53 protein-coding genes (1 of these 53 running past the window's edge) are annotated in these 56,576 nt (G+C 64.6%); 16 read left to right on the top strand and 37 right to left on the bottom strand.

The window, feature by feature from the left end:
* Positions 1–73: 73 nt before the first annotated feature.
* A complete protein-coding gene (locus BT173_RS08535) occupies positions 74–1,147 on the top strand; it encodes a DUF1513 domain-containing protein (RefSeq protein WP_072428230.1) in 1,074 nt (357 codons plus the stop codon).
* On the opposite strand, the gene BT173_RS08540 is transcribed toward BT173_RS08535, so the two are convergent.
* On the bottom strand, positions 1,140–1,925 hold the full coding sequence (locus BT173_RS08540) for an AraC family transcriptional regulator (RefSeq protein WP_072428231.1): 786 nt from the start codon (positions 1,923–1,925) through the stop codon (positions 1,140–1,142). The two genes, BT173_RS08535 and BT173_RS08540, sit on opposite strands and share 8 nt — an antisense overlap.
* Before the next feature lie 93 nt (positions 1,926–2,018).
* Between BT173_RS08540 and BT173_RS08545 the strand changes: the two genes are divergently transcribed.
* The gene (locus BT173_RS08545) at positions 2,019–2,906 is read left to right on the top strand and encodes a DMT family transporter (RefSeq protein ID WP_072428232.1); all 888 of its coding nucleotides are present in this window, start codon (positions 2,019–2,021) and stop codon (positions 2,904–2,906) included.
* Here BT173_RS08545 and BT173_RS08550 read toward each other — a convergent pair.
* Complete coding sequence (locus BT173_RS08550; protein ID WP_072428233.1) at positions 2,903–4,129, bottom strand: DUF418 domain-containing protein; 1,227 nt, start codon at positions 4,127–4,129, stop codon at positions 2,903–2,905. The two genes, BT173_RS08545 and BT173_RS08550, sit on opposite strands and share 4 nt — an antisense overlap.
* Complete coding sequence (locus BT173_RS08555) at positions 4,126–4,722, bottom strand: TetR/AcrR family transcriptional regulator (RefSeq protein WP_072428234.1); 597 nt, start codon at positions 4,720–4,722, stop codon at positions 4,126–4,128. Before BT173_RS08555 ends, BT173_RS08550 begins: the two co-directional genes overlap by 4 nt.
* Positions 4,723–5,042: 320 nt before the next feature.
* Here BT173_RS08555 and BT173_RS08560 point away from each other — a divergent pair, with 320 nt between their 5' ends.
* The 3 genes from BT173_RS08560 to BT173_RS08570 are packed head-to-tail and all read left to right on the top strand — an operon-like array spanning position 5,043 to position 6,369.
* A complete protein-coding gene (locus BT173_RS08560; RefSeq protein WP_072428235.1) occupies positions 5,043–5,240 on the top strand; it encodes a hypothetical protein in 198 nt (65 codons plus the stop codon).
* Between the two features lie 48 nt (positions 5,241–5,288).
* A complete protein-coding gene (locus BT173_RS08565; RefSeq protein WP_072428236.1) occupies positions 5,289–5,618 on the top strand; it encodes a YnfA family protein in 330 nt (109 codons plus the stop codon).
* 1 nt (position 5,619) lies between these two features.
* A complete protein-coding gene (locus tag BT173_RS08570; protein ID WP_072428237.1) occupies positions 5,620–6,369 on the top strand; it encodes a pseudouridine synthase in 750 nt (249 codons plus the stop codon).
* Between the two features lie 64 nt (positions 6,370–6,433).
* Here the strand turns inward: BT173_RS08570 and BT173_RS08575 are convergent, their stop codons facing one another.
* The 6 genes from BT173_RS08575 to BT173_RS08600 form a co-directional block, all read right to left on the bottom strand.
* A complete protein-coding gene (locus BT173_RS08575; protein WP_072428238.1) occupies positions 6,434–7,354 on the bottom strand; it encodes a GNAT family N-acetyltransferase in 921 nt (306 codons plus the stop codon).
* A 68-nt stretch (positions 7,355–7,422) separates the two neighbouring features.
* Positions 7,423–8,121, bottom strand: a complete 699-nt coding sequence (locus BT173_RS08580; protein ID WP_072428239.1) for a substrate-binding periplasmic protein — start codon at positions 8,119–8,121, stop codon at positions 7,423–7,425.
* A gap of 32 nt (positions 8,122–8,153) precedes the next feature.
* Complete coding sequence (locus BT173_RS08585; protein WP_072428240.1) at positions 8,154–10,076, bottom strand: putative bifunctional diguanylate cyclase/phosphodiesterase; 1,923 nt, start codon at positions 10,074–10,076, stop codon at positions 8,154–8,156.
* Between the two features lie 78 nt (positions 10,077–10,154).
* Positions 10,155–12,095, bottom strand: a complete 1,941-nt coding sequence (locus BT173_RS08590) for a transglutaminase TgpA family protein (protein WP_072428241.1) — start codon at positions 12,093–12,095, stop codon at positions 10,155–10,157.
* The gene (locus tag BT173_RS08595) at positions 12,095–13,075 is read right to left on the bottom strand and encodes a DUF58 domain-containing protein (RefSeq protein ID WP_072428242.1); all 981 of its coding nucleotides are present in this window, start codon (positions 13,073–13,075) and stop codon (positions 12,095–12,097) included. The genes BT173_RS08590 and BT173_RS08595 overlap by 1 nt, the downstream gene beginning before the upstream one ends.
* 3 nt (positions 13,076–13,078) lie before the next feature.
* Positions 13,079–14,011, bottom strand: coding sequence for an AAA family ATPase (locus BT173_RS08600; RefSeq protein ID WP_072428243.1), 933 nt, complete (start codon positions 14,009–14,011; stop codon positions 13,079–13,081).
* A 122-nt stretch (positions 14,012–14,133) separates the two neighbouring features.
* Between BT173_RS08600 and BT173_RS08605 the strand changes: the two genes are divergently transcribed.
* Positions 14,134–15,090, top strand: coding sequence for a histone deacetylase family protein (locus BT173_RS08605; protein WP_072428244.1), 957 nt, complete (start codon positions 14,134–14,136; stop codon positions 15,088–15,090).
* A gap of 75 nt (positions 15,091–15,165) precedes the next feature.
* Here the strand turns inward: BT173_RS08605 and BT173_RS08610 are convergent, their stop codons facing one another.
* Complete coding sequence (locus tag BT173_RS08610; RefSeq protein WP_072428245.1) at positions 15,166–15,939, bottom strand: PEP-CTERM sorting domain-containing protein; 774 nt, start codon at positions 15,937–15,939, stop codon at positions 15,166–15,168.
* A 351-nt stretch (positions 15,940–16,290) separates the two neighbouring features.
* On the opposite strand from BT173_RS08610, the gene BT173_RS08615 reads away from it, so the two are divergent.
* The 5 genes from BT173_RS08615 to BT173_RS08635 all read left to right on the top strand — a co-directional run bounded on the left by BT173_RS08615 (position 16,291) and on the right by BT173_RS08635 (position 21,383).
* Positions 16,291–17,214 (top strand): DMT family transporter, encoded by a 924-nt coding sequence (locus BT173_RS08615; protein WP_072428246.1) that lies wholly within the window; start codon positions 16,291–16,293, stop codon positions 17,212–17,214.
* Between the two features lie 49 nt (positions 17,215–17,263).
* The gene (locus tag BT173_RS08620; protein WP_217651433.1) at positions 17,264–18,136 is read left to right on the top strand and encodes a dienelactone hydrolase family protein; all 873 of its coding nucleotides are present in this window, start codon (positions 17,264–17,266) and stop codon (positions 18,134–18,136) included.
* A gap of 100 nt (positions 18,137–18,236) precedes the next feature.
* Complete coding sequence (sbcB, locus tag BT173_RS08625) at positions 18,237–19,703, top strand: exodeoxyribonuclease I (protein WP_072428247.1); 1,467 nt, start codon at positions 18,237–18,239, stop codon at positions 19,701–19,703.
* A 51-nt stretch (positions 19,704–19,754) separates the two neighbouring features.
* The gene (gene rfbD / locus BT173_RS08630) at positions 19,755–20,630 is read left to right on the top strand and encodes a dTDP-4-dehydrorhamnose reductase (RefSeq protein WP_072428248.1); all 876 of its coding nucleotides are present in this window, start codon (positions 19,755–19,757) and stop codon (positions 20,628–20,630) included.
* 192 nt (positions 20,631–20,822) lie between these two features.
* On the top strand, positions 20,823–21,383 hold the full coding sequence (locus tag BT173_RS08635; protein WP_072428249.1) for a DUF2059 domain-containing protein: 561 nt from the start codon (positions 20,823–20,825) through the stop codon (positions 21,381–21,383).
* 52 nt (positions 21,384–21,435) lie between these two features.
* Here the strand turns inward: BT173_RS08635 and BT173_RS08640 are convergent, their stop codons facing one another.
* The 15 genes from BT173_RS08640 to pcnB all read right to left on the bottom strand — a co-directional run bounded on the left by BT173_RS08640 (position 21,436) and on the right by pcnB (position 39,141).
* The gene (locus BT173_RS08640) at positions 21,436–23,052 is read right to left on the bottom strand and encodes a methyl-accepting chemotaxis protein (RefSeq protein ID WP_139256103.1); all 1,617 of its coding nucleotides are present in this window, start codon (positions 23,050–23,052) and stop codon (positions 21,436–21,438) included.
* A gap of 138 nt (positions 23,053–23,190) precedes the next feature.
* The gene (locus BT173_RS08645) at positions 23,191–23,925 is read right to left on the bottom strand and encodes a transporter substrate-binding domain-containing protein (protein WP_072428418.1); all 735 of its coding nucleotides are present in this window, start codon (positions 23,923–23,925) and stop codon (positions 23,191–23,193) included.
* A 116-nt stretch (positions 23,926–24,041) separates the two neighbouring features.
* On the bottom strand, positions 24,042–25,454 hold the full coding sequence (locus tag BT173_RS08650; protein WP_072428251.1) for a glutamate synthase small subunit GltD family protein: 1,413 nt from the start codon (positions 25,452–25,454) through the stop codon (positions 24,042–24,044).
* Positions 25,455–25,587: 133 nt separating this feature from the next.
* Positions 25,588–30,042, bottom strand: a complete 4,455-nt coding sequence (gltB, locus tag BT173_RS08655) for a glutamate synthase large subunit (RefSeq protein ID WP_072428252.1) — start codon at positions 30,040–30,042, stop codon at positions 25,588–25,590.
* A 484-nt stretch (positions 30,043–30,526) separates the two neighbouring features.
* Positions 30,527–31,402, bottom strand: a complete 876-nt coding sequence (locus tag BT173_RS08660) for an AEC family transporter (protein WP_072428253.1) — start codon at positions 31,400–31,402, stop codon at positions 30,527–30,529.
* 161 nt (positions 31,403–31,563) lie between these two features.
* A complete protein-coding gene (gene hemF / locus BT173_RS08665; RefSeq protein ID WP_072428254.1) occupies positions 31,564–32,559 on the bottom strand; it encodes an oxygen-dependent coproporphyrinogen oxidase in 996 nt (331 codons plus the stop codon).
* 25 nt (positions 32,560–32,584) lie between these two features.
* Positions 32,585–33,361, bottom strand: a complete 777-nt coding sequence (locus BT173_RS08670) for a glycosyltransferase (protein WP_072428255.1) — start codon at positions 33,359–33,361, stop codon at positions 32,585–32,587.
* A 6-nt stretch (positions 33,362–33,367) separates the two neighbouring features.
* Positions 33,368–33,748: an aspartate 1-decarboxylase gene (panD, locus tag BT173_RS08675; protein WP_072428256.1), complete on the bottom strand. Its 381-nt coding sequence runs from the start codon at positions 33,746–33,748 to the stop codon at positions 33,368–33,370.
* Between the two features lie 12 nt (positions 33,749–33,760).
* Entirely contained in the window at positions 33,761–34,219 is a 459-nt protein-coding gene (locus tag BT173_RS08680) for a GNAT family N-acetyltransferase (protein WP_084658361.1), read from the bottom strand.
* Positions 34,216–35,067 (bottom strand): pantoate--beta-alanine ligase, encoded by an 852-nt coding sequence (gene panC, locus BT173_RS08685; RefSeq protein WP_072428257.1) that lies wholly within the window; start codon positions 35,065–35,067, stop codon positions 34,216–34,218. Before panC ends, BT173_RS08680 begins: the two co-directional genes overlap by 4 nt.
* 15 nt (positions 35,068–35,082) lie before the next feature.
* On the bottom strand, positions 35,083–35,604 hold the full coding sequence (locus BT173_RS08690) for a GNAT family N-acetyltransferase (RefSeq protein WP_072428258.1): 522 nt from the start codon (positions 35,602–35,604) through the stop codon (positions 35,083–35,085).
* A 10-nt stretch (positions 35,605–35,614) separates the two neighbouring features.
* A complete protein-coding gene (gene panB / locus BT173_RS08695) occupies positions 35,615–36,406 on the bottom strand; it encodes a 3-methyl-2-oxobutanoate hydroxymethyltransferase (RefSeq protein ID WP_072428259.1) in 792 nt (263 codons plus the stop codon).
* A gap of 223 nt (positions 36,407–36,629) precedes the next feature.
* Positions 36,630–37,268, bottom strand: coding sequence for a deoxynucleoside kinase (locus BT173_RS08700; RefSeq protein ID WP_072428260.1), 639 nt, complete (start codon positions 37,266–37,268; stop codon positions 36,630–36,632).
* Between the two features lie 53 nt (positions 37,269–37,321).
* Positions 37,322–37,807: a 2-amino-4-hydroxy-6-hydroxymethyldihydropteridine diphosphokinase gene (gene folK / locus BT173_RS08705; RefSeq protein ID WP_072428261.1), complete on the bottom strand. Its 486-nt coding sequence runs from the start codon at positions 37,805–37,807 to the stop codon at positions 37,322–37,324.
* On the bottom strand, positions 37,804–39,141 hold the full coding sequence (gene pcnB, locus BT173_RS08710) for a polynucleotide adenylyltransferase PcnB (RefSeq protein WP_072428262.1): 1,338 nt from the start codon (positions 39,139–39,141) through the stop codon (positions 37,804–37,806). Before pcnB ends, folK begins: the two co-directional genes overlap by 4 nt.
* Positions 39,142–39,244: 103 nt before the next feature.
* Between pcnB and BT173_RS08715 the strand changes: the two genes are divergently transcribed.
* The 3 genes from BT173_RS08715 (at position 39,245) to BT173_RS08725 (ending at position 41,710) form a co-directional block, all read left to right on the top strand.
* Positions 39,245–40,081, top strand: coding sequence for a PhzF family phenazine biosynthesis protein (locus tag BT173_RS08715; RefSeq protein ID WP_072428263.1), 837 nt, complete (start codon positions 39,245–39,247; stop codon positions 40,079–40,081).
* 172 nt (positions 40,082–40,253) lie between these two features.
* Positions 40,254–41,051 (top strand): PEP-CTERM sorting domain-containing protein, encoded by a 798-nt coding sequence (locus BT173_RS08720; protein WP_072428264.1) that lies wholly within the window; start codon positions 40,254–40,256, stop codon positions 41,049–41,051.
* A 5-nt stretch (positions 41,052–41,056) separates the two neighbouring features.
* A complete protein-coding gene (locus tag BT173_RS08725) occupies positions 41,057–41,710 on the top strand; it encodes a phage tail protein (RefSeq protein WP_245794152.1) in 654 nt (217 codons plus the stop codon).
* Positions 41,711–41,776: 66 nt separating this feature from the next.
* On the opposite strand, the gene BT173_RS08730 is transcribed toward BT173_RS08725, so the two are convergent.
* The 8 genes from BT173_RS08730 to BT173_RS08765 all read right to left on the bottom strand — a co-directional run bounded on the left by BT173_RS08730 (position 41,777) and on the right by BT173_RS08765 (position 50,254).
* Complete coding sequence (locus tag BT173_RS08730) at positions 41,777–42,667, bottom strand: DUF3667 domain-containing protein (RefSeq protein WP_072428265.1); 891 nt, start codon at positions 42,665–42,667, stop codon at positions 41,777–41,779.
* A gap of 54 nt (positions 42,668–42,721) precedes the next feature.
* Positions 42,722–43,498, bottom strand: a complete 777-nt coding sequence (yaaA, locus tag BT173_RS08735; protein WP_072428266.1) for a peroxide stress protein YaaA — start codon at positions 43,496–43,498, stop codon at positions 42,722–42,724.
* A gap of 148 nt (positions 43,499–43,646) precedes the next feature.
* Positions 43,647–44,759, bottom strand: a complete 1,113-nt coding sequence (locus BT173_RS08740; protein WP_072428267.1) for an ABC transporter ATP-binding protein — start codon at positions 44,757–44,759, stop codon at positions 43,647–43,649.
* A gap of 11 nt (positions 44,760–44,770) precedes the next feature.
* Positions 44,771–45,649, bottom strand: a complete 879-nt coding sequence (locus BT173_RS08745) for a carbohydrate ABC transporter permease (protein WP_308417567.1) — start codon at positions 45,647–45,649, stop codon at positions 44,771–44,773.
* Positions 45,642–46,553, bottom strand: a complete 912-nt coding sequence (locus BT173_RS08750) for a carbohydrate ABC transporter permease (protein ID WP_072428268.1) — start codon at positions 46,551–46,553, stop codon at positions 45,642–45,644. The genes BT173_RS08745 and BT173_RS08750 overlap by 8 nt, the downstream gene beginning before the upstream one ends.
* 119 nt (positions 46,554–46,672) lie before the next feature.
* Entirely contained in the window at positions 46,673–47,914 is a 1,242-nt protein-coding gene (locus BT173_RS08755; RefSeq protein WP_072428269.1) for an ABC transporter substrate-binding protein, read from the bottom strand.
* Positions 47,915–48,175: 261 nt separating this feature from the next.
* A complete protein-coding gene (locus tag BT173_RS08760; protein WP_072428270.1) occupies positions 48,176–49,582 on the bottom strand; it encodes a sensor histidine kinase in 1,407 nt (468 codons plus the stop codon).
* Positions 49,583–50,254 carry a response regulator transcription factor gene (locus BT173_RS08765; RefSeq protein ID WP_072428271.1) on the bottom strand — a complete coding sequence of 224 codons (672 nt, stop codon included), beginning with the start codon at positions 50,252–50,254 and terminating at the stop codon, positions 49,583–49,585.
* 215 nt (positions 50,255–50,469) lie between these two features.
* Here BT173_RS08765 and BT173_RS08770 point away from each other — a divergent pair, with 215 nt between their 5' ends.
* On the top strand, positions 50,470–52,158 hold the full coding sequence (locus BT173_RS08770; protein WP_072428272.1) for a vWA domain-containing protein: 1,689 nt from the start codon (positions 50,470–50,472) through the stop codon (positions 52,156–52,158).
* A gap of 49 nt (positions 52,159–52,207) precedes the next feature.
* Here BT173_RS08770 and BT173_RS08775 read toward each other — a convergent pair whose 3' ends face one another.
* Positions 52,208–53,314, bottom strand: coding sequence for a TFIIB-type zinc ribbon-containing protein (locus BT173_RS08775; protein WP_217651434.1), 1,107 nt, complete (start codon positions 53,312–53,314; stop codon positions 52,208–52,210).
* 394 nt (positions 53,315–53,708) lie between these two features.
* Here BT173_RS08775 and BT173_RS19295 point away from each other — a divergent pair, with 394 nt between their 5' ends.
* Positions 53,709–53,864: a DUF1328 domain-containing protein gene (locus BT173_RS19295; RefSeq protein WP_139256104.1), complete on the top strand. Its 156-nt coding sequence runs from the start codon at positions 53,709–53,711 to the stop codon at positions 53,862–53,864.
* A 121-nt stretch (positions 53,865–53,985) separates the two neighbouring features.
* Here BT173_RS19295 and BT173_RS08780 read toward each other — a convergent pair whose 3' ends face one another.
* From BT173_RS08780 to BT173_RS08790, 3 genes are all read right to left on the bottom strand, one after another.
* Positions 53,986–55,110 carry an SPFH domain-containing protein gene (locus BT173_RS08780; RefSeq protein ID WP_072428274.1) on the bottom strand — a complete coding sequence of 375 codons (1,125 nt, stop codon included), beginning with the start codon at positions 55,108–55,110 and terminating at the stop codon, positions 53,986–53,988.
* Between the two features lie 34 nt (positions 55,111–55,144).
* Positions 55,145–55,819 carry a TIGR01621 family pseudouridine synthase gene (locus BT173_RS08785; protein ID WP_072428275.1) on the bottom strand — a complete coding sequence of 225 codons (675 nt, stop codon included), beginning with the start codon at positions 55,817–55,819 and terminating at the stop codon, positions 55,145–55,147.
* 124 nt (positions 55,820–55,943) lie between these two features.
* Positions 55,944–56,576, bottom strand: partial view of a methyl-accepting chemotaxis protein gene (locus tag BT173_RS08790; RefSeq protein ID WP_072428276.1) — the 3' portion only. 981 nt of this gene lie beyond the right edge of the window; the window shows 633 of its 1,614 coding nt (coding positions 982–1,614); the start codon falls outside the window, past its right edge; it ends in the stop codon at positions 55,944–55,946.

Below are 56,576 nucleotides of genomic sequence, written 5' to 3' on the forward strand. Positions count from 1 at the left end.
CGCCTCAACGCGCCATGTCCAGCCCAGCTAGACATGGCGTGCTCGTTTTCCCACCCAGATTCGAACCCCCGCCATGTCGCTCAACCGTCGCCAATTCCTCGCCGCCAGCCTGAGCCTGGCCACCCTGCCGCTGGCCAGCCCGGCCTGGTCGGCTGCTAAGCGTCTTGGCGCAGGCGCGCGCGCGCCGGTCATCCTGTCCGCTGGCTGGGATGGGGACGAAGCCTGGTGCGCCGGCACGCTGGCCCAGCCCGGCGCCGCCCTGCCCGCGCGCGGCCATGTGCTGATTCCGGATCCACAGCGCTATGGCGAGGCCATCGTGGTGACACGGCGGCCCGGCTACTTCCTGGCGCGCATCGACTGGCGGCGCGGCAAGCTGCTGCAACGCTATGAACTGGAGGACGAGCGCAATCTGGTTGGCCATGCAGTATTCAGCCATGACGGCAAGCAGCTGATCACCGCCGAGACCGATGAGCGCACAGGCGCGGGCCGCCTGGCCATCCGCGATGCGCGCAGCTTCAAGCGCCTGGAAGAATACCCCAGCCACGGCGTGGGGCCGCATGAAATCCTCTGGCTGGACCGCAACACGCTGGCGGTGGCCAATGGCGGCATCCTGACCCTGCCGGAAACCGGTCGCTACAAGCGCAATATTGAGCGCATGGACCCGTCGCTGGTGCTGATCGACGGGCGCGATGGCGGTCTGCTGCAGGAATACCGTTTGCCGGACAGCAAGCTGTCCATCCGCCATCTGGCTGTCACCCGCGATGGCACGCTGGGCGCGGCGCTGCAGAACGAGGGCAGCAATAACTCGCCCATGCTAGCCATTCTGCGCGAGGGCGAGTTCCGCTATGCCGACAGCTCGCCCGAGCTATGCCAGGGCATGCGCGGCTATGCGGCCAGCCTGGCGGCCCAGGACAACCGCTTCCTGATGCCCTGCCCGACCGGCAATCTGCTGACCGAGTGGGATAGCGAAGGTCGGCCCACCGCCCAGCGGGCCCTGCCGCGCGTCTTCGGCGCCGCGGCGCTGAATGGCGAATGGCTGGCCAGCGGCGAAGGCGGCGAGCTGTGGCGACTGGCGCCCGGCCTCGCACTCCAGCATACCGAGCAGTATCCCCACCACTGGGACAATCACCTGAGCGTGGTCAGCTAGCCAGCAGCTGACGCCGGTAACGCTCCGGCGAGAAACCGGCCTGCTTGCGGAACATGGCAATAAACGCCGACGGCGTACCATAGCCGAGCCGCGCGGCAATCTCCTGAACCGGCCAGCCTTCCTTCAGCCAGGCCAGCGCCTGCACAAAGCGCGCGCGATTGCGCCATTGCACAAAGCTCATGCCCAGCTCGGCCTGGAAACGGCGCGCCAGCGTGCGCTCGGTGCTGTGCACGCGCGTGGCCCACTGCGCGAGCGTGCTGGCCTCGTCAGGCGCCAGGCGCAACGCATGCAGAATCGGCGCCAGCAGGCGGTCCTGGCTTTCCGGCAGGAAGTTGGCCTGGTGGCCGGCGCGCGCCAGATGTTCGATCAGTAGCTCGGCCTGGCGTACATCCCATTCATCCTGCATGCCACTCAGGCGGCGCTGGCAGAAGTCATCCAGCAGCGCGCGTACCAGCGGCGTCTGCGCAATCAGGCAGGCTTGCGCGGGCAGTCGGGCCGCCGCGGTCGCACTCAGATAGATCGAGGTGTAGTCCATGGCCTGGCGCACATGGGCGGCATGAGGCAGATCGGCCGGAATCCACACCAGATAGTCGGCCGGCGCGGTCAGGCGCAGGCCGGCGATATCGAGTTCGATCAGGCCCAGGCTGATGCGATTGAGCTGCCCCCAGGGGTGACGGTGGGTGTCGAAATCGGTGCGCGCCTCGAAATGGTCATAGCGCAGGCTGAGCGGCGCCGGTTCGGGCATGGACAAGTCACTGGCGGGATAGGGGAGCGGCATCTTGACGGCTTCGCGGCATAGTTTTGTCTGCTTTGCATTATAAGCAGCGAACCCGCCATGCTTACACTGGCAGCCGTTTGATGAGGAATGCGCATGTCCGCCCTGTTTCCCCTGCTGGCTGTGCTGATCTGGGCCGCCAACACCGTCGTTTCCAAGGCCGCCGCCCAGGTGCTCGACCCGGCCGCTATCTCCTTCTACCGCTGGTTCGTGGCGCTGCTGGTGCTCAGCCCCTTCTGCCTGCGCGCGTTCTGGCGCGAGCGCCATGCGATTGCCCCGCACTGGCGGCGCTTTGCCGTGCTGGCGCTCTTGGGCATGGTGCTTTACCAATGCCTAGCCTATTACGCCGCCCACCGCACCAGTGCCACCAATATGGGGGTGATCTGCGCGCTGATCCCGCTGCTCGGCCTGCTGCTGAACAGCCTGGTGTTTCGTCAGGCGGTCAGCCGCAGCGCGATGCTGGGCGTGCTGTGCTCGCTGGCCGGCGTGCTGTATCTGCTCGGTGCCGGCCATCCGCTCAGCCTGCTCGACGGCGGCATCAACCCAGGCGACGCACTGATGCTGGTTGGCTCGAGCGCCTATGCGCTGTACGGCATCCTGCTGCGCCGCTGGGCGCCGCCATTTGGCGCCTGGCTCAATCTGTATGTGCAGGTCGTGCTGGCTGTGCTACTGCTCAGCCCGCTGGCCGCCAGCGCCGACAGCCTGGCCATCCCGCCCGCTGGCTGGCCGCTGGTGCTGTTTGCCGGCATCGCTTCCTCGGTACTGGCTGCCTATTTCTGGATGCGCGGCATCGCGCGCCTGGGTGCCGAACGCACTGCCATCTTCATGAACCTGCTGCCGCTGTTCACCGCCCTGATCGCCAGCGCCACGCTGGGCGAAACCATCCATGCCTACCACTGGCTGGGCGGCGGCGCGATCCTGCTTGGGGTCAGCCTGAGCCAGGGCAGCCTGGTCCGCTTGTGGCGCAAGCGACAGCCCGACTAGCGCGGTGCCAGCGGGGATGCAGCGGGCTGCTCGTCGGCCCGACGCCAGGCCGGCCAGCGCCATAGCGTGAGCGCACGCAAACCCCATTCGACCGGGCCATAGCGATGGCTGGCCAGCCAGTAGCGGCTAAGCCAGAGCTGCGCGCCAAACAGTAGCAGGGCCAAGCCCAGCACCGCCGTGCTGCCCAGCTGGCCATACAGGCGCAGTCCATAGGCACTGAACAAGAGGCTGCCGCAAAGTGACTGCAGCAGGTAGTGCGACAGGGCCATGCGCCCGGCCGGCGCCAGCCAGGCCTGCATGCGCACGCCACACGCACCTTGCAGCGCGAGCAAGAACAGCGCGGCGTAGGCAGCACTGAGCCAGGGCGCACTCAGGATGCCTATCCCCTCCTGGGCCAGCTGCCGCCAAAGCGGCAAGCCCGGTCCAGCCTGCGCATACAAGAGTGCGCCAGGCAGGCCGAGCACCAAGCCCAGGCACGCCAGTCGCACCAGCAGCTCACGCTGCGCTGTGGGCTCGGACAGCCAGCGCGCGCGTCCAAGCAGGAGTCCGGTGATGAACATGGCTAGCGCGCTGGGCATCTGCACCAGCGGCAGCACCCAGCTCATTTCCTGATGCCAGACGCGCCAGTGCTCGGCCAGGGTAGTGGCCCAACTGCCGCGATAGGCCAGCTCACTGGCCCAGGCACGGCGGAAGATGTCTACACCCGCCTCGCTAGGCGCATCGGGTGCCAGCAGGGCCAGCAAGCCGGCGGGCAGCAACCAGAGCAGTGCATGGCCCAGCCACAGTCCGATCGCCCAGCGCCGCAGCGCGCGATCGGACAGGCGGCGCAGATACAGCAGCACCAAGCCCAACAAGGCGTAGCAGAGCAGGATATCGCCAGGAAATAGCAATAGCGCGTGGGCAAGACCAAGCAAGGCCAAACCGGCCAGGCGGCGCAGCATGCGCGCCGAGAACGCCGCGCCGGCACGCTCGGCCGAATCCATCTGCAGTGTGAAGCTATAGCCGAACAGGCAGGAGAACAGCAGATAGAACTTGGTCTCCACCAGCACGGTCAATAGTTGCTGGACCATTTGATCCCACAGACCTGCATGACGCGGGTCGAGCAGGCCTGTGCCAAAGTAGCCACTGGCCATCGCAGCAAAATTGATCAGCAGAATGCCAAGCAGGGCCGCGCCACGTAGCGCATCGATCTGCGCAATTCGCACATGTTCTGGCGTGCTCATGCGGCTCTCCACAGGCTGTTCAACTGCTGCTCAAGCAGATCGCGGTAACGGTCGAGGTCGAAATCCCCATCCAGCAGCAGGCGGCTGAATACCCCATCCAGCTGCACCAGCAAGGCATCCACCAGCAGTTCCGGCTCGGCACCGGCAGCAATCTGCCCCTTGGCCTGAGCGCCTTGCAGCAGCCGGCGCCAGCCGGCACGCCGTGCCGCCTCGTTCTCGGCCACCAGGGCAAACAGGCGCGCATTGCGCACCGCCTCGGCCATCAGCTCCATGCTGATACGCCGGTAGAGCGGATCGGCCAGACTGGCCAGCGCCTCATCCAGCATGCGGCGCAGGGCCGCGCGCAGATCGTCCTCCCGGGCCAGCTCAGCGCTGCGCGCAGCCATCGCCGCACTGTCCTCGAGCACAATGGCCTCGATGATCGCGTCCTTGCTGGGAAAGTAATGGAATAGATTGCCCGGGCTCATGCCGGCCGCCGCGCAGATCTGCGCGGTACTGGTCTGATGAAAACCACGCTCGGCAAAACACTGAGTGGCGGCGTTCAGAATCTGCCCGCGCCGCGCCGCATGCTTGTCCGGATCGAGTTTGCGCATTGCACCTTCCAATTAATAGACTAACTAGTCGATCTATTAAAATCCAGACTAGGCAGGAAGGCAAGCGAGCGCGGCAAACAGCCACTCAGCAGCCTCTTCTTGGTGCGGTGGGCGGCATAGATTGCCGATTTTCGTCCACCTTGCAGCGGCTTGATCCAAGCAGGCCAACGCCGCCGTATCGGCCTTGGCCCGTCACTACTGGGGAATAGAATGAAATCCTTGTCAATCATGCACTTGGCATAGAGCTTGCATTCAAGCCAGCCATAGGCGGCCCCGCTGGCCGCCTTCCGTTCAACCTATTGCTTGCAAGGACCAAGACCGTGCCGACCGCCGACAAGGAAGCCATGTGGAATCTCGTGCTGACCCAGCGCCGCCAGATACTGCAGGCCTTGGAGGATGCCAAGCGCGCGCCCTTGCTGCGGGTTGAAATCAGCCAGCCTGCGCCGGTGGCGACGAGCAGCCCCATCCCAGCCGGCCTCTTGCGCACGCTCGAGCACTACGCGCTGCAAGCCGCCTGATCGCGGCCATCCTGCCCAGCAGGCGGGCGGCGCGCTACAGTAGCGCCCATGTTGCCGCTCAAGACCTTCCTGCTGTTCTTCCTCACCGCCCTGGCCGAGTTGATTGGCTGCTTTCTGCCCCTGCTCTGGCTGCAATCGCGCGGCCCAGTCTGGCTCTTGCTACCCGCCGCGCTTAGCCTGGCCGTCTTCGTCTGGTTGCTTAGCCTGCATCCGGTCGCCAGTGGCCGCGTGTACGCCGCCTATGGGGGTGTGTATGTAGCTGCAGCGCTGGGCTGGTTATGGCTGGTGGACGGCATACGCCCCAGCCCCTGGGACCTGGCCGGCGCGGCCCTGGTGCTGGTCGGGTCTGGCGTGATCATGCTGGCCGGGCGGAGCTGATATGCATTACACCCATCCGGTGCTGTATCGCGATGCATCCCTGATCGCCATCCACAAGCCCAGCGGCCTCCTGGTGCACCGCTCGGAAATCGACCGGCGCGAAACCCGTTTTGCCCTGCAGGAAGTGCGCGACCAGATCGGCCAGCGCGTCCACGCGATCCACCGCCTGGATAAAGGCACCTCGGGCATTCTGCTGTTCGGCCTCGATGCCGACAGCGCGCGCGCAGTCTCGCGCCAGTTCGAGGCCGGCACGGTGGACAAGCGCTATCTGGCCGTGGTGCGCGGTTGGCCGCAGGATGCGGGCGAGATTGATCACCCGCTCAGCCGCCAATACGACGATTACGAACGCCAGCCAGACGTGATCGCCCCGGCCCAGGATGCACTGACCCGCTACCGCTGCCTGGCGCGGGTGGCGCTGCCGCATCAGGTCGATGCGCGCTACCCGGAAAGCCGCTATGCGCTGCTGGCGCTTGATCCGGTTACTGGGCGCAAGCACCAGCTGCGCCGCCATCTCAAGCATATCGCTCACCCCATCATCGGCGATGCCACCTATGGCAAGGGCCAGCACAACCGCCTGTTCACCCAGCTATTCGGCAGCCAGCGCCTGCTGCTGGCCTGCACCCAGCTCACGCTCCGGCATCCGCACAGCGGCGCGCCGCTGCATATCACGGCCCCGCTGGCCGAGGACTTTGTCGCCGTGGTGAACGCGCTGGGTTGGTCGGCCAGCCTGGCCACATTGCCTGAAAATTAGGCAGGCAGGCTTTTCCGCCTCGCCTCAAACACTTGCCCGACTTATCCACAGCTCGCGCACAGGCTTATCCCGCCGTACTGGGGATGCCGGTCGTGGCTGGGCGGTGTAGATATACGGTCTCGGCATAGGGCTGAAAGCCATGCCGCGTATACAGCTGACGCGCGGCATGGTTGTGCATGGACACCGTGAGCTCCACGCGCGCCAAACCTTGCGCACGCATCTCCCCGAGCGCCCAGCGCAGCAGCTCGCCAGCCAAGCCGCGCCCCTGCGCGCTCGGCAGCAGCGCCACGCTGTTCAGATACGCATGACTTTCGCTGTCGTTCTCCCATTGAATCAGGCCCAGCGGCACGCCCGCCTGCTCGATAAAGCCCAGAGATAGTGTCGGGTTTGCCAGCCGCGCGGCGATATCGGCCGCGTCGAGCAGGCTGACCGGCGGCTGGTGGCTGGCATAGGCGGCATTGCTGATCTCGCGCCAGGCCAGCGCATCGGCCGCATCGTCACGACGTAGGGCGCGCACCGGGGAGCAGGTCGGCACCCTATCGGCGTCACTCAGGCTGCGGCGCATTTCCAGTTCACGACTTTGCTCGCCAAAGCCGCAGCGCTGTGCAAAGGCCAGACCCGCCTGCCAATCCACCGGACAGGTGCACTCGAAACCATACCGACCGCCATCCAGCGCACTCAGCTGCTGCCAGATCGCGCTGGCAATGCCACGCCGGCGCCAATCCGGATGCACCAGGATGCGTCCATAGCGCATCGCCCCGCCCGGCTGATCCTCAAGCGCGCAATAGGCCATGCCGACCAGCTGCGTGCCGTCCCAGGCCAGGCGGAAGTCGCGCCCCATGGCACGGCTGGGTTCGGCCACGAACTGCTGCCAGCGCGTCGGCGTCAGGCCGAACTGGCTGGGGTCACGCGCGTGGCAAAGGTTGAAGAAATCGACAACGACTTGGGCATGCAGCGCATGCTGGTAGGGCTGGATAGCGAACATGGCGTGCAGGCTAGCAGATTGGCCGCGCAAACCCGGCGTAGCCCAACGATAAACAGGGCCGCGCTGCGCTATTCGCCACGCTTGCGCCGGCAGGCCTCGACCGCCTTGTTCCAATCGGCCATGAAGTGCGCGGGGCGGCGCTGCAGAAAGGTCTTCGCGAAATACACGCCCAGGGGCTTGTCCTGGTCGAGCACCGAGCGCAGCTGGCCAAGCAGGCCTTTCTGCTCGATCAGCTGGTTCATCACCAGGTGATTGGCCAGGATGGCATCGACCCGCTTGGCCAGCAGCATCTCGAGCAGGTTTTCGTTCTGGGTCGGTACGGCCGCCACCCGGAAGCCGCGGCTGCGCAAGGAGTCGAGCATATTGCCGCCGCGAAACGAGCCGACACTGGCCGAGCGGTGGAACTCGGCCGACAGCGGGTCGAGCGTACTGCCAGCCAGCAGATACCAGCGCCACTGCTGTGGTGCGATGCTGGCGCTGAGTGTGGCGTACTGGTCGCGCTCGGCCGATTGCGAGGCGGCGAAGAAGCCATCGTCCACGCCCTCCCGTACCAGCGACTGCGCGCGCGGCCATGGGTAGAACTGGATGCGCACGGTCTCGCCCAAGCGCGCGGCCGCGCATTGCACGACGCGCACAGCCATGCCCTCGGCCTGGCCGTTTTCGGTCGGCCTGCTATAGGGCGGCAGGTCATGGGTATTCAGCCGAATCGGCTCGGCCAAGGCCAGGCCGCTCAGCATCAGCAGCACACACAGGTAATGACCGCGCATCGGCAGTACTCCTGGGAAGCAGGGGCTTCAGCTTAGGCAGGCTGGGCACCCGCTGCCAGGCCGGCCGACTGGCGTTGCGCGCGCACATAGGCGGCAAACTCCTCGGCCGGCAGGGCGGGCGACCAGTAGAAGCCCTGGCCGCGGTCGCAGCCGAGTTCGCGCAGGCGAGCCAGGGTGGCGGCATCCTCAATCCCCTCGGCCACCGTGGTCAGCTTCAGGCTGTGCGCCATCTGGATGATGGCGCGCACGATGGCCTCGTCATGCGGCTGCTCGGTCAGCCGGCGGATGAAGCTCTGGTCTATCTTCAGCCGCTCGACCTCGAAACGCTTCAGATAGCCGAGATTGGAATAGCCGGTGCCGAAATCGTCGATGGAAAAGCTCAGCCCCAGCGCGCGCAAGCGGGTCAGCAGCTCACTGAGCTGGCTGGAATCATCGATCAGCAGCGACTCGGTCATTTCCAGGTCGAGGTGACCGGCCGGCAGGCCCGATTCGTCCAGCGCATTCAACACCACGCGCTCGATATCGCCGCGCCGGAACTGCACGGGCGAGAGATTGACCGATAGCAGCAGCTCGCCCAGGCCCTGGGCCTGCCAGGCCATGCCCTGCCGGCAGGCCTCCTGCAGCACCCAGGCACCGATATCAATGATCAGCCCGCTCTTTTCCGCCACCGGAATGAACTTGCCGGGCGGGATCAGCCCGAGTTCCGGGTGGCGCCAGCGCAGCAAGGCCTCGGCACCAACCACGGCACCACTGGCCAGATCAAACTGCGGCTGATAGTGCAGGGTGAATTCCTGGCTCGCCAGCGCCTGGCGCATGCCCGAAATCAGGTGCAGATGCTCGACCACGCTGGAATTCATCTCGGTATCGAAGAAGCGGAAGGCATTGCGCCCCGATTCCTTGGCCCGGTACATGGCCATATCGGCCTTCTTCAACAGGGTGTCGAAATCGGTACCATCCTCGGGAAACAGTGCGATGCCGATCGAGCTGGTTACCGTCACATCGAGGCCGCCGAGCTTGTAGGGGTCGGTCAGCAGCTGGGTCAGCTTGACCGCCACATCGGCGATCGCATCGCCATCCGGCATGCCGCCCAGGATGACCAGGAATTCATCGCCACCCTGGCGGCAGACGGTATCGCTGCTGCGCACCCACTGGCTGAGCCGGCGCGAAGACTGGCGCAGCAGCTCATCGCCCGCAGCGTGGCCGAGCGAGTCATTGATGGTCTTGAAATTGTCCAGATCGAGAAATAACAGTGCGGCCTCGGTCTGCGCGCGCTCGGCCAGCGCAATCGTCTGCGCGAATCGTTCGCGCGCCAGCACACGATTGGGCAGACCGGTCAGCGCATCGTGGTGAGCCAGGTATTCGATCCGCCCTTGCGACAGGCGCACCTGCTGGTTTTCCGACTCCAGGCGGCTCAGAGCGCGGCGCAGATCGCCGGCCATCAGCCACACCGCAAAGCCGATCACGGACAGGATGGCGGCGATATCGATCAGGCTGCTCAGTCGCACCGGCTTGATCTGATTCACATGCCAGCCCTGCACATTGGCCAGGGTCAGGCCGGCCAGGGCCAGCAACATGATTAGCAGCAGTGAGACAAACAGGCGACGCGCGCCCAGCATGGCGGCGAAGACCAGGATGCCGGGCAGGGCCAACACGGCCGGGTCGCGCAGGCCCTGATTGAGCCAGACAAAGGTCAGCATCATCACGGTCAGCACCGCCAGCATCAGGCTGGTGGCAGCCTGCGGCCGGTTGCGCCGCAGCAGCGCCAGCGATAGCAGCAGACCCAGCGCACCAAGCAGGAAGATGCCCACCGTGCGCCAGTTCTGCGCAATCGCATGGTGGGCCACGCTAAGCGCAATGCCGGCCAGCGCCAGGCGCAGGATCTGGCCTACGCGCCGGGCCTGGAAACGAGAGCTTGCATCAAGAGCCGGGGCAGCGCTGACAGATTCGATGGACATGGATCGGCTCGGGGAAACGAATAAGGTGCTGCTGATTGATGCTAGAGCATTCAATCTATTTCAGCACCCTAGGCCCTATCAAGCGCGAAATGCGCGCACGCGCTGCCAGAGCTGCGCCACATCCTCGCCCTGCCCATAGCGCACGCCCAGATAGGCCTGCACGATCGCATCGATCTGGTTGGCCTGCTCGGGCAGCGCCTGCCTGGCACGCCGCGCGAAATCGCTGGGCGCCTCGGCCGGGCCGATCTCTACGCCACGCGCCGCCAGCTTGCGGCAGAAACGCTCCCAGGCCTGGCGAGCCGGATCGCGCCGTGGTGGGCGCGCCATCCACAGCAGGCTGGCGGCCACAATGGCCAGCAGGCCGAACAAGCCGCCGAGGAAGTAGGCAATGAAGCGGCCGGACAACAGGTCATCGATGCCCAGACGGCGCAGCAGCTGGCGCTGGCGCTCGGGCGTGTAGCCGATCACCCACTGGTTCCAGCCATTCACCGCGCTATCGAGCAGCAGTTGCACGCGCTTGATCAGGTTGTTGTCCAGACGCATCAGATAAGGCAGTTCCTCGGCGCCCACGGCCGAGGCCAGGCCTTCGCGTATGCGTTCGGGCGCCACCTCGAAGGTCGGATCGACGCGGCGCCAACCCACGCCGTCCAGCCACACCTCGGTCCAGGCATGCGCATCGGCCTGGCGCACGATCAGGTAATCGCCGTTCTGCTCACCACCCTGGTAGCCGCCCACCACGCGCGCCGGCACACCGGCCGCGCGCAGCATGAAGACGAAGGCACCGGCGAAGTGCTCGCAAAAGCCCTGCTTGCCGGCGAATACGAATTCATCCACCGACTGCTGGCCATAGAGCGGCGGCTCCAGCGTGTACTGCAGGCCCTGGCTGCCGAAGAAGCGCAGCGCCTGGTTGACCCGCTCCGCAGGCGGCAGGCTGCGCCAGCCGGCCGCCACCTGGCGCGCACGCGGATTGCCCTGCTCGGGCAGTTGCAAAGCGCGCTCGAGCTGGAGCGGACTCTCGATCTGCCCTACCTGGTAGTCACGCCAGGCCTGCAGCTCAAGGCGCAGGCGCTTGTCGACGATGCGCCGGCCGACCAGCTGGTATTGCTCGCTTAGTCGCGCCTGGGGCGGCACGCTGGCCGGCATGTCCAGCGCCAGCAGCCAGGGACGCTGGTGCGCTTCCAGGGTCAGCACATAGTCAAGCGGCTGGCCGCGCCCCTGGATGACGCCCTCGGCGGCCAAGCCACTCGGCCCCTGGGTCCACACCCGGCCGTCGTAATGGTCGAACACCGGCCCCCGCCAGTACAGCAGGTCCTGGCTCGGTCCTTCACCATTGAAACTGACCCGGAAGGCCACCGAATCATCCTGGCCCATCTTGGAGAAGCTGCCTGGCGCCATGCTGTCGGACAGGCCGGGCCGCGCGGCATTACGGTCCTGCGGCAGGCGCCACAGCGGGCCTTCGATACGCGGGAAGAATACGAAGAGCACGGCCATCACCGGCAGGGCCTGCAGCATCAGGGTGCCGGCCAGGCGCAGCTGGGCCAGTGCCTGGCGCGGCTGGCCGGTCCAACCACCCAGCGTGTGCCAGCCCACCAGCAGGGCGGTGATCGCCAGCACCATCAGCCCCAGGTAGATGCCCATCGCGATGCTCTGCTCGAACAGGAAATTGGTCACCACCAGGAAGTAGCCGAGATAGACCAGCAGCAGCGCATCGCGCCGGCCGCGGGTTTCCAGCAGCTTGGCGCCAATCAACATGGCCAAGAGCGCAATGCCGCCGGTGCGCCCGAACAGGGTACGGAATTCGAAGAACACCCCGACCGTCAGCGCGAAGGTCAGCGGCAGCAGCAGCCATTTGGGCGGCATGCGCCACTGCTTGTACTGCAGCAGCAGGCGCCAGCCGAATAGCAGGGCCAGCACCGCCAGCAGCCAGCTGGGCAGGCGCTCGGCATGCGGCAGCAGCAGGCCGCCCAGTACCGCCAATAGCGCGAAGACCTGCACCCTATCCAGACGTTCGGCCTGCATCAGGCGTCCTCCCGTATGCCATGCAGCGCCAGCGCAGCCAGGCAGGCATCGCGCTGCGCATCGCCATGCTCGGGCGGCAGGCGCTGGCCGGGTAGGCTCAGGCCAAAGCTGAGTCCGCCCGCATGGGCGGCCAGCACCCAGGCGCACAGTCGCGCCAGCCGTTCCTCCTGCGCCATGCGCGGCGGCAGCGCGTCCCAATCCAGCCACAGGGCCAGCGAAGCCTCGCCATGGAACTCCTTGACCATCAGCCCCTCGTCGCGCGCGGCGGCCTTCCAGGCCACATGGCGCGGCGAATCGCCGCGCTGGAACGGGCGCAGGCCGGCGAAGTCATCCTGACCACGCGCGGTGACCACGCCCTCGCCCACGCCTTCGGCGGCGCCGGGCAAGGGCGGCGCCTCGGCCTCCGGGCGCGGATAGACCAGCACACGCTGGCCCAGATAGGCATAGGACCAGGCCTGGAACACCCCGAGCGGCCAGTGGCTGGCGATGCGCAGGCGCGGCGCGCTGAGCCAGCCGCGCTGCGCGGCCGGCAGGCTGATCCAGGCTCGCGCTGCATCCTGGGCCGGGACATCGAGCTCGGCCTGGGCGGCGTCATAGCTGAGCACGATATTCTGCCGCGCCAGCGTGCTGCCGTTTTCCAGCAGCAGCTCAAAGCGCGCCGCCTCGCCGGCAAAGCAGGGCTCGACGCGCCCGGCCGCAATCTGCAGACCCAGCAGATTGCGGAAGGTATGGAAAATGGACACCACGGCCATGGCCGCGAGCAGGAAGACCAGCAGATAGGCCAGGGCCAGGTCGTAGTTGATCGCGCCACCCAGCATGGCCAGCAGCATGGCGCAGAAGGCGAGCCCGCTGCGGCTGAGGAAGATATACACGCGCTGCTGGGTCAACTTCTGCACGCGCGCAACCGGGTGGCGACTTTGCAGCCAGCGCTGCCAGCGCCGGGTCAGCGGGCTCAGCACGGTGCTCAGAAAGGCAGACATGGATTAAGGGATGGCGACGTCGCCAAGCAGGCGCGCCACCAGCTCGGGCTGCGGACGGTTGCTGGCGCGGGCCAGCAGGCGGTGGGTAGCCACCGGGCCGAACACCGCCTGCACGTCTTCCGGAATCACCATCTCGCGCCCGGCCAGCAAAGCCCAGGCCCGGGCGGCAGCCAGCAGGCCGAGCGCAGCGCGTGGCGACAGGCCATTGTGGAATTCGCTCGAATCGCGCGTGGCACGCGCCAAGGCCTGCACATAATCGACCAGGGCCGGCGCCACATGCACGCGCCGCACCGCAGCCTGGAATTCGGCCAGCTCGGCGCTGCCGATCACCGCGCGCGCATCCTTCAACATATCGCGCCGGTCTTCGCCCAGCAGCATGGCGCGCTCGGCCGCCGCATCCGGGTAGCCGAGCGTGATGCGCATCAGGAAGCGGTCGAGCTGCGATTCGGGCAGCGGGAAGGTGCCAATCTGGCTGGCCGGGTTCTGGGTGGCGATCACGAAGAAGGGCTCGGGCAAGGCGCGGGTTTCGCCGTCCAGCGTAACTTGGCGCTCCTCCATGGCCTCGAGCAGAGCCGACTGGGTCTTGGGCGTGGCGCGGTTGATCTCATCGGCCAGCACCACCTGGCTGAAGATGGGGCCAGGATGAAAACGGAACACATGGTTGTCGCGCTCATAGATCGACACCCCGATCAGATCGGCCGGCAGCATATCGCTGGTGAACTGCACACGCTGAAACGCGAGGCCCAGGGTGGCGGCCAATGCATGGGCCAGCGTGGTCTTGCCGACCCCCGGCACGTCCTCGATCAGCAGATGACCACGCCCGAGCAGGCAGGCCAGCGCCAGGCGGGTTTCGCGCGGCTTGCCGAGGATAAAGGCATCGAGCTGGGCGAGCACGGCATGCAAGGGCGCGAGCGAGAGACGGGGGGAAGCTGACATGGTGGGGATATATTCCGGCAAAAAGGGCTTGGACTGGCACGGCGTGTATTGGTTTATACCACCCCCGGCTTTAGACTGTGGGCCAGAGGCGCCATCAAAAGCATGCGCCCGGGAGACATACCTTGCTTAGCTGGCTGGCCCGCAAAATCCTCGGCGCATCGCCCACCGCCTACATCACGCACGCCGACTGCGCGCTGCACGATATGGGTCGCCATCATCCCGAATCGCCCGAGCGGCTGGCCGCCATTCAGGACCGGCTGATCGCGGCCGGCCTGTGGGACCATCTACTGCATGTGGACGCGCCGCTGGTCGAGCGCCAGCAGCTGGCCCTGGTCCACCCGCCGCGCTATGTGGAAGCGCTCGATCATCTGTCACCCAGCCAGGGCATCGTGCATGTGGATGCCGATACCGCCATGTGCCCACACACTCTGCGTGCCGCCTGGCGGGCCGCCGGCGCGGTGGTCAAGGCGGCTGATCTGGTCATCGATGGCGACGCGGCGAATGCCTTCTGCGCCGTGCGTCCGCCCGGCCACCATGCCGAGTCCAAGCGCGCGATGGGCTTTTGCTTCTTCAATAATCTGGCCGTGGGCGTTGCCCATGCGCTAAGCCGCGGCATCGAGCGCATCGCGGTGGCCGACTTCGATGTGCACCACGGCAATGGCACCGAGGAGCTGTTCCACGACAACCCAAAGGTGCTCATGGTGTCCACCTTCCAGCACCCGTTCTACCCGTATAGCGGCGATCAGCCGCGCGGACCGAATATGGTCAATGTGCCGCTCAAGCAAGGCAGCCGTGGCGAGGATTTTCGTGCCGCGGTCGAACAGCACTGGCTGCCACGCCTGGCCGAGTTCAAGCCGCAGATGATCTTTATCTCGGCCGGTTTCGATGCGCATCGCGAGGACGAGATGGCCAGCATGGGCCTGGTGGAGGACGACTATGCCTGGGTGACCGAGCGGCTGATGGATGTGGCGGCCGAACATGGTCAGGGCCGCATCGTCTCGGTACTGGAAGGCGGCTACGACCCCTCAGCCCTCGGGCGCAGTGTGGCCGCGCATATCCGCGTGCTGGCCGGCCTCTAGCCCACGCCGGCAAGCCGAAAGCACAAGCCCCCTGGCATGCCAGCACGCCAGGGGGCTTGGTTTTACTGCAACGTCTTAGCGCGTGGCGCGGCGGCGCACCAGGTAGAGGCCGAGCAGGGCGATGCCCAGCAGGCCGGCCGAAGCCGGTTCAGGCACATCGTTGACCAGCGGGTTAGCGGCATTGCCGACCGACAACAGGATATTGTTGCGCAGCAGCCCGGTATCAGCCGACCAGCCGCCATGCTGGCCGAAGAAAGCCAGGGTCAGGCCGCCGAACAGCACGCGTCCGCTACCATAGCTGAGCTCGGCCAGGATGGCACGCTCGGCGCCATCGTTGATCAGCGCGGTCAGTCCGGCGCCGGTCAGATAATCGTGTGAGAAGGACGAGCCTAGCCAGCTGCTATTGGTACCGACGAAGATCGCATTGCCGGCCTGGCCTGGCGCGATATGGGCCACGCTCGAACCGCCATTATTCAGACGGACGCCGAAGCCGAGATCGAAGCCATTCAGGCCGCCCCAGCGCGCAGCATTCAGGAACAGCGAGCCGCCATTGGCCACATAGCTTTCCAGGCCGGCACGGTTGGCATTGATGAAGTTCTGGAAACCGGCCGTATTGGCAGCGCCGCCATCCAGATACAGCGCATCGTAGCCATAGGCACCGCTGGCCAGGGCATTGGCAAAAGTCAGGCGGGTCCAGTTGCCGGCACCGAAGACCTGGTTCATGCCATTCACGCCGCCAGCCTGGCCCCAGGGCTCGCTGCTGTCGGTGATATAGCTGATGGTGGCCGCCTGGGCCGTGATGGAAACCGCGGCAATCGCGGCAAAGCAGTACGCCAGATAACGCTTCATCTATTACTCCCTGTTTATTTTGATAGTGGCCAGCGCAGTGGCCTGTGCTGCAAACCGCCGCCCAGCATCGATTGCGTGCCGGGCGGCCGAAGCGGCCAGCTAAAGCACGGACCAGGCCAGGGAGTTTTAGTGTTTGATTAATAATGGAAATGGATTTTTCTAACTTTTTAACACGATGATTTTGTAAAGTTTTCCGACAGTTAGCCCAGCTGGCAGAAGCCGGACTAGCCAGCCGGCTGAAGTGCGACACCGCTGCCAGGCAGCGCTGCCCGCAAAGATATAAACCGCCACCGCCGGGCAGGCGCCGGACAAGCCGTTACACTCCGCATCGGCCCTTCTGCGAAAGCTCCCATGCCTGCGCGTTCTCCCGCCCTCGCCTATCTGCTGCTCACGCTGACCAGCCTGTTCTGGTCGGGCAATTTCGTGGTGGCGCGCGCCACCCATGCAGCCATTCCACCGCTGGCACTCAGCTTCGGACGCTGGGCGATTGCGCTGGCCATCCTGCTGCCCTTTGCCAGCGCACGCGCCTGGCGTGACCGCGCGCTGCTGCGCGCGCAATGGGGCCGGGTGGTCTTACTCGGCGCCATCGGCATCGCCGGTTTCAATTCGCTGGCCTATGCCGGCCTGCACTTCACCAGTGCCACCAATGCGGTGCTGACCAATAGCTTCATTCCCATCCTGATCCTGCCGCTGGGCGCGCTCTTTCTGCGCGAACCGTTCAGCGCGCGTCAGGCGCTCGGCGTGCTGATCAGCTTTCTGGGGGTGATGACCATCTTCAGCCATGGCGAGCTGGGCCGCCTGCTGGCGCTCGACCTGAATCGCGGCGACCTGCTGCTTCTGTTGGCGGCCCTGGATTGGGCGGTCTACACGCTGCTGCTGCGGCGCCTCGACCCGCGTATCGACCGTTTCGGCCTGCTGCTCACCATCACCGCCATTGGCCTCGTGTGCATCGCCCCCTTCGCCGGCTGGGAATGGCTGAGCGGCGCGCGGGTCGCGCCCAGCTGGGGCAATCTGGCCACCTTCCTGTACGTGGGCATCTTTCCCTCGGTGCTCGCCTATCTGTTCTACAACTATGGGGTTGCGCGCGTGGGGCCGGCGCAGGCGGGCAGCTTCATCCACCTGATGCCGGTATTCGGCACCCTGCTCGCGATGGCCTTCCTGGGCGAGCGCTTCGAATGGTTCCATGCGCTAGGCATGGCCGGTATCTTTGCCGGCCTCTTGCTGGGCAGCCTGCGGCCACACGTCCTTGCCCAGCCGGAAACCAAATCCCCATGAGGGCGGTCTGCTGCCCATGGGTCGTTCCAACTTCAACCAGGAGAGCCGCATGAAGCCAGCCGTGCACCCCGAAGACCTGGGCCTGATGCCCAAGACCGAGTTTAGTCGCCGTGAATTCGTCACCGCCTCGCTGGCCACCGGCTTTGCGCTAGCCGTGCTGCCGGATGCCCAGGCCGAGGTGATCAGCACCCCGACCGATGGCCTGGTGGCCGGCGAGGTGCAGATTCCAGTGCTGGGCGGCGATATGCCCGCCTACCGCGCCATGCCACAGGGCACGGGGCCCTTCCCCATGGTGCTGGTGGTGCAGGAGATCTTCGGCGTGCACGAGCATATGCGCGACGTCTGCCGCCGCCTGGCCCGCGCCGGCTATGTGGCGGTGGCGCCCGAGCTGTATGCGCGCCAGGGTGATGTATCCAAGCTCAGTGATATCAATGCGATCCGCGCCGTGGTCAACCAGGTGCCCGATGCGCAGGTGATGGACGACCTGACCAAGACCGTGGCCTGGGCGGCCGAACATAGCGCGGCCGATGCCGAGCGCCTGGCGATTACCGGCTTTTGCTGGGGCGGGCGCATTACCTGGCTGTATAGCGCGCACAACCCGGATGTGAAGGCCGGTGTGGCCTGGTATGGGCGCCTAGTGGGCGAGCCTAGCGTCATGACGCCCAAGCATCCGATCGATGTGGTGGCCCAGCTGCATGCGCCGGTGCTCGGCCTGTATGGCTCGGCCGACCAGGGCATTCCGAACGATACGGTAGAAAAGATGCGTGCCGCACTGAAGGCGGCTGGCAAGCCGGGTGAGATCATCCTCTACCCGGATGCGCCGCATGCCTTCCATGCCGACTACCGACCCAGCTACCGCAAGGAACCGGCCGAGGACGGCTGGAAACGCCTCTTGGCCTGGTTCAAGCAGCACGGCGTCTAAGGCGCCCGCGCGCGGCGATTTTTCACGCCTGGCCACGCGCGGCATTGCCGCGCGGGCCAAGCCGGCCTAGAGTGCCGCCATTCCGTTCCGGCCTCGCCCCATGTCCGCGCAACCCAGCTTCTTCTGGCACGACTACGAAACCTTCGGCATCCGCCCACAGCGCGACCGCCCGGCGCAGTTTGCCGGCATCCGCACCGACCTCGAGCTGAACGAGATCGGCACGCCGGTCGAATGGTTCTGCCAACCCAGCAATGACTTCCTGCCCGATCCGGAATCCATCCTGATCACCGGCATCACCCCGCAGCAGGCGGCCACGCGCGGCCTGCCGGAAGCCGAGTTCGTGGCACGCATCCATGCCGAACTGGCCACGCCCGGCACCTGCGGCCTCGGTTACAACACCCTGCGCTTCGACGATGAGCTGAGCCGCCACCTGTTCTGGCGCAACCTCATCGACCCCTATGGGCGTGAATGGCAGCAGGGCTGCTCGCGCTGGGACCTACTTGACTGCGTGCGCGCCACCTATGCGTTTCGGCCCGAGGGCATCGTCTGGCCGCAGCGCGAGGACGAGAGCGGCCTGGTCAGCTTCAAGCTCGAACAGCTGAGCCAAGCGAATGGTCTGGCGCACGAGGCCGCCCACGATGCGCTCAGCGATGTGCGCGCCACGATTGCCCTGGCGCGCCTGATCAAGCAACAGCAGCCACGCCTGTTCGACTTCTGCTTCAAGCTGCGCAAGAAAGAGGCGGTGGCCGAGGAGATTGGCGCCTACGATGGCCGGCCCTTGCTGCATGTGTCGGGCATGTATCCCGCCAGCCAGGGCTGCCTGGCCCTGGTGGCGGCCATAGCCGCGCACCCGGTCAACAAGAACGAGGTGCCGGTGTGGGACTTGCAGCACGATCCAGCCGAGCTGTTCGACCTGGATGCCGACACCCTACGCCGCCGCCTGTTCACGCGCAGCAGCGAGCTGGCCGAGGGCGAAACCCGCATCCCCATCAAGACCGTGCATCTGAACAAATCGCCGGTGGTGGTGGGCAATCTGAAGGTGCTGAGCGCCGAGCGCGCCGAGCAGCTGCAGATCGACCTGCACCATGGCCGCGCCAATGCCAGCAAGCTGGCCGGCCTGCTGGCCCAGCACGGCGTGAGCCTCGCCAACAAGCTCAAGCAGGTGTACAGCCGCGAGCAGAACTTGGCCGCGCGCGATGTGGACGAGGCGCTGTACGACGGCTTTATCGCCGACCCTGACCGCCGCCTGCTCGAACAATGCCGCGCCGCCAGCCCCAGCCAGCTGGCCGGCATGGCGCTCAACTTCAAGGACAGCCGCCTTGAGGAGCTCGTCTACCGTTACCGCGCGCGCAACTGGCCCGAAACCCTCAACGAGGCCGAGCAGGCGCGCTGGCTGGCGCACCGCAGCGCTCGTCTGCTGGACGGCGCGCACGGCTACCTGAACCTCGATACCCTGCACGAAAAGCTGGCGGCCCTGCGCGAGCAGCGCAGCGAGGATGAACGCGCGCAGGCCCTGCTCGACGCGCTGGAAGCATTTGCCGAGCAGCAGACCGAAGACTTGCTTTAAGCCCGGCCAACACGGGCCGCTGTATAGAACCGACCGATACCAAGGAGAGCCATGCATACCATCCTGCTGACCGGCGTGAACGGCCAGGTAGGCCACGAGCTGCAGCGCAGCCTGCAAGGCCTGGGCACCATTCATGCCCCGAGCAGTGCCAGCCTGAACCTAGCCGACCCCGATGCCCTCCGTGCCGCGGTGCGCGCGCTCAAGCCTACGTTGATCGTCAACCCGGCCGCCTATACCGCGGTGGACAAGGCCGAGAGCGAACCGGACGCCGCCTATGCGATCAATGCCACTGCGCCGGGTGTGCTGGCCGAGGAAGCGCGCCGCCTCGGTATTCCGCTGATCCACTACTCGACCGACTATGTGTACTCGGGTGAGGGCGAGCAGGCCTGGCGCGAGAGCGACCCGGTGGCGCCGCCCAATGTGTATGGCGCCAGCAAGCTGGCCGGCGAGGAAGCAATTCGCGCCAGCGGCTGCGATCACCTGATCCTGCGCACCAGCTGGGTGTATGGCGCGCGCGGCAAGAACTTCCTGCTCACCATGCTCAAGTTCGGCCGCGAACGCGAGAGCATGAATATCGTCGCCGACCAGATCGGCGCGCCCACCTGGTGCCGCAGCATTGCTGCGCTCAGCAGCCATATCGTGGCCAGCCGGCCAGACTGGGCCGCCGTCAGCGGCACCTACCATCTGGTCAATAGTGGCAGCACAAGCTGGCACGGCTTTGCCGAGGCCATCTTCGCGCTGGCCCAGGCACGCGGCGACACCGTGCCCAAGACCTTGAATGGCATCGCCACCGAGGACTATCCGACCCCGGCCCGCCGGCCGAAGAACTCGCGCCTCGATCTAAGCCGGCTTGAGCAGACCTTTGGCCTGGTGCCGCCCAGCTGGCAGGATGCGCTGGCGCAGTGCTTTGCCGACACCCCCCGCTAGGGAAATGCTGACATACCAGAGAAGACGAGGGGCAGCTCACCACCCGGCGGAGCCGGGTGCTAACCGAGAGTGCCAACGCAATGATTCCTCCCTGTTTTATTCCACCCCCTCCGCCCCCGCCGCCGCGGGGGAACCGCGCTAAGGCGCGATTACGGAAGTAATGAGCATCTCCTTAAATCACGGAGCACCACCATGAAAAAGCCGCTCTACCTTGCCCTGGCGCTGTTTGCTGCCAGCGCGCTACCCGGCCAGGCGGCCGACCCGCTGCCGGCCGATAAGAAGAAGGCCATCCAGGAGATGATCGCGGTCAGCAATATGAAGGCCGCGCTGCCGCAGATGATCGAGCAGATGAGTAACCAGGCGCAGGCAGCGATCCGCATGCAAGCGCTGCAGCACATCGAGCGCGATGCCAAGCTGAACGCAGAACAGAAAGCCGCGGCGCGCCAGCGCGTGGAGACCGAGCTGCCACTGCTGATGGCCGATATGCGCAATGCCCTGAACAAGGCCAATCTACCCGCGCTGATGGATGAGGCGACCTTCGAAATCTATGGCAAGCACTTCGAGACCGCCGAGATCCGCGATATCACCGCCTTCTACCGCACTCCGACCGGGCAGAAGTCGCTGCGCCTGATGCCGCAGATCAGCGGCGAGAGCATGCGTATGGTGATGGGCAAGGTCATGCCGCTGGTACGCGAGCAGATGCGTGAATCGGCGCAGCGCCTGCAGCAAAAGCTCGACAAGCCGCAGTCCTGAGGCCGAGCCGCGGGGCGGCCAGCCGCGCCGCCCCTATGCTGAAGCCCGGCCGCTAGCAACTGAAGCGCACGGCCGCGCCGCGCAGGCTTTCCGCCAGCGCGGCATTCTGGTCCACGGCCAGATTGATCTCACGCGAGGCGGAGAACGCCTTGTCGCTCATCAGCGCAATCCGCTCCACATTCACCGCGATCTCCTGCCCAGCCGCATTTTGCTCGGCCAGCGCATCGGACACCTTGGCCATGGCCGCACGCGTCTCGCGTGCGCTGTTGCGCAGCTGTTCCAGTACATCCTTGCTGCGTTCCACATGCTCCAGCGCCTGCGCTGTCTGACTCAGACTCTGGCGCATGCGCAAGCTCGCCTCGCTGGTGGTGCCGGTAATGGTTTCCAGCGTCTGCTGGATTTCCTGGGTAGCCGTGGTCGTGCGCTCGGCCAGCTTGCGTACCTCGTCCGCCACCACGGCAAAGCCACGCCCCTGCTCGCCGGCCCGTGCGGCCTCGATGGCGGCATTCAGGGCCAAGAGATTGGTCTGGCCGGCGATATCCTGGATCACCGCCGCGATGCGCCCTATCGCCGCACTATGCGAATCAAGCCGGGTCACCGTCTCGGTCACCCCTTCGGCATGGGCGAGTACCTCGTGCATCTCGCGCTGCAGCGCCTCGACCACGCTGGCGCCCTGCTCGGCCTGCTCGCCCGAGCTGGTAGCCAGCTCGAAGGCAAAACCGGCGTAATCGCTCAGATGGGAAATCCCGGTGGACAGCTCTTCCATGGCGGCCGCCATGCGCCCGGCCGCATCGCTCTGCTCGCCGGCCGAGGCGTGCACGGCATGGCTGTTCTGGCGCGTCTGCTTGGCATCGCTAACCAGTTGCTCGGCCGAGGACTGGATGTTTTCCACCAGGGTAGCCAGCTGCACGCGCATGGTTTCCATGGCCGCCGCCAGGCTGCCACCCTGTTCGGCCGGCACCGCCACGCGCGAGGCAAGGTCGCCATGGGCGATGCGCTGTGCCGCCACACGCATCTCTGCCGGCTCGCCACCCAGGTCGCGCAGCAGCGAGCGCAGTATCCAGGCCGACAGCCCAAGGCCGAACAGGGTGGCCAGCAGCACGAAGCCGGCACCGCCCCATAGCGCGCCGCGATGGTTGACCTGGAAGGCGGCAAAGTTCTGCTCGGCTACCCCGAGCTGCAATTTGATCAGCTGGTCGACCGCGCCAGTAATCGGGTCGATGCGCTGATAGAGCTGCTGCTGGGCAAAGCCGTCCAGCCCAGCCAGATCGCCGTTGCGCAGCAAGGGCCGCAGCGCTGCGAGGCTGGGCGCCGCGGCCTGCATGGCCAGATCGGCCTGGGCGACCAGGCGGCTTTCCTCGGGGGTCAGCGTGGTGGCGCGGTAGACGCGCCATTGCTCGGCAATCTGCCGATCGGCCTCGGCCAGATTGGCCGCGCCCTGCGCGGGTGCCAGCACGCCACTGCGCACCTTGTGCACGGTATCAACGATATTGATCGCATACATATCCGACACTGCCTTCAGCTGCACTAGGGGCATGACCCGGTCGGCGATGGTGGTCTCGAACAGGCGCGCGCCATCGCGCAGGCAGTACAGACAGAGCGCGGCCAGCAAGAGATTGATGGCGATCAGGCTACCGGCCAGCAAACTGAGTTTATGTTTTATTTTCACGGCGACTTCCTCCTGGTTGAAGACCAAGTCTTCAATCTAGGCAGGTGCCGAGGTCGCAAGGTGAAATTGGCGTGTCAGCCGATCAACGGCGTGGTCACGCAAGCCAGAATGCGTCAAAGCGCGCGAAATGACAGCGTTTCAGGGGTTCAGCCCGGGTAGCAGGATGCGGATCGCCTGGTCGAGGCGCGCCAGGGTGGCGGCGTCGAGCTGCTTGCTGCACATCAGATAGCGCTTGAGCCCGGCCGGCATGCCGGTCAGCTCAATGCGCACGAGGCCGAGCGTGCTCAGCTCGGAATGCTCGTTCAGATAAGCAAGGTCTTCCTGGTCGATGAGCATGAAATCGGCGCGGCGCGAGGCCAGCATGCGCGCCAGCTGCAAGGGGGCAACCACGGCACGCATCGGTGGCTTGGCCGCGCCATTGATCAGCGCATCGAGCTCGGCCCCGTAGGACACGCCCTCCACCACGCCGGCGGTCAGGCTGGCATCGGCAAACAGGCTGTTCAGCTGGCGATGCTTGCGCACCGCCGCCACGGCATGGGGCGCGGCCAGCACCACATGCGGTTTGTCCTGATGGATGGCGAGCGAAAAGCGCGCATAGGCTTCGCGCTCGGGTAGCTTGTACCAGCTGGGCGAACAGATGGGGCGCAGATTGGCCTGGATATCGGCGGTGATGCGCTTGACCGGCACCTCGGCAAACACGGCCGGCACATTGGCACGGCGGAAGATCGCCACCGTGCGCTCGAGCAGGAAGCCGCGCGGCTTACCGTCCTCGGTATAGCTATACGGGGGCTTGTCGCGGTACTCGACCGTGACCAGCTGGCTGGCAAGGCTGCTGAGCGGCAAGGCCAGCAGCAGGGCGAAAATCAGGCGCATGGCGGCATCATAGCGTGGCGGTGCGCGGCGCTTGGCCAGCTCGACGCAAGATGTGAAAAAGCCGCAGTCGCGCGGGGCGACTACGGCTTTTTTCAGGCAGGCCACGCGCAAGGCGCTTACCAGACGCCCAGATAGGCGAGCATGCCCTCGGCAGCCTGACGGCCTTCGAAGACCGCGCGCACCACGAGGTCGGCACCGCGCACCTGGTCACCACCGGCAAACACCTTGGGGTTGCTGGTCTGGTGCTTATAGGTCTGGCGTTCGCGCGCCACGGTGCGGCCGCGCTCGTCGGTGCTGATGCCATGCTTGGCAAACCACGATTCGGGCTGGACCTGGAAACCGAAGGCGACGATCACATGGTCGCATTCGATGATCTCTTCCGAACCGGCCACTACCACCGGTGCGCGACGGCCCTTGGCATCCGGCTCGCCCAGCTGGGTGGTCACCAGCTTGACGCCCAGCTTGCTACCGCGCTGCACGATCTCGACCGGCTGACGGTTCCAGAGGAACTCGACGCCTTCTTCCTTGGCGTTCTGCACCTCGCGCTTGGAGCCAGGCATATTCGCCTCGTCACGGCGGTAGGCACAGGTGACCTTGGCCGCGCCCTGGCGGATGCTGGTGCGATTGCAGTCCATGGCGGTATCGCCACCACCGAGCACCACCACCTGCTTGCCGGCCATGCTCAGATGCGCCTCGCCCTCGGGCAGGGTGTCCATGCGCTGGCGGATATTATTGACCAGGAAGGGCAAGGCCTCGATCACGCCCGGCAGGTTCTCACCCGGAAAGCCGCCCTTCAGATACTGATAGGCGCCCATACCCATGAACACGGCATCGTAGTCCTTGAGCAGGGTGTCGAAATCCACATCGCGGCCGATCTCGGTGTTCAGGCGGAATTCCACGCCCATGTCTTCCATGATGGCGCGACGGGTGCGGATCACTTCTTTTTCCAGCTTGAACTCCGGGATGCCGAAGGTGAGCAGGCCGCCGATTTCCTCGTAGCGGTCGAACACCACCGGCTTCACGCCATTGCGCACCAGGATGTCGGCCGCGGCGAGACCGGCCGGGCCGGCGCCGATGATGGCGACCTGCTTGTCGGTCTTCACCACCTGGCTCATATCCGGCCGCCAGCCCTGCTTGAAGGCCTCATCGGTGATGTACTTCTCCACCGAGCCGATGGTGACCGCGCCAAAGCCGCCCTGGTTCAGCGTACATGCGCCTTCGCACAGGCGGTCCTGCGGGCAGACACGGCCGCAGATCTCGGGCAGCGAGTTGGTCTTGTGGCTCATTTCCGCCGCTTCGAACAACTTGCCTTCCTGCACCAGCTTCAGCCAGTTCGGGATGTAGTTGTGGACCGGGCATTCCCACTCGCAGTAGGGGTTGCCACAGCTCAGGCAACGACCGGCCTGGTCGGCCGCATCGCTCTTGGGCAATGGGGCATAGATTTCAATGAACTTGCTGCGCCGAAACTCGGCTTCGAACTTGGCGCCCGGATCGCGCGGCAGGTTCAGGAACTTGAATACGTCGCCCATGGCGGGCTCCTTGTGAGGTGTGAGGTGTGAGGCGGCAGGGCTAAGCCCGTTGGCGCTCACACATCATTTGATCTTCACAGGGCAGAGGTCGAAGAGCGGTTTTGACACCTCACTCCTCACCCCTCACCCCTCACTAGTCTTTCAACAGGCTATCGAGCTTGGCGGCCTTCGGTTTCACCAGCCAGAAGTAATCGACGTAGTCGTCGAAGTCTTCCAGGATCTGGGCACCGATGACCGAGCCGGTCAGCGCGACGTGCTGTTCGATCTTTTCCTTCAGGAACGCACGGTGCTGGCCCATGGCCTCGCCGTTGATAAGATGGATATCGATCAGCTCGTTGTTGTAGCGATAGGCAAACTTCTCGTCGCGGTCGTAGACGAAGGCAAAGCCCCCAGTCATGCCGGCGCCGAAGTTGATGCCGGTCTGACCCAGGGCAATCACGCACCCCCCAGTCATGTATTCGCAACCGTGGTCACCCAGGCCCTCGACCACCGCCAGCGCACCCGAGTTACGCACGGCGAAGCGCTCGCCGGCGAGGCCGGAGGCGAACAGCTCACCACCGGTCGCGCCATACAGGCAGGTGTTGCCGATGATGGTGCCTTCGTGCGGCTGGTACATGACTTCCTTGGGCGGGTACACGACCAGACGGCCGCCGTTCATGCCCTTGCCCACATAGTCGTTGGCATCGCCTTCCAGGGTCAGCTGCAGACCCTTGGCATTCCACACACCAAACGACTGGCCGGCCGAGCCCTTGAGGCGCACATCGAGCGTGCCATTGGGCAGGCCGTCGGCACCGTGCTGGCGGGCGATCTCACCCGAAAGGCGCGCACCGAGCGAACGGTTGATATTGCGCACGTTGTATTCGAGCGTGATCGGCGTCTTGGCCGAGATGGCCGGCAACGCATCCTTGAGCATCTTTTCGGCCAGTTCGCCCTTGTCAAAGCTCGGGTTGCTGGCCGAGGTGCAGAAGCGCGGCTCGTCGGCGGCAATCGTGCCTTGGCTGAGCAGCACGCCGAGGTTCAGCTTGCCCTGGCGCTCGCTCTCGCCTTGCAGCAGTTCGAGCAAGTCGGCGCGGCCGATCAGCTCTTCCATGCTGCGCACGCCCAGCTTGGCCATCCACTCGCGGGTTTCGCGCGCGATGAAGGTGAAGTAATTGACCACCATCTCGGGCAGGCCGGTGAAGTACTTCGAACGCAGCTTGATTTCCTGGGTGGCTACGCCGGTCGCGCAATTATTCAGATGGCAGATGCGCAGGAATTTGCAGCCCAGCGCCACCATCGGGCCAGTGCCGAAGCCGAAGCTCTCGGCGCCCATGATGGCGGCCTTGATCACATCGAGACCGGTCTTCAGGCCACCGTCGGTCTGCACGCGCACGCGGCCGCGCAGGCCGTTGGCACGCAGCACCTGCTGGGCTTCGGTCAGGCCGAGTTCCCAGGGCGAGCCGGCGTATTTCACCGAAGACAGCGGCGAGGCACCGGTGCCGCCGTCGTAGCCGGAAATGGTGATCAGGTCGGCATAGGCCTTGGCCACGCCGGCCGCCACCGTGCCCACGCCGGGTTCGGCCACCAGCTTGACCGACACCAGCGCACTGGGGTTGACCTGCTTGAGGTCGAAGATCAGCTGGGCCAGGTCTTCAATCGAATAGATATCGTGGTGCGGCGGTGGCGAGATCAGGCTGATGCCTTCCTTGGCGTGGCGCAGGCGGGCGATCAGGCCGCTCACCTTATCGCCGGGCAGCTGGCCGCCTTCGCCGGGCTTGGCGCCCTGGGCCACCTTGATCTGCAGCACTTCGGCATTGACCAGATAGTGCGGGGTCACGCCAAAGCGGCCCGAGGCCACCTGCTTGATCTTGGACATCTTGACCGTGCCGTAACGGGCCGGGTCTTCACCGCCCTCACCGCTATTGGAGCGGCCACCGAGGCGGTTCATGCCTTCGGCCAGCGCCTCGTGCGCCTCGGGCGACAACGCGCCGAGCGACATGCCGGCCGAGTCGAAACGCTTGAGAATCGCCTCGAGTGGCTCGACCTCGTCGATGGCAATCGACTGGGCCGGGTCGATCTTCAGCTGCATCAGGTCGCGCAGCATGGCCACCGGGCGGGTATTCACCAGCTCGGCATAGCGCAGGTATTCGGCGTAATCGCCGTTCTGCACCGCTTTTTGCAGCTGCATGACCACATCGGGGTTGTAGGCGTGGTACTCCTCACCAAACACATACTTGAGCAAGCCGCCTTGCGAGATCGGGCGCATGGCATTGAAGGCCAGCTTGGACAGCTGCTTCATGTCCGCTTCGAAGTCGGCGAAGTTGGCGCCGCCAATACGGCTGACCGTAAACGGCATGCAGGTCTCGACGATCTCGTCGGCAATGCCGACCGCCTCGAACAGCTGGGCACCGCGATAGGACGCCACGGTGGAAATGCCCATCTTGGACAGCACCTTCAGGAGGCCCTTGTTGATGCCCTTGCGGAACTTGCTCATCGCCTCGGACGGCTTTTCGTTCACCGAGCCGGTCTTGATCAGGTCGGCGATCACCTCGTAAGCCAGATAGGGGTGAACCGCGGTCGCGCCATAGCCGATCAGGCAGGCGAACTGGTGCGGGTCACGCGCGGTGGCGGTGTCGATCAGCAGATTGGTCTTGCAGCGCAGGCCGCTATTGACCAGGGCCGTGTGCACGGCGCCGGTGGCGAACAGCGCATGAATCGGCAATCTATCCTTGGCGATATGGCGGTCGGTCAGCACGGCAATCGCCACGCCAGCCTTCGAGGCCGCCACCACCTGCTCACACAGCGTAGCAATCGCGCCCTTCAGATCGAGCTGGCTCGGGTCGTAGCACAGGTCGAAGGTCTGCGCGCGGAATTGCTCATCGGCCTGGCTGGTCAGCAGCTTGAACTTCTCGTAGCTGAGAATCGGGCTGCTCACCTCGATGCGCTTGGCGTGGTCGGCTGTCTCCTCGAAGATATTCTTCTCCGAGCCGAACACCGTGTTCAACGACATCACCACCGCTTCGCGGATCGGGTCGATCGGCGGGTTGGTGACCTGGGCGAACTGCTGACGCAGATAGTCGAACGGCGAGCGCACGCGCTGGCTGAGCACCGCCATTGGGGTGTCATCACCCATTGAGCCGACCGCTTCCTGCGCATCCTCGGCCAGCACGCGGATCACCGCATCGCGTTCTTCGAAGCTGACCTGGAAGTGCTTCTGGAACACATTCAGCTGCTCGCGGCTCAGCTCGGGGCGGCCACCATCCTCGTCCATCGACAGCTCGAGGCGGTTTGCATACTGCTTGATCCAGCGCCGGTACGGGTGGGCGGCCTTGAGCTTGGCGTCGATCTCATGCGGCAGCAAAAGCTGGCCCGACTGCAGGTCGACGGCAATGATCTGGCCGGGACGCACGCGGCCCTTCTTGACCACATCCTCAGGCTTGTACGGCCACACGCCGATCTCGGACGAGATGGTCAGGTGACGGTCGCGCGTCAGCACATAGCGGCCCGGACGCAGGCCGTTGCGGTCCAGCATGCAGCCGGCGTAACGGCCATTGGTCAGCACGATGCCGGCCGGGCCGTCCCACGGCTCCATATGCATGGAGTTGTATTCGTAGAAGGCGCGCAGTTCCTTGTCGGTGGTATCCACGTTCTGCCAGGCGGGCGGCACCAAGAGGCGCAGCGCGCGGAAGAAGTCGATACCGCCCATCAACAGGCCCTCGAGCATATTGTCGAGGCTCATCGAGTCCGAACCGTCGGTCTGCACGATGGGGCGGATATCGTCCATATTCGGAATCAGCGGCGAGGCCATGATGGCTTCGCGCGCACGCGCCCAGGAGCGGTTACCGGAAATCGTGTTGATTTCGCCGTTGTGCGCCACATAGCGGAACGGCTGCGCCAGCTTCCACTGCGGCCAGGTATTGGTGCTGAAACGCTGGTGGAATACCGCGAGGCTGGAGGTGAAACGCTCGTCCTGCAGATCGGGGAAGAACACCGGCAGGTTTTCGGGCGTGACCAGGCCCTTATAGCTCATGGTGTGCGCCGACAGCGTCGGCACATAGAAGCTCGCATCGGCCTTATTGGCCTTCTCGGCCAGGCGGCGGCCGATATACAGGCGACGCTCGAAGCTGGCCGCATCCATATTGGCCGGGCAGTTGACGAAGACCTGGGCAATCGCCGGCAGGGTCTTCAGCGCGTATTCGCCGCAAGCACGGGTATCGGTCGGCACGGTGCGGAAACCAGCCACTTCCAGGCCCTGCTCTTCCAGCTGGGCTTTCAGATTGGCCAGCGAGACCTTACCGGCCTCCAGATCGGCACTGTGGAACACCAGGCCGGCCGCGTAGTGCGCGGCGAGCTCGAAGCCCTTCTCGCGCGCCACGGTGCGCAGGAAGCTGTCCGGCTTGCGGAACAAAAGGCCGCAACCATCGCCCGATTTGCCGTCGGCCGCCACCGCACCGCGGTGGGTCAGATTGGCCAGCGAGGAAATCGCCGTCGAGACAAGCCAGTGCGAGGGCTTGTCGTCCATATTCGCAATCAAGCCGAAGCCGCAGGAATCCTGCTCGAAGCTGGGGCGGTAGAGCGTACCTTCAAGGCGGCGCTGTCTGTCATCCATATGCGTGATACCCGTGTACGTGCGAGGCGGCATGCAGTGCAGGGCTGGCTTGTGGCAAGCAGGCACTTTGCGGCCCCTTTTTTGGGGAGAGCGGCGCTCGGTTCCGGCCGGCGTGCGAAACACGCGGGGGATTGCGTTGGTGCCGGCCAGTCGAGGTTCGCTCGTTTGGCGGCGGAACATTGCGCGGGTGTCGCAATGGGGTGGGTCAACGCGGAAGGGGGTCGGCAACAGCCGTCCAAGCGCTCCGAAAACAAAGCCTGCCGAACCGAATTGGGTTCTGACAGGCTTGATCGATTCTAGCGGAGCGAAGGCTGCCCACGCAACGGTTTTGTGCGGCGCACGATCTGTTTAAAATCAATAACTTACATGCTTATAACTGTCAAAGATTTTCAACAGTAAGACAGATTATTACGAAATGGCGACTTAGCCGGGCAGCGAAGGCAATACGGGCTTACGGCAATGTATGGACAACTTGCCCAGACACTCAGGACAGGGCCAGCGCAAGCCCCAGCGGCACGAAGATCAGGCTGGACAGATTACCGAGCAGGACGATGGAGGCCACCTTGTCCGGCTCCTGCTGATTGCGCTCGGCAATCAGGAAGTTGAGCACTGCGGGCGGCAGGCTTGCATACACATACAGCTGGGCGGTGGCGCTTGGCGTGAGCGGCAGCAGCTGGCTCGCCAGCGCCGCCACCAGCAGGCCGGCCAACGGGCAGAGCGCAGCGCCGGCCAGGCCAATGCGCCAGCCGGCCAGGCTCACGTCCAGCATGCGCGCACCGAGTGCAAACAGCATGAGCGGAATCGCCGCCTCGCCAAGGAGCCGTATCGGCAGCGCCGCCCACTCGGGCAGGCTGAGCCCGAGCAGATTGAAGCCGATACCCAGCACCGAGGCGGCAATCATCGGGCTCTTCAACACGCCGGCCAGCGAGGCATCGTGGTTGACCAGCTTGGCGCCCAGGGTGAAGTGCAGCAAATTGGTCATCACGAACAGCGCCACCGCTGCCGGCACCGCCTGCGGGCCGAAGGTGAGCAAGGCCAGCGGCAAGCCCATATTGGCGGTATTGCCGAACATCATCGGCGGCACGAAGGTGCGCGTATCCCAGCCGCGCCAGCGTGCGAACAACCAGGCAATGCCGCCCGAACCCAGCACCACCACCAAGCCAGCCAGCAGCAGCCAGCCATTGGCGCGCAGGTCGAAATCCTTGGCGGTCAGGCCGGAGAAGATCAGCAGCGGCGACAGCAGGTCCACGGTCAGCGTATTCATCGCCGCCAGATCGGGCCGGTGACGGCGCGCATACAGATAACCGATCAGGATGATCAGCAGGACCGGGGTGATGATGGCGAGGATGCGCAGCAGCATGGGCAAGCGATCTCAGCAAAGACAGGTGAAAGTTGGCCGGCGGCCGGCGGGCAGGCCCGGACCGTTGATTGCAAGCTACTTAAGATGCCCAGCCACCTTCGCTAGGCACCCTGTTCACTTCAAATCGGTGAGGCCAATCTGGCCAGCGAGCAGTACAGCGCTTAGCGGCGCTCCCGCACACCCAGCCAATCGCACCCGGTCAGGAAGTATTCGGTCAAACGCGCTTCGGGCGTGCCGGCCTCGGGCTGGTAGTCGTAGCGCCAGTTGGCCATCGGTGGCATGGACATCAGAATGGACTCGGTACGCCCGCCCGATTGCAGGCCGAACAGGGTGCCGCGGTCCCAGACCAGATTGAATTCCACGTAGCGGCCACGCCGGTAGGCCTGCCAGTCGCGCTGCGCCTCGCCGTACGCCATATCGCGGCGGCGCTCGACGATGGGCAGATAGGCGGCCAGGAAAGCATCGCCCACGGCCCGGGTCATGGCGAAGCTGCCTTCGAAGCCTAACTCGCTGAAGTCGTCGTAGAAGATGCCGCCCACGCCGCGCGGTTCCTGGCGGTGCTTGAGGAAGAAATACTCATCGCACCATTGCTTGAAGCGCGGGTATTTGTCCGCGCCATGGGGCGCCAGCGCATCGGCACAGGTCTGGTGGAAATGGATCGCATCGTCCTCGAAGCCGTAATAGGGCGTCAGGTCCATGCCGCCGCCGAACCAGAAGACATCGTCGTCGCTACGCGACTCCTCCCTGTTCGAAACACCCTCACCCCCGGCCCCTCTCCCCTGGGGAGAGGGGGGCGTGCCGGCTTCGCCGCGGGCTTTGTACGCGCGGAACATCCGCACATTCAGGTGCACAGTCGGGATGTAGGGGTTGCGCGGGTGGAAGACCAGCGAGACGCCCATCGCCTCCCAGGCGCGGCCTGCCAGCTCGGGGCGGTGGGCGCTGGCCGAGGGCGGCAGCTTGTCGCCCATCACATGGCTGAAGCCAACCCCGCCACGCTCGAGCAGCTGGCCACCTTCCAGGATGCGGCTGATGCCGCCACCGCCAGCAGGGCGCTGCCATTCATCGCGGCTGAAACGGCCGCCATCGGCCGCCTCCATGGCGGCCACGATACGGGCTTGCAGGTCGAGGAAATAGGATTTGATGGCGTCGGTTTGCATAGGCGTCTCGGAACGGGAAGCGGGCTCAGGCCGCCGGGAGCTGGCTGCGCAAGCTCGGCCCGGGGTCGAAGCCCATGATAGCGATGTAGCGCGCCTGCAGCGATGCCGGCAGGGCCAGCCACCAGCGCGCGGCGGCCTGCAGGCCGGCCTCGATGCTGCGCGCATCGGGTGGCGGCGTTTCACCCAGGGCCAAATAGTGCGCGCGCCAATGGCTGGTATACGCCACGCTGGCCTGGGCCAGATGGCGCATCGGCAAGCCACTGAGGCGCAGCGCCTGCCAGAAGATGCGGTCGCCAATAATGTGCAGCGGCGCCGGCATCAGCGTCCACAGCGCGGTTAGATCGAGCGCGGCACCGCTGAGGAACAGGCAGTTGGTATCAACGAAATCCGGCGCGCCCACCGTGTCGCGCAGCGGCATCAGGCGGCCATCCGGGTAATACAGCTGGCGCGCGCAGCTGAACACCGCGGTGCGCCCGCCATCGGCCTGCCAGGCCTGCACGAGGCTGGCCACATGCTCAGGCCAATAGGCATTGTCGGCATCCAGATAGCAGAGCGCGTCAAAGCCCTCGCTACGCGCCAGCAGCGAACCGAGGGCGCGCGGGGTGTCGCCATAGTCGCCATGCGCCAGCCCCAGCTGCACATGGCGCAAGCCCGGCTGATCAAGCGCCTGCGGATAGCCATCCGAAATCAGGAAGTGGGTGCACGGATAGTGCTGGGCCGCCACGCTGGCCATGCAGCGCTGCAACTGGGCCGGGCTTTCGCGATGGTAGGGCGTGATCACCGCCACGCGCAGCGCCGGCATGCTGGCTCAGGCCGGCTGTACCGGGGTCAGGCTGGACAGCTCGGCCACGCGGTTCTGGCCATCCACGAAGACCAGATTCGGCGCGTGCTGGCCGATCTCGGCATCGGCATAAATGCCGAAGCTGGCAATGATCAGGATGTCACCGACCTGCACGCGGCGGGCGGCCGAGCCATTGACCGAGATCACCCCCGAACCGCGCTCGGCGCGGATCGCGTAGGTCTGGAAGCGCTCGCCATTGGTCACATTCCAGATATCGATCTGCTCGTATTCACAGATATTGGCGGCCTCGAGCAGGTTCTCGTCGATGGCGCAGGAGCCGATGTAATTGAGCTCGGCATGGGTCGTGGTGACGCGGTGCAGCTTGGATTTGAGCAGGGTACGTTGCATGGTGGAGTCTAGTCAGTGCAGGCCCGGATGGCGATAGCGCACATCGGGCCGTTTTTCTTCATTTGCCTCGCCAGCGGTCGACTCGACCGCGACAAAGCCCAGGGATTCATAAAACGCGCAGGCGGAGCGGTTTTCCTGAAAGCACCACAGCTGGCGCGCCCGGCCATCGGCCAGCGCACGCAGCACCAGCTGGGTGCCGATGCCCTGGCGCCAGGCGCTCGGCGCCAGGTACAGGTGATCAATCCAGTCCGCATCGAAGACGATGAAACCGAGCAGCGCATCTTGCGCATCGCGCGCCAGCCAGATCTCGCTATCAGGCAGGCAGCCTTGCAGATACTCGGCATTCTCGGCCGGCGTGTGCTGCACCGGCAGCTCGGGCATGGCGGCCAAGCGCGCGGCACCGAACAGATCAGCCAGGCGGCGGAACAGTTGCGGGTCGACCGCCGTCAGGCGCTCCAGGCGCACGCTCACGCCAGCGTCACTTCCAGATTGTCGATCAGGCGTGGCTTGCCCAGGCGCGCGGCCGCCAGGATTACCAATTCACGGTCGCCCGGCCGGGCATGCTCCAGGCGCTGCTGGTCGCGAATCTCGACATAGTCAACACGCCAGCCGTGGTTCTCGAGGTCGGCGCGTGCAGTCTCGGTCAGTTTGACGAAGTCGCTGGCGCCCGCTTCCAGCGCGGTCTTGATGGCAAGCAGATTACGGTACAGCCGCGGCGCCTCGGCGCGTTCCGCCTCGGTCAGATAGCCATTGCGCGAGGACAGCGCGAGGCCATCCGCCGCACGGCCGGTATCAACCGGCACGATGGTGATCGGCATATCGAGGTCGGCCACAAAGCCCTCGATGACCTTCAGCTGCTGATAGTCCTTCTTGCCGAACATCGCTGCATCGGGCTGCACGATATTGAACAGCTTGGTCACCACGGTGGCCACGCCGCGGAAGTGGCCGGGACGGAACTGGCCGCACAGCTCGTTCTGAATGGCGGGCGGCTCGACCTTGTATTGCTGCTCGGTACGCGGGTAGAGCTGGTCCACGGTCGGGTGAAACACCGCATCCACACCGGCGGCGATCAGCTTGGCGCAGTCTTCCTCGAAGGTACGCGGATAGGTATTGAAATCCTCGCCCTGGCCGAACTGCAGCGGGTTGACGAAGATGGACACCACCACCTTGCCGCCACCGTGCTGCAGGCAGGCCGCCTTGGCCGCGGCGCACAGGGAGATATGCCCCTCGTGCAGATTACCCATGGTGGGCACGAAGGCCACATAGCCGGCGCTTTTGCGCCAAGCGCGTAGCTCGGCAATAGTCGTAAAGATATGCATACGCAAAACGCCTTCTTAGTACAGGGTCTTGCGCAAGCGCAAGACCGGCCAGGATTGGCCATTGAATTCACGTGCCGCCCCCGCCTCGGGCAAGGCCACGAAGCCCAGCTGTAGTGCCAGCTGCTGGGCAGCGGTATTTGCCAGCAGAGTTTCGGCGTCCAGCACCTGCACGCCGAGCTGATCGCGGGCAAAGTCCAGCAGCGCCTGGGCGGCCTCGCGTGCATAACCCTGACCCCACCAGGCCTCGCCCAGCTCGCAACCAAAGCTCGCGCTGCCGTCGGGCTGCACACGCACACCGCAGGAACCGATCAGCGCGCCATCCGCTGCGCGCGTGATGGCCAATTGCCACTGCCGGCGCGGCTGCTCATGCTGCCAGCCGATAAAGCGGACCAGCAGCTGCTGGCTGGCCGCATGGTCGCATTCCTGCGCGGGATAGTAGCGGCCGAACTGCGCACCCTCGCGCAGACGCAGATAGGCCGACGCATCGTCGGCCTGGAAATCGCGCAGTAAAAGGCGCACGGTACGCAATGGCAGCAAGTGCAGCGCTCTAGAAAGTATGTTCGGGGGCCGGGAAGGTCTTGGCCTTCACCGCCTGCACATAGGCTTGCAGGGCGGCCGGGATGCTGTCGGCGCCATGCAGGAAGTTCTTCACGAAGCGTGCCTTCTTGCCCGGATAAACGCCGAGCATGTCGTAGACCACTAGCACCTGACCATCCACATCCACGCCCGCACCAATGCCGATGGTCGGCACTTGCAGGCTGGCGGTGATCTCCTTGGCCAGCGTGGCGGGCACCATTTCCATCAGCACCACGGCGGCGCCCGCCGCCTCGAGTGCCTTGGCATCGCGCTTGAGCTGCTCGGCGCCGGCATCGGTCTTACCCTGCACCTTGAAGCCGCCGAACACATGCACCGACTGTGGGGTCAGGCCGATATGCGCGCAGACCGGAATGCCGCGCTGCACCAAAAAGCGCACGGTCTCGGCCATGTATTCGCCGCCTTCCAGCTTGACCATTTCCGCCCCGGCAGCCATCAGCTGCGCGCTGGCCGCGAAGGCCTGCTGCGGGCTTTGCTGATAGGCACCGAAGGGCAGATCGGCCACCACCATGGCATTGCCGGCCTGCTTGGCCACGCAGCGTGTGTGGTAAACCATCTGTTCCAGGTTGACCGGCAGGGTCGAGCTTTCGCCCTGGATCACCATGCCGAGCGAATCGCCGACCAGCAGCATCTCCACGCCGGCATCGGCCATCAGGCTGGCGAAGCTGGCGTCGTAACAGGTCAGCATGCTGATTTTCTGGGCCTCCTGCTTGAGCTTGAGCAGGGTGGAAACCGTCATCTTCATTGGAGCAATCCATTAGGTTATCAAGCGCTTGCTCTGCAAATTCGCAAGGCTATTGCGCAATTCAAGCCATGCCCCAGGTCGGAGCATGCGAGCACTTGGGCGCATCATTTCGATGCAGCGCAACAATAGCGTAATCCCGCCGCGCAACTCAAACGCTTTTGCCCCTTGGCCGGCAAATCCCGCGGCGGCCGTCTGGTATAGACCACGGCAGCCATGCGGCCGTTCAAGCCTTGTTGAAATACTCGCGTGCGCCGCGCATGCCTTCGATGCGGCGCAGCAGCAGACGGAAGTCGTCCTCGTTTTCTACCAGATTCAGGTGCTCGGTATTGACGATCAGCAGCGGTGCATCGGTGTAGTCGTAGAAGAAGCGGCTATAGCGCTCGGCCAGCTGGCGCAGATAGCTCTCGCTCATGCGCGACTCATAGTCGCGCGAGCGGCTACGCACGCGTTCGACCAGGGTGTCGATATCGGCCTGCAGATAGATGACCAGGTCGGGTGTGGGTGCGCGTACGCGCAGATGGCGATAGATATCCGAATACAGGCGGAACTCGTCATCGCTGAGGATGAGCTGGGCGAACAGCGGGTCCTTGTCGAACACGAAGTCAGCCACGGTCTGGCCGCCGAACAAGTCCATCTGGGTCAGGCTCTCCACCTGCTCCACGCGCTGGAACAGGAAGGACAGCTGGGTGGGCAGCGCATAGCGCGACATGTCCTGGTAGAACTTGGGCAGAAAGGGAATATCGTCCGGTTTTTCCAGCAGCAGATTGGCTTCCAGATGCTCGCCCAGCTTGCGGGCCAGGGTGGTCTTGCCCACCCCGATCGGACCTTCAACGACGATGTAACGGTAACGCGCCAAACCCATTGCCGATTCCCTATCTGATCGTTTCTGCGCGGCCGCTGTCTGGCCGCCTAGCCCTACTCATCAATACGCTGCAAGCCCGTCTGATCGCAGGCGGCCACCAGTGTGGCCAGTGCGCGCCCGTCCGGCAAGCGCAAGTCGGGGGCGATATCGTGCAGCGGCAGCAGCACGAAGCTGCGCTCGACCATGCGCGGATGCGGCACGGTCAGGCGTGCATCGTGCAACACCGTGTCGCCATACAGCAGCAAGTCCATATCCAGCGTGCGCGGCGCATTGCGGAAGCTGCGCTCGCGACCAAAGCGCTGCTCGAAGGCCAGCAAGGCATCCAGCACCGCGTGCGGCGGCAGCGTGGTGGCAATGCCAGCCACCGCATTGACGAAGTCGGGCTGGTCCAGATAACCGACCGGCGCGCTGCGATAGCAGGGCGAGCAAGCCAAGAGCCGGGTATCGGGCAGCTCAGCCAGGGACGCCATGGCGGCACGCACGGTGGCTGCCGCCTCACCGAGATTGGCGCCCAGACCGATATAGGCGTGCACGCTCACTGAGCGTTGTCCTGCGCCGGCTTGGCACCGCCACGTGGGCCGCGCCGGCGGCGCTTCTTGGCTGCCGGGTCGCCCGGCTGGGCACGCACCAGCATCGCCTCACGTTGCTGGTTGTCGGCGGCCTGGAAGGTAGTCCACCAGTCGGCCAGCGCCTGGTCCACTTCACCGGAGCTGGCGCGCAGGCACAGGAAGTCGTAACCGGCGCGAAAACGCGGGTGCTCCAAGAGGCGGAACGGTTTGATGCCGGTGCGCTGTTCGAAGCGCGGCTGCAGGGTCCAGATTTCCTTCATGGTGCTGCCATAGCGACGCGGAATGGCCAGCTTCTGTTCCTGCACGGCCTCCACTTCGTCGATGGCGGCAAACAGCGCCAGCATGGGCTTCTCGCCCGCGGCTTTACGTTTGTCCCAGTTATCGAGCACTTCCAACCACAAGAGCGAGGCGAACACATAGCCGGCCGACACGGGCTTGTCCTCGCGGATGCGCCGGTCGGTGTTCTCCAGCGCGGTACGCAGGAAGGCCTCGCCATGTGGCATGGCCATCATCTTGTCGAGCAGGGGGAAGAAGCCGTGATGCAGGCCTTCGTCGCGCAGCTGCATCAGGCAGGCCCAGCTCTGGCCGCTGAACAAGAGCTTGAGCATCTCGTCGAACAGGCGCGAGGACGGCACGTTCTCGAGCAGGCTGGCCAGTTCGCGGATCGGCTTACGGGTGGCCGGGTCGATGCTCAGGCCGAGCTTGGCGGCCAGGCGCACCGCGCGCAGCATGCGCACCGGGTCCTCGCGATAGCGCACGGCCGGCACGCCGATCATGGTCATGCGCTTCTTTTCGATATCGGCCACGCCGCCGTGGAAATCGATGATCTCCTCGCGATTCGGGTCGTAGAACAGCGCATTCACGGTGAAGTCGCGCCGCTTGGCGTCGTCTTCCTGGCTACCCCAGGTGTTGTCGCGAATGATGCGCCCCGCCTCGTCGGTGGCCGCGTCGCCGCTGCCACGGAAGGTGGACACCTCGACCATTTCATCGCCAAACAGTACATGTACCAGCTTGAAGCGCCGGCCAATGATGCGCGAACGGCGGAACAGCTTGTGCACCTCTTCCGGCGTGGCATTGGTGGCCACATCGAAGTCTTTCGGATCCTTGCCCAGCAGGAGGTCGCGCACCGCGCCGCCGACGATATAGGCCTCGAAGCCGGCAGCCTGGAGCTGATCGGTGGTTTTCAGTGCGAAGGAAGGCAGGCGGTTGCGGCTGATGCCGTGGCGCTTGAGCGGGATCACCACCCGGCCGCCGCCATGGTGCTTGGTAAGCCTGAAGACGCGGCCGATCAGATTTCGAATCATTGTTGTTTGTTGAATCAGTTCCCAGTGGAAGCGGCGATTATACCGGCATGCACTGCCGTGAGCGGCATGCTGTTTCCACCCCGGAGCAGCCCAGGAGAACAAAATGCCCCAAATCGCGTATCAGATCCTCAATGTGTTCGCCGAAGAGCCGTTTGGCGGCAACCCACTCGCGGTAATCGAGGACGGCAGCCAGCTCAGCGATCGCGAGATGCAGCTGATCGCGCGCCAGTTCAATCTGTCTGAAACCACCTTCCTACTGCCATCCGAGCGCGCCAGTGCGCGCGTGCGCATCTTCACGCCTGGCTATGAGATGCCGTTTGCCGGCCACCCCACCCTGGGTTCGGCCCAGGTGGTGCGCGCGCTGCACGGCACGGGCGATGCGATTACGCTGGAGATGCAGGCCGGCGTGATTCCGGTGCGCGCCGAGGGCGAGCGCTGGACGCTATCGGCCAATGCGCCCACACAGCGGCCGATGGAAGCCAGCCCGGCCGAGCTGGCCGCCATGCTGGGCCTGCCGGCCGAGGCGATTGCCGGCCCCTGCCTATGGGTGAGCTGCGGCAATGAGCAGGCGATGATTCCGCTCGCCTCTCCAGCATTCGTGCAGGCCTGCCGTCCCGATGCCGAACTGATGCGCCGCTACAGCGTCAACGACACCGGCAAGCCCAAGGCCTATGTGTTCGCACGCACCGAGCATGGCTTCGAGTCGCGCTTTTTCTGGACGCCCGACACCGGCATCGCCGAGGACCCGGGCACCGGCTCGGCGGCGGCCAATCTGGGCGGCTGGTGGCTGGCCACCCAGGGCGACGCGCCGCTGCAGGCCACCATTCGGCAGGGGACGGCCATGGGCCGCCCGAATGTGCTGAGCCTGCAGGTGGGCAATGGCGGCATCGAAGTGGGGGGCCGCGTGCAACTGCTCGGGCGTGGCACACTGCAATGGTAAACCCTACCGGGCTGTCGGCCTGTTTGACAGCCCAGCCCTGACCCATCCAGAAATCCAACACAAGGCATTGATTTTAAAAGAATATAAAGATGGGCATATCGCATGCTTGGTTCCAAGCTGTAGCACTTGACCGCCCCGGGGCCAAGCCGCTGCACAGCCAAGGAGGATTCCCATGCATGCGCGTCCCGTCTTACCGGCCCTGCTACTCGGCCTCGCGCTCCTGCTGTTGCCCATGCACAGCCAGGCAGCCCTGTTCAGCAGCGATCTGAGTGCCAGCGGCTTCATCAGCTTCGACACCGCCAATTCCACCACCACGGCAGGCAGCCAGAGTGGCGAACTGCAGCATCAATCCGGCGGCGCGCTCAATAGCGCGGCCTTCAATAATGGCCCGCCCAGCCCGGACAGTCTGAACGGCAGCTTCAGCGATATCGGCGACGGAGTAGGCATGTTGCTGAGTCTGGCGGGCGATGTGCAAAGCGCAGCACAAGGCAATCAAGGGGTGTTTGGCGACTTCGGCATCAGCCTGAGCAATCTGTCCGCCACCGCCATCATCACCGTCACCCTGCAGCTGAACAGCAATTTCGGTCTGCTCAGCGCCAGCGGGCAGGACGCCTATCTGCAGCTCGACACCTTCCTCGATGGCATTGATGTCTACGGCCGACGCTGGCGTGACACGCTGAATGGCGATGTGAATGAGGACAGCGCCAGCGCGCTGTACACCGTGGTGCTCAACCCGGGTGACAGTGCCAGCATCAGCGGCAATATCGAGGCGCGTTTCGGCGCCTTCTCCAGCGACGGCCTGTACAGCGGTCAGTTCAGCCCCTTCATCAGCATTGCCGAGGTCACGGTGCGTGACGATCCGCCCGAAGTCCCCGAGCCGGGCACGCTGGCGCTGCTGTTCAGTGCGCTCGGTCTGCTGCTCTGGCAGCGTCGTACCCCTTCCCTGCGTTTGGCCCACGATAAGGAGTAAGCAAGATGGCACGCAAACTTTCCCCCGCCCTGCTGGCTGCCAGCCTGATGGTGATGCCCGCCGGTGGCGCGCTGGCCTGCAGCAGCGAACCCTATATCGGCAGCATCTGCACGGTTGCCTTCAATTTCTGCCCGCGCGGCTGGGCCAAGGCACAGGGTCAGATTCTCTCCATCGCCCAAAATACCGCATTGTTCTCCCTGCTGGGCACCATGTATGGCGGGAATGGCCAGACCACCTTTGCCCTGCCCGATCTGCGTGGGCGCAGTGCGGTGGGCACCGGTGCCGGCCCAGGGCTCAGTGATGTGGTGGAAGGCGAAACTCTGGGCCAGGAAAGCGTCACCCTGCTCAGCAGCCAGATGCCGGCACACAGCCACTCGGCCAGCACCAGCGTGGTGAATACCAGCAAGCTCAGAGCCAGCAGCGCGGCTGGCAATACCGACAGCCCGCTTGGTGCCGTGCCATCCAAGCAATCGCGCACCAATATCTATAACTCCGGCGCCGCCGATGTCGATATGGGTGCCACGGCACTCAGCTCCAACATCACCGCCACCACCTCGATCGGCATTGCCGGCGGCAGCCAGCCGGTGCCGATTCGCAGCCCAGGCCTGGGTCTCACCCATTGCATCGCCCTGCAGGGCATCTTCCCGCCACGTGATTGAACAGCACCAAGGAAAAGGCCCGCCACATCGTTGGCGGGCCTTTTTCTTGTCGTACGAGACCGTGCGCTAGGGCTGCTGAGTGTGTGTCGGGCGGGGTGAGGTGCTGGCCGCCTGGTCCACCACCTGCATGCCAAACAGCAGCATCAGCGCGGCGAAGGCCAGCACCACGGCACAGCCATGCAGCAGCATCAGCACGCTGGCGCGCAGCAGCTGCGGCCAGAAGCGCCCGGCATACACATGGTGCAGGGCAAAGCCCAGATACAGCCACCAGACCAGCAAAGTCCATTGCTCGCCCCAGGCCAGGGCTGGGAACCAGTGCGCAGCCAGCTGGCCAGGCAGCAGGGCCAGGAAGAAAAACGCGTGGTAATGGAAGGCAAACACCAGATGCGTGCCGGGTGGCAGCGCGCGCTTGCGATAGAACAGCCAGAGCCAGAAGGTGTAGAGCGGCAGCAGCGCAAAAATCAGGTAGGACAGCTTGCCGAAGGCCTGCTTGAACACGCCGAGCAGCGTCCCGCTGCTGAGCTCGGCCTGGCGCCCGTCCGGTAGCACCAGCTGCACCGGCTCGTCTGGCAAGGCGCCGGCCGCATGGGGCGGTGCGATCTGTACGCTCGCCTTGCCTTCCGCTGCCGGCGATGGGGCGGAAATGCTCTGGCTGGGGCCGCCCAGACTCAGCAGCAGGAAGAACAGGAAGCTGAAAGTGATATAGAGCGCCAGCGGCTTCACATAGCGCTGGCGCCGCCCGCGCATGAACTCCATCGTCAGCTTGCCGGGGCTGAGCAATAAGGTGCGCAGCGTGCGCCACAGCTTGCCCTCCAGCGCCACATAGTGATGCAGATACTCGTGCAGGAATTCGCGGAAGGTCGGCGATTCCAGCACCGCCTCCTGGCCACAGACATGGCAGAAGTCGCCCTGCAGCGGCGTGTCGCAGTTATGGCATTGCTCGGGCCGCTCGTGCATGCGCTTGCTCCTCGGGGCAGATTCCGTTGCTGGGCGTGTGACCAGTGGGCGAGCTTACCTGGCCTCGCGACGGCGGAAAACCAGTCGGTCCGGCTCGCTGAGCGCTGCCTGGTAGGCATAACCATCCAGATCGAAATCCTTCAGCTGCTCGGCGCGCGTCAGGCCATGCTGGATGGCAAAGCGCGCCATGAGGCCCCGCGCGCGCTTGGCGTAGAAGCTGATGATCTTGAACTGGCCGTTCTTCTCGTCCTCGAACACGCAGTCGATCAGCCTAGCCTTCAGCTGCTTGCGCTTGATCGACTTGAAGTACTCCTCGCTGGCCAGATTGACCAGAACCGGCTCGTCCTGCTGTGCCAGCTCGGCATTCAGCGACTCGGTCAGCGTACTGCCCCAGAACTCATACAGATTCTTGCCGCGCGGGTTGGCGAGGCGGGTGCCCATTTCCAGCCGGTAGGGCTGCATCAGGTCGAGCGGGCGCAGCACGCCATACAGGCCAGACAGGATGCGCAGATGATCCTGCGCCCAAGCGAGCTCCGCCTCGCTCAGGCTGGCTGCATGCAGGCCCTCGTACACATCGCCCATGAAGGCATGCACGGCCGGCTTGCTGTTCTGCGGCGTGAACTGGGGCGACCATTGCTGGTAGCGCGCCACATTGAGCTCGGCCAGCGCGGCGGACAGATGCATGAGGCTGCCGATCTGCGCCGCGTTCTGCTCACGCAGGACGGCAATCAGCTCGGCCGACTGGGCAGTAAAGCGTGGCAGGGTCGCCGTATCGCTAGAAACGGGCGTGGCGAAGTCGAGGGTCTTGGCAGGGGACAGCGTGAACAGCATGGCGAACTTCTAAAGGCGGACAAGGCGCGAATTCTACTTGGCCGGCGGGCGGGTCTGGCGAGGGCTGCGCCTGTTCAGGGCAAAAAAAGAGCGCGAATTGCTTCGCGCCCTGCAGTCAGACCGAATGGTCGAGTGAAGCGAGCTTGAATCAGGCCAGGCGCTTTTCCGAGGCGGGGTCGAACAGCAGCGCCTTAGTCGGGTCGAGCACCAGGGTGACGGCCTGGCCAGGATGGCCGGCTGCACGTGGGTGGCAGCGTGCCACGGTCTTCACGCCATTCAACGTGACGGTGACCAGGGTATCCGGGCCGGTCGGCTCGGTAATCGCCACCGTGGCTTGCAGACTTTGCAGATTGGTGCGGTCGCTGTGCGCGCTTTCCGGGTCGGTCAGCTGCTCCGGGCGCACGCCCAGAATCACCTGCTTACCGACGAAGGCGCGCTGCGCCTCGCTGATCGGCCCCAGCCGCACGCTTTGCGGCGTGCTGCCATTGTCGAGCACCACCACGGCATGGCCGCCCTCTTCGCCCAGCTGGACCGGGATGAAGTTCATGGCCGGCGAGCCGATAAAGCCCGCCACATACAGATTGGCCGGGGTGTCATAGATTTCCTGCGGGCTGCCGAACTGCTTGACCTCGCCATCCTTCATCACCGCGATGCGGTCACCCAGGGTCATCGCTTCGATCTGGTCGTGGGTCACGTAGACGATGGTGGTGCCGAGGCGCTGGTGCAGCAGCTTGATCTCGGTACGCATCTCTACACGCAGCTTGGCGTCGAGGTTGGACAGCGGCTCGTCGAACAGGAACAGGGTTGGGTTGCGCGCCAGGGCACGGCCCATGGCCACGCGCTGACGCTGGCCGCCCGATAGCTGGCTGGGCTTGCGATCAAGCAGGTGTTCAATCTGCAGGGTCTTGGCCACCCGGGCGATGATCTCTTCCTGCTCGGCCTTGGGCACCTTGCGGATTTCCAGGCCGAAGGCGATGTTCTTCTTCACGCTCATATTCGGGTAGAGCGCATAGCTCTGGAACACCATGGCGATGTCGCGATCCTTGGGTGACAGCTTGTTCACCACCCGGTCGGCAATCGCAATCTCGCCTGAGCTGATGTCGTCGAGGCCGGCAATCATATTCAGCAGTGTGGACTTGCCGCAGCCGGACGGGCCGACCAGGATCAGGAACTGACCCTTGTCGATTTCCAGATCGATGCCCTTGAGGATGTGGGTATCGCCGTAGCTCTTCTTCACATTGCGGATGGAAAGTGCGCCCATCGTTGTCTCCCTTAACCTTTGACTGCGCCGGCAGTCAGGCCGCGCACGAAATATTTACCGCCAATGGCGTACACGATCAGCGTCGGCAGTGCCGCGATGATGGCCGCGGCCATATCCACGTTGTATTGCTTGACCCCGGTGCTGGTGTTGACCAGGTTGTTCAGCGCCACCGTGATCGGCTGACCGTCGCCCGAGCTGAAGATCACCCCGAACAGGAAGTCGTTCCAGATCTGGGTGGTCTGCCAGATCAGGCAGACCATGATGGTCGGGATGGAGATCGGCAGCAGGATCTTGAAGAAGATGCGGAAGAAGCCGGCGCCATCGATACGCGCGGCGCTGACCAGTTCGCCCGGTACCGTCACGTAGTAGTTACGGAAGAACAGGGTGGTGAACTGCAGGCCGTAGATCACGTGTACAAGGATCAGGCGGGTCGTGCTGTCTTCAATCTCCAGCATGCCCAGCACCTGGGCCATCGGCAGGATGATGACCTGGAAGGGCAGGAAGGTACCGATCAGCAGCAGCAGGAAGAAGGTATCCGAACCCTTGAAGCGCCACATGGACAGGATGTAGCCATTGAAGGCGCCCACCAGGGTGGAGATCAGTACGGCCGGAATCATCATCTTCAGGCTATTGCTGAAGTAAGGCGCCATACCGCCGCACTCGATGCCGGTACAGGCGCTGCTCCAGGCAGCCCGCCAGGCATCGAAGCTGATTGAACTGGGCAGGGAGAGCAGGTTGCCGGTGCGGATCTCGTCCAGCGACTTGAAGCTGGTGCTGAGCATGACGAACAGCGGCGCCAGGTAGAACAGCACCATGGCAATCAGCACGGCATAGATCACGTAACGCGCCACTTTGGCGCCCGTGGTTTGGTGATAAGCGAGCTCAGCCACGACGCTCCCTCCGCAGTTCGGAATACAGGAATGGCATCACCACGGCGGCGACGGTGAACAGCATCATCATCGCGCTGGCCGCACCGAGGCCGAGCTGGCCGCGGGTAAAGCCGTGCTGATACATGAAGATGGACGGCAGATCGGTGGCAAAGCCAGGGCCGCCGCCGGTCAGGGCCATGACAAGGTCAAAGCTCTTCACCGCGATGTGCGCGAGGATCATGAAGGCGCTCAGGAAGACCGGGCGCAGGCTGGGGATGATGATGCGGGTGTAGATGGTGGGCAGCGAGGCACCATCCATCTGGGCGGCCTTGATGATGCTGTCGTCCACGCCACGCAGGCCGGCCAGGAACAGCGCCATCACGAAGCCGGACGACTGCCAGATGCCGGCAATCACCACGGTGTAAATCGCGAAATCGGGGTTGATGATCCAGTCGAACACCACGCCGGTGAAGCCCCAGTCATGCAGCAGCTTCTCGACGCCCAGGCCAGGATTCAGGATCCACTTCCAGGCGGTGCCGGTCACGATGAAGCTCAAGGCCATCGGATACAGGTAGATGGTGCGGATCGCCCCTTCGCCGCGGATCTTCTGGTCGAGCAGCACGGCCATCACCAGGCCGATTAGCAGGCCAAAGAAGATGAACAGGCCACCGAAGACGGCCAGGTTCTGCATGGCGGTCCACCAGCGATCATTGCCGAACAGCTCGATGTATTGCACGAAGCCGGCCCACTCATAGCGGGGCAGGAGGCGCGATTCGGTGAATGAGAGCCAGGCGGTCCAGCCGATAAAGGCGTAGAAACCGATCAGGCAGGCCAGCACCGTGGGAGCGATGACCAGCTTGGGCAGGATCGTGTCGGCGAAGCGACTGAGCGAAAAGCCCGGCGCGCCTTGACTGGCAGCGGTCATGGCGTTTCCTTTTTTTTGTTGAGGGAACTGGGTGTGAGGCAGCCGGTACGTGCCAGGCACGCACCGACCGCTCACGCACCCGCTGATGCGGGTGCTGACTTGCTTAGCCTCTGTAGGGCTTATCTCTTTTTAGCGGCTTCCAGCAGCTTGGCAACCGCTTCTTTGCTGCTCATGTTCGAGTTCATGAAGCTCGACACCACGTCCTGAATCGCACCTTGGGCAGCCGAAGGCTGGGCCATCTGGTGGGCGAAGGACGGCACCAGGCCACCCGACTTGTTCGACGCCACGAAATCGCTGGCCGACTTCTTGGCGCAGTCGTCGAACTTGCTCATATCGTGACCCAGACGGACCGGGATGGAACCCTTGTTCTGGTTGAACACTTCCTGGAAGGGGGTGGACAGCACGGTGGACGCGAAGTCGCCGGTCGCCTTCATATCCTTGTTCTTCTGCGCGAACACGATGAAGGAGTCGATATTGAAGGTGAAGGCATTGGCCGTGCCCGGCGCGGCCAGGCACAGATAGTCCTTACCTGGCACCTTGCCAGCGGCGGCGAATTCACCCTTGGCCCAGTCGCCCATGAACTGCATGGCGGCCTTGCCATTGATGACCATCGAGGTCGCCAGGTTCCAGTCACGGCCCGGCATGTCCTTGTCCATATGCTTGCGCACCATGCGCAGGGTATCGAAGGCCTTGATGGTGGTCGGGCTGTTGATGGCAGCCGGATCGAGCTTCACGAAAGCCTTGTTGTAGTAGGCCGGGCCACCGACGCCGAGGGCGACCGATTCGAACACGGTGTTGTCTTGCCAAGGCTGACCACCATGGGCCACAGCGATAAAGCCGGCCTTCTCGATCTTGGTGGCGACGGCGTCAAACTCATCCCAGCTCTTGGGCGGCTGTACGCCAGCCTTCTTGAACACTTCCGGGTTGGCCCACATCCAGTTCACGCGGTGCACATTGACCGGCACGGCCACGTAATGGCCCTTGTGCTTCATCACATTGGCGACCACGGGCGGCAGCAGGCTGTCCCACTTCTCGACCTTGGATACATTGTCCAGATTGGCCAGCACGCCTTCGGCAGCCCATTCCTGAATGGCCGGTCCCTTGACCTGGGCGGCGACCGGCGGGTTGCCCGATACCACGCGGGTCTTCAGCACGGTCATGGCGTTATCGCCACCACCGCCGGCCACGGCGAAGTCTTTCCAGGTGTGGCCCTTGGCCTCGATCATCTTCTTCAGTTCGGCAGCGGACTTGGCTTCACCGCCGGAAGTCCACCAATGCAGCACTTCAACGGTGCCAGCGAAAGCGGGGAGGGAAAAAGCACAGGCGGCGGCAAGCGCCAGGGTAAGGCGACGGGGTTGCATCGGTCTCGCTCCTTATTGGAATTTGAGTTTCCACTCTAGACATTGAGTGGCGACTCGAAATATAGCGAGCGATGTAAGTTTTGTGAAGGGATTTTGTAAGTTTTCAGTAAGTATTTGCATTGCAGTGCAGCAAACGCACTGCATCAAAACTCACCAAAGCAGCCCTGCAAGCGCTTTTCAGCCGCCTAGCCGGGTACAGAACAGGGCTAGATTAATTGCTCCAATTCGCCATTTTCGCGGCCTGCCGCGCAGGTGCAGCGCTCAGGTCAGCTGAAAACGCACCGTGACCACCAGGCCCTGCGGTTGACGCTCGGCCAGGCTGACCTCGCCATGATGACGGCGCGCAATCTCCTGCACGATGGCCAGGCCGAGGCCACAGCCTTTGCCCTGCCCTTCCATGCGGCCACGATAGAAGCGCTCGAATACCCGCTCGCGCTCCTCGGGTGGAATGCCCGGCCCATTGTCGGCCACCTCGATCAGCGCCTGCCCGCCACCATCGAGCACACGCACGCCGATCTCGCTGCCGGCCGGGCAGTACTGGATAGCGTTATCGATCAGATTGCCGAGCATTTCGCGCAAGAGCGCCTCATGACCGCTGATCAGCAAGGAATCGGGCGCGGCATCCAGGCCAAGGTCGATATGCTTGGCCAGCGCACGTGGCACCGCCTCCATGGTCACCTCGCGCGCTAGGCGGGCCAGGTCGAGCGGCGCTAGGGGCAGGGGCGCATCGGGTTCGGCGCGCGCCAGCGCCAAGAGCTGGTTCACCAGGCGTATCGAGCGTGCCACGCTGGTCTCGATCTGGCTCAGACGCTGGGTCAGCGCGGCCGGATCGGGCTGGGCCAGGCTCAGCTCGACCCGCGCAAGTTCGGTCTGCGACTTCAGCCCGGCCAGTGGCGTGCGCAGCTGGTGGGCGGCATCGGCAATAAAGCGCCGCTGGCCGGCCACCTGGGCATTCACCTCGCCCAACAGGCTGTTGATGGCGCGCGCCAGGGTACGCACCTCGGCCGGCGCATCCTCCACCTCCAGCGGAGCCAGGTCGCGCGAGGAGCGGTTCTCGACCAGGCGGCGCAGATGACGCAAGGGCGACAGGCCGCGGCTGATGCCGGCCCAGACCAGCACGCTGGTCAGCAGCATCAGCAAGGAGAGCGGCAGCACGATGTCAATGAAGATATCGCGCGCCAGCTCAGTGCGCAGTGCGGTGCTCTTGGCCACCTGCACCAGCATGCTCTGCGGGCGGTTGGCATTGCCGATGGGCAGATAGAGCGCCGCCACCCGCACCGCCTTGCCGCGCAGCACGCCGTCGTAGAAATAGGGCTGATTGAAGGCGCGCTGCAACTTACGCGGCGTGGCCGGCACATCTTTTTCGCCGAGGATGAATTCGCCCGGCGGGGTGCTGACCATGTAATAAAGCCGGTCGCTCGGGTCTTCCTCCAGCACCTCGCGCGCGGCGCGTGGAAAGTCGATATACAGCCCCTCACCCAGTGGTTTGACCAGGCGGGCCAGCGCGCGGCTCGATCCAGCCAGGCTGCGGTCGATCACTTCGTTCGCATAACGCAGCGCGACCGAGTAGGCGATCGCTGCCGCCGTCAGCCACAGCACCAGCTGCGGCAGTAGCAGCCAGATCAGCAGCTGGCGGCGTAGCGACAGTGTGCGGCGCGCGCGTGCCACTCAGGCTTCCCGCGCTTCCAGCAGATAGCCGAGGCCGCGTACCGCGCGCACCCCGACGCCGGCCGGCTCGATCTTCTTGCGCAGGCGGTGCACATAGACCTCAATCGCATTCACCCCGAGGTCCTCGCCGCCCAACTCGGCCGCGATCTGCTCCTTGGTGACCACTTTCTCGGAATGGGTGAGCAGCACATCGAGCACCGCCAGCTCGCGCGCGGACAGATCGAGCGGCGTATCGCCAACCCAGGCGCGTTGGCCGTTGCGGTCCAGGCGCAGGGCGCCGAAATGCGCCTCATCGCGGCTATCATCCAGCACGCGTGCGCGGCGCAGCAGCGCACGCAGGCGGGCTTCCAGCTCGACGAACTCGAAGGGCTTGGCCAAGTAATCGTCGGCGCCGGCATCCAACCCCGCCACGCGGTCGTCCACACCATCCAGCGCGGTCAGCAAGAGGATGGGCAGGGTAGGCTTTTGCGCGCGCACCTGGCGCAGCACGCTCAGGCCATCCTGGCCGGGCAGGCCGATATCTAGCACCACCGCGGCAAAATCGGTGCTGAGCAGGCGTTGAACCGCGCTATTGCCATCGCGGGCATGTTCGACTTCGAAGCCGAGCCGCCCCAAGCTGGTCAACAGGGCATCGGCCAGGACGGCGTCGTCTTCGGCAAGAAAGAGTTTCATCGCAGCGGGAACTCGTGGGAAAGCGTGGACTGCGTTTATATCAGGCAAAGCGCCGCAGGGCATCCTGCACTGCGCCAAGCCCTTGTTTGCTCGCCGCGCGCTGGGGCTGACAAAACAGGCCCGTCCTGCGCTACTGGTAGGTACGCCAGCCGTTTTCACCCCTTTTCCGTGGCAGCCTCGTCTAAGCCCAGGTCAACCCTATGGAGTACCGCCCCATGCGTCCCACTACCCGTCGCCTGAGCCTGCTAAGCCTGGCCTTATTGCTGGCCGCCTGCTCGAACTATCGCCCCTTGCCTGCCGATGCCAGCGCCGAAGTCGCCGCGCCAGCCGCCCCGCCCGCGCCGCCAGCCCCCTTGGCCATGCCGGCGCCCGTAGCCGGCAAGCCCATGCTGGCCAAGCAGGCGGAACAGGCTGCGCGCAGCATCCTGCCCATGTCGCCGCCGGGTACGCCCCAGCATGTAGCCGAGGACCGCGAGCGTTATCAGAAGATTGAGCGGCACGGCATCCTCAGCGTGGCCGATCAGCCGGTTTCCACCTTCAGCATCGATGTGGACACCGGCAGCTATAGCAATCTGCGCCGCCTGCTCAACCAGGGCCGCCTGCCCCCGCGCGATGCAGTGCGAGTGGAGGAGCTGGTCAACTACTTCCCCTATGACTATCCGCGTCCGCAAGGCAATGCGCCGTTTGCCGTGACCACCGAGCTGGCACCCACGCCATGGAACCCGGATACCCTGCTGCTGCGCATCGGCATCCAGGCGGCCGACCCGGCCAAGGACAGCCTGCCACCGGCCAATCTGGTACTGCTGATCGATGTGTCGGGCTCGATGACGGCGCCGGAAAAACTGCCACTGCTGAAGAATGCGCTCAAGCTCTTCGTGCAGCAGCTGCGCGCGCAGGATCGCCTGTCCATCGTCACCTATGCGAGCGGTGAAGCGATTGCCCTGCCGCCTACATCGGGCCGCGACAAGGCGACGATTCTGGCCGCCATCAACAGCCTGCAGGCTGGCGGCGCCACCGCGGGCGCAGCCGGTATCCAGATGGCCTATCAGATGGCTGAGCAGGCTTTCCAGCCCAAGGGCATCAACCGCATCTTGCTGGCCACCGATGGCGACTTCAATGTCGGCATCAGCAACTTCGACGCCTTGAAGAACCTGGTGGAAGAAAAGCGTAAATCCGGCGTGGCCTTGTCCGCACTCGGCTTTGGCAGCGGCAATTACAACGAGCAGCTGATGGAACAGATTGCCGACGTCGGCAATGGCGCCTACTCGTATATCGACAGCCTGCAGGAGGGGCAGAAGGTGCTGGTGGACGAATTCACCTCCACCCTGGCCACGGTGGCCAGCGATGTGAAGATCCAGCTCGAGTTCAACCCGGCCACGGTGAAGGAATACCGCCAAATCGGCTTTGAGAACCGCGCGCTCAAGCGCGAGGACTTCAACAACGACAAGGTGGATGCCGGCGAGATTGGCGCCGGCCACCGCGTGACCGCGTTGTATGAGATCACCCTGGCCGGTAAACCGGGCAGCCTGGAGCCGCTGCGCTATCGGATCAATAAGCCGCAGCTGACCGGCCAGGATCAGGAACTCGGCTTCCTGCGCCTGCGCTACAAATCCGCCCAAGGCGAAGCGAGCAAGGAGCAGTCCTTCCCGGTGCTGCGCACAGCCATCCAGCCAAGCATGTCGGAAGACTTCCGCTTTGCCGCCGCGGTGGCTGCCTTTGGCCAAAGGCTGAGCGATGGCGGCAAATACTTGCGTGATTACGACTTTGCGCAGATCCGCAACCTGGCCGCCGGCGCCAGGGGCGAGGATCGCTTTGGCTACCGCGGTGAGTTCGTGCGCATGCTGAGCCTGGCGGAAAGCCTGGCTGGCCAGGCGAATACGCCCGGTAGCAAACCGCAGGAGTAAGCGTACAGGCGGCCCGTCCGGCTAAGCGGGCCGCCCAAGCGGCGCAGCGCTACTGCAGCTCGCTCAGATAGATGAGCGCGCCCAGCACCAGCAGAGCGGCCAGAATGGCAAAAGTGATTTTCCAAGCCGACCAAGGCCGCTCGCCCTGCACTTCGCCCGTCTGGCCATTGACCAGGAAGCGCCAGGTCTTGCCCCCGTACTGGTAGCTCGACAACCAGACCGGCAAGAGGATGTGCTTGAAGCTGATCTCGCGATACTGCGGCGCCATGCGGTGGATACGCTGCACATCGCCACCGATATCGCGGCAGATGGCACTGCGTATCTGCGGCTCCATGCGCGCCCGTGCGCCATCAAAGCCGTCCGCCAGACCGATCTGATAGGCCTCCACGGTAAAGCCGGCCAGATAATCCTCGCGATAGGGCTGCAGGGCGCCCAGCTTCCACGGCTCCAACTTGTCCAGATACTCGCGCGGCAGCGACTGGCTGGCCGGCACCAGCACATCATCGAAATGCAGGCTGACCTGACCGGACGCCGCCGACCAGCGCGTATGCTGCACCTGGCGCGTCTTGCGCACGCCATTCTCTTCGTAGCTCTGCGTCACATAGTAGTGATCACCACGCTCGCCCTGATACGGCGTCAGCGTATCGCTGTCATAGGTCCAATAAGGCAGATACAGGCCCTGCAGGCCGCTGGCCGCGCGATAGGCGCGCTTGAGCGCATTCGGCGCAAACCACAGACCATGAATCCAGCTGCGGAACTGCTCGCGCGCAGCGGCTTCGGGAACCTCGAAGGCCGCCACCGCGCGCGGACGCAGACTGCGCTTGGCATAGGCATTGCTGGCAATCAGGGGCACCGCGCAGAAAGGACAGCGGTCGGCGGTGATATGAGCAGCCAGCTGTGATGCAGCGCCACAGCCCGGGCACTTGACGGTCTGCAGCTCGATGGCCGGCTCATCGCCCGCGGCCTGGGCCAGGAAGGCGGCGTAATCGAGCTCTTCCAGCGCCTGCTCGACTTGCTGCGGCGCGGCCTCCTCCAGCGCATTCTCGCTGCCGCAGTAAGGACAGCGCAGCGCATGCTGGCCCGGCGCATATTCCAGCTTGGCGCCGCAAGCCGAGCAAGGGTAGTAACGGGTGTGCATATTTTCGTGTTTGTCCACTACAGCAAATCGCCCGTCGTAAGCTGGCGACAAAAAATATTCTTCTGTTTCAATAGCTTAAACCGTCATCATGAAGTAATGTCTTTACATGACGACAAATCTTACTTATCCACACAGGCTTGAATTATCAAGCTTTTGATTTACAAAGAAAAAATATCATTGGCACGATGAATGCTAATGACAAAATACTAAAATGCCATGAACAAAGTGGCCGGTCGGTGGGTCTGAACTGGGTGATGCCATACTTTGCCAGGTTCAGAGGAGCATCAAGAAAGCCGGATCGCCTGCCCCACAGGCGATCCAGGGCAGCAGCTAGCACCGTGAGCGCGTGGGCGCTTGCGAGGGAGCGCACACTCCCACCCTGCCAGCTGCCAGCCAGTTAGGAGGAATGCCCATGTTCTACTGGACTGTTGCTTTCTTTAGCGTATCCATCCTGTCAGGCCTGATGGGGCTGGCCGGCGGTACCGGCATCGCTGCCGATGCCCTGGTGGCGCTAGGCATGTCGCTGTGCATCGGCTTTATGTTTGCCGAGCACCATCCCCCGCACTGAAAGTGCCTGCCGCTGCCGTGTCGGGCAGCGGCGACAAATACCCACTTCTTCACACACCGCCCGCGCTGTGCGCTAGGGCGTGGCCAGGCTTATGCCTGCCACACCCTTTGCTCTGCTGCGTTCAAGCCCGCGGTAGCGGTGGTGGTACTTGGGCGAAACAGGCCGTCAGCTCGGCCTGCTCGCCTGCCGGCGCCCAAGCCGACATGCCCGGCTTCCAGACTAGGGTGTCGCGCAGCAGCTGACCCGCTTGTGCCTGGGCCTGCAATACCGCCAGTTCGAAGGGGCCGGTCTGCTGACCATTGCTGGCCACGAAGAAGCTGACCGCGCCCGGCAAGGGCGGCGGTGTTATGCCGGCAGCAGCCGGCGCGGGTGTAGCGGGCTGCTGGAACAGGCCGCCCATGGTCTGATTCAAGCCCATACCAACGCCCAGCCCCATCACCCCGCCCACCGTGCCTGGGTTCTGCGCGGCATCGCGCATCGCCTGTGCAGCCTGGTACTGGGCGAACTGATGCATATTGCCAATCGCGCGCATCGCCCCCTGCTGGTCGATGGCTTTCTCCACTTCCTCGGGCAGGCCGATGTCCTGCACCTGTACCTCGGTCAGCTCCAGGCCGAACTTGGCAAAGTCGGCGGCAATCTTTTCCTTCAGGCGCTCACCCAAAAGGCTGATCTTGCCTTCCAGATCGATAACCGGCACGCCGGCTTCCGGCATCACTTCCTTAATGCGTGAGCCGACCTTGCCGCGCAGGTTTTCCTCGATATCGGCCACCGTGAACTCGGCCTTGGTACCGACCAGGTCGACCAGCATGGTCTTCGGGTCCTGGATGCGGATCGCATAGAGGCCGAATGCCGTTACCCGCACCACGCCGAACTCCGGGTCGCGCATGGTGGCAGGGCCAGGCGTGCCCCACTTCAGATCGGTGAAAATGCGCGTATTGAAGAAATACACCTCGGCCTTGAAGGGCGAGTTGAAGCCGTACTTCCAACCCTTGAGCGTGGCGAGGATGGGTAGGTTTTCGGTATTGAGCGTGTACATGCCGGGGCCGAACACATCGGCCACCTGGCCCTTGCCCAGCTGACCCTCGTTGACCATCACGGCCAGCTGGCCTTCGCGCACGGTCAGCTTGGCACCCATCTTGATTTCATTCTGGTGCCGCTCGAAGCGATGCACCATCACGTCCGCCCTATCCTCGGTCCATTCGACGATGTCGATGAATTCGGCGGTCAGTTTGTTCCACAAGCCCATGATGCTTCCTCCTATCAAGGCCTCAACGATAGCGCTAGCGCGCCGGCCAGGCCAGTGCTTCCGGCATTGCGTAATGCGCCAGCACACTCTGCGCGGCCGGCGTCAGCCAGTGCTCGCCCTGGCTGGGCGGGCAGTGAAACGCGTGTCGCTCGCCATCCAGCACGAAATGGAGCGCATAGGCATGCAGATAGCCGCGGTCGGCCGGTTCGCCGCCATACCGTGCATCACCCAGTATCGGGCTGCCCATGGCCTTCAAGGCAACGCGCAACTGGTGGGTGCGGCCGGTCAGCGGCCTTAGCAGGAAGAGGCGCCGCCCATCGCCAAGCCCAGCGCTGAAGAACTGCGTATAAGCCGGGTCCGCCTTGCTGGGCAGCAGGCGCCAGCTACCATTACGCCCTTTCTGCATATCGCCACTCACACTGCCCTGTTTCTTCTTCGGCGCACGGGCCGAGATGGCCAGGTAGTACTTGCCGATCTGGCGGGTAGCGAACAGGCGGCCAAACTCACTGGCCGCCTCGCTGCCCTTGGCAAACAGCAATAGGCCGGAGGTCATCGCATCCAGCCTGTGCACCGCGTGCAGATTGTCCACGTCCAGCTGCGCACGCAGCAGGTCCAGCACCCCTGGCTGCGCGCCTTCGCGGTGAAAGGACAGCCCGGCCGGCTTGTCGATCAGCAGAAAGCGCGGGTGATCAAATAACAAGGGCAACATCGGGGTAACCTGAGGGAAGAAACACGGCGCGCATGATAAGGGGCGCGGCGCAGAAAGTAGCAAGCCCGAGCGGCGCAGGGCCGATCGGGCTTTGCTGTGTCGCCTGCAGCGGTCGTGCCGCTGATCAGACGCGGTAACGCGCCACCGCCACCTGCATCTGCTTGGCCAGCCCCTGCAGCTGGCTGGCGGCATCGGCGGTGTGGCCAGCCGCGTCGCTGGCCTCTTCCGACATCTGAGCAATCCGTTCAACCTGCTGGGAGATATTCAGGCTGGCCGTACTCTGTTCACGGATGGCCAGACTGATGTCCTCCACCATATCCACCACCCGGCCCGAACCATCGCGGATCTGCTGGATCGCGCCGCCGGCAAGACCCGCTTTCTCCACGCCCTGGCCCACGCGCCCGACCACCTCGCGCATGCGCGAGACGGCGGCTTCGGCACCTTGCTGAATCGTGGAAATCAGCGCGCCGATTTCCTGGGTCGACTGCGAGGTCCGTTCGGCTAGCTTGCGCACCTCGTCGGCCACCACGGCAAAGCCGCGCCCCTGCTCGCCGGCCCGCGCGGCTTCGATGGCAGCATTCAGGGCCAGGAGATTGGTCTGATCGGCCACTTCCTTGATCACATTGACCACCGCGCCGATATTGGCGCTCTCGCGCGCCAGCTGGTCGATCTGCTCAGACGCGTCGCGCACGCGCTCGGCAATCCCATTGATCTCGCTGACCGTATCCTGGATCACTGCCTGGCCTTCGCTGGCGAT

Source organism: Chitinimonas taiwanensis DSM 18899, assembly GCF_900119825.1.
GTDB classification, from domain to species: domain Bacteria; phylum Pseudomonadota; class Gammaproteobacteria; order Burkholderiales; family Chitinimonadaceae; genus Chitinimonas; species Chitinimonas taiwanensis.

What these genes read in the sequence shown, in the direction of transcription:
- BT173_RS08535 (WP_072428230.1), top strand. Translation starts at nt 74, where the DNA reads ATGTCGCTCAACCGTCGCCAATTCCTCGCCGCCAGCCTGAGCCTGGCC.
- BT173_RS08540 (WP_072428231.1), bottom strand. Translation starts at nt 1,925, where the DNA reads ATGCCGCTCCCCTATCCCGCCAGTGACTTGTCCATGCCCGAACCGGCG.
- BT173_RS08545 (WP_072428232.1), top strand. Translation starts at nt 2,019, where the DNA reads ATGTCCGCCCTGTTTCCCCTGCTGGCTGTGCTGATCTGGGCCGCCAAC.
- BT173_RS08550 (WP_072428233.1), bottom strand. Translation starts at nt 4,129, where the DNA reads ATGAGCACGCCAGAACATGTGCGAATTGCGCAGATCGATGCGCTACGT.
- BT173_RS08555 (WP_072428234.1), bottom strand. Translation starts at nt 4,722, where the DNA reads ATGCGCAAACTCGATCCGGACAAGCATGCGGCGCGGCGCGGGCAGATT.
- BT173_RS08565 (WP_072428236.1), top strand. Translation starts at nt 5,289, where the DNA reads ATGTTGCCGCTCAAGACCTTCCTGCTGTTCTTCCTCACCGCCCTGGCC.
- BT173_RS08570 (WP_072428237.1), top strand. Translation starts at nt 5,620, where the DNA reads ATGCATTACACCCATCCGGTGCTGTATCGCGATGCATCCCTGATCGCC.
- BT173_RS08575 (WP_072428238.1), bottom strand. Translation starts at nt 7,354, where the DNA reads ATGTTCGCTATCCAGCCCTACCAGCATGCGCTGCATGCCCAAGTCGTT.
- BT173_RS08580 (WP_072428239.1), bottom strand. Translation starts at nt 8,121, where the DNA reads ATGCGCGGTCATTACCTGTGTGTGCTGCTGATGCTGAGCGGCCTGGCC.
- BT173_RS08585 (WP_072428240.1), bottom strand. Translation starts at nt 10,076, where the DNA reads ATGTCCATCGAATCTGTCAGCGCTGCCCCGGCTCTTGATGCAAGCTCT.
- BT173_RS08590 (WP_072428241.1), bottom strand. Translation starts at nt 12,095, where the DNA reads ATGCAGGCCGAACGTCTGGATAGGGTGCAGGTCTTCGCGCTATTGGCG.
- BT173_RS08595 (WP_072428242.1), bottom strand. Translation starts at nt 13,075, where the DNA reads ATGTCTGCCTTTCTGAGCACCGTGCTGAGCCCGCTGACCCGGCGCTGG.
- BT173_RS08600 (WP_072428243.1), bottom strand. Translation starts at nt 14,011, where the DNA reads ATGTCAGCTTCCCCCCGTCTCTCGCTCGCGCCCTTGCATGCCGTGCTC.
- BT173_RS08610 (WP_072428245.1), bottom strand. Translation starts at nt 15,939, where the DNA reads ATGAAGCGTTATCTGGCGTACTGCTTTGCCGCGATTGCCGCGGTTTCC.
- BT173_RS08615 (WP_072428246.1), top strand. Translation starts at nt 16,291, where the DNA reads ATGCCTGCGCGTTCTCCCGCCCTCGCCTATCTGCTGCTCACGCTGACC.
- BT173_RS08620 (WP_217651433.1), top strand. Translation starts at nt 17,264, where the DNA reads ATGAAGCCAGCCGTGCACCCCGAAGACCTGGGCCTGATGCCCAAGACC.
- sbcB (WP_072428247.1), top strand. Translation starts at nt 18,237, where the DNA reads ATGTCCGCGCAACCCAGCTTCTTCTGGCACGACTACGAAACCTTCGGC.
- rfbD (WP_072428248.1), top strand. Translation starts at nt 19,755, where the DNA reads ATGCATACCATCCTGCTGACCGGCGTGAACGGCCAGGTAGGCCACGAG.
- BT173_RS08635 (WP_072428249.1), top strand. Translation starts at nt 20,823, where the DNA reads ATGAAAAAGCCGCTCTACCTTGCCCTGGCGCTGTTTGCTGCCAGCGCG.
- BT173_RS08645 (WP_072428418.1), bottom strand. Translation starts at nt 23,925, where the DNA reads ATGCGCCTGATTTTCGCCCTGCTGCTGGCCTTGCCGCTCAGCAGCCTT.
- BT173_RS08650 (WP_072428251.1), bottom strand. Translation starts at nt 25,454, where the DNA reads ATGGGCGACGTATTCAAGTTCCTGAACCTGCCGCGCGATCCGGGCGCC.
- gltB (WP_072428252.1), bottom strand. Translation starts at nt 30,042, where the DNA reads ATGGATGACAGACAGCGCCGCCTTGAAGGTACGCTCTACCGCCCCAGC.
- BT173_RS08660 (WP_072428253.1), bottom strand. Translation starts at nt 31,402, where the DNA reads ATGCTGCTGCGCATCCTCGCCATCATCACCCCGGTCCTGCTGATCATC.
- hemF (WP_072428254.1), bottom strand. Translation starts at nt 32,559, where the DNA reads ATGCAAACCGACGCCATCAAATCCTATTTCCTCGACCTGCAAGCCCGT.
- BT173_RS08670 (WP_072428255.1), bottom strand. Translation starts at nt 33,361, where the DNA reads ATGCCGGCGCTGCGCGTGGCGGTGATCACGCCCTACCATCGCGAAAGC.
- panD (WP_072428256.1), bottom strand. Translation starts at nt 33,748, where the DNA reads ATGCAACGTACCCTGCTCAAATCCAAGCTGCACCGCGTCACCACGACC.
- panC (WP_072428257.1), bottom strand. Translation starts at nt 35,067, where the DNA reads ATGCATATCTTTACGACTATTGCCGAGCTACGCGCTTGGCGCAAAAGC.
- panB (WP_072428259.1), bottom strand. Translation starts at nt 36,406, where the DNA reads ATGAAGATGACGGTTTCCACCCTGCTCAAGCTCAAGCAGGAGGCCCAG.
- BT173_RS08700 (WP_072428260.1), bottom strand. Translation starts at nt 37,268, where the DNA reads ATGGGTTTGGCGCGTTACCGTTACATCGTCGTTGAAGGTCCGATCGGG.
- pcnB (WP_072428262.1), bottom strand. Translation starts at nt 39,141, where the DNA reads ATGATTCGAAATCTGATCGGCCGCGTCTTCAGGCTTACCAAGCACCAT.
- BT173_RS08715 (WP_072428263.1), top strand. Translation starts at nt 39,245, where the DNA reads ATGCCCCAAATCGCGTATCAGATCCTCAATGTGTTCGCCGAAGAGCCG.
- BT173_RS08720 (WP_072428264.1), top strand. Translation starts at nt 40,254, where the DNA reads ATGCATGCGCGTCCCGTCTTACCGGCCCTGCTACTCGGCCTCGCGCTC.
- BT173_RS08725 (WP_245794152.1), top strand. Translation starts at nt 41,057, where the DNA reads ATGGCACGCAAACTTTCCCCCGCCCTGCTGGCTGCCAGCCTGATGGTG.
- BT173_RS08730 (WP_072428265.1), bottom strand. Translation starts at nt 42,667, where the DNA reads ATGCACGAGCGGCCCGAGCAATGCCATAACTGCGACACGCCGCTGCAG.
- yaaA (WP_072428266.1), bottom strand. Translation starts at nt 43,498, where the DNA reads ATGCTGTTCACGCTGTCCCCTGCCAAGACCCTCGACTTCGCCACGCCC.
- BT173_RS08740 (WP_072428267.1), bottom strand. Translation starts at nt 44,759, where the DNA reads ATGGGCGCACTTTCCATCCGCAATGTGAAGAAGAGCTACGGCGATACC.
- BT173_RS08750 (WP_072428268.1), bottom strand. Translation starts at nt 46,553, where the DNA reads ATGACCGCTGCCAGTCAAGGCGCGCCGGGCTTTTCGCTCAGTCGCTTC.
- BT173_RS08755 (WP_072428269.1), bottom strand. Translation starts at nt 47,914, where the DNA reads ATGCAACCCCGTCGCCTTACCCTGGCGCTTGCCGCCGCCTGTGCTTTT.
- BT173_RS08765 (WP_072428271.1), bottom strand. Translation starts at nt 50,254, where the DNA reads ATGAAACTCTTTCTTGCCGAAGACGACGCCGTCCTGGCCGATGCCCTG.
- BT173_RS08770 (WP_072428272.1), top strand. Translation starts at nt 50,470, where the DNA reads ATGCGTCCCACTACCCGTCGCCTGAGCCTGCTAAGCCTGGCCTTATTG.
- BT173_RS19295 (WP_139256104.1), top strand. Translation starts at nt 53,709, where the DNA reads ATGTTCTACTGGACTGTTGCTTTCTTTAGCGTATCCATCCTGTCAGGC.
- BT173_RS08780 (WP_072428274.1), bottom strand. Translation starts at nt 55,110, where the DNA reads ATGGGCTTGTGGAACAAACTGACCGCCGAATTCATCGACATCGTCGAA.
- BT173_RS08785 (WP_072428275.1), bottom strand. Translation starts at nt 55,819, where the DNA reads ATGTTGCCCTTGTTATTTGATCACCCGCGCTTTCTGCTGATCGACAAG.